Raw genomic sequence first — 56,215 nt, 5'->3', positions numbered from 1 at the left:
TGGATGATGGTGCGCACCGGACTGCCCAGCTTCCTGGTCACCCTCGGCACCTTCCTCGGTCTGCAGGGCGTCAACCTCGCGGTCACCAAGCTGATCACCGGCAATGTGGCGACCGACGACATCAGCGACATGGACGGCTTCGACCAGGCCAAGGCGGTCTTCTCGTCGTCGTTCACGGTCGGCGGCGTCCAGGTCAAAGTCACCGTCCTGTGGTGGCTGTTCTTCGCGGCCCTGGCCACCTGGGTGTTGCTGCGCACCAAGTACGGCAACTGGATCTTCGCCGTCGGAGGCAACAGCGACAGCGCGCGGGCCGTCGGCGTGCCCGTGAAGTTCACCAAGATCTCGCTGTTCATGCTGGTCGGCTTCGGCGCCTGGTTCGTCGGCATGCACCAGCTGTTCGCGTTCAACACCGTGCAGTCGGGCGAGGGCGTCGGCCAGGAGCTGATCTTCATCGCCGCAGCGGTGATCGGCGGCTGTCTGCTGACGGGCGGCTACGGCTCAGCGATCGGCCCGGTGTTCGGCGCCTTCATGTTCGGCATGGTGAGCCAGGGCATCGTCTACGCCGGCTGGAACCCCGACTGGTTCAAGGCCTTCCTCGGCGTGATGCTCCTGGGTGCCACCCTCATCAATCTGTGGATCCAGAAGTCTGCGACCCGGAGGTGACCACCATGACGACCGCTGACCACAGCAAGAACAACGGCAAGGTCCCGCCGGCCGACGAGACCCCCATCGTCGAACTGCGCGGCACGGGCAAGTCGTACGGCAACATCCGCGCCCTGCACGGCGTGAGCCTCGCCGTCCACCCCGGCAAGGTCACCTGCGTCCTCGGCGACAACGGTGCCGGCAAGTCCACCCTCATCAAGATCATCTCCGGTTTGCACCAGCACACCGAGGGCGAGTTTCTCATCGACGGCGAGCCGGTGCGCTTCAGCACCCCGCGCGAGGCCCTGGACCGGGGCATCGCCACGGTCTACCAGGACCTGGCCACCGTGCCGCTCATGCCGGTGTGGCGCAACTTCTTCCTCGGGTCCGAGATGACGAAGGGTTCCTGGCCGATCCGCCGTCTCGACATCGCCCGGATGAAGAAGACCGCGGACGAAGAGCTGCGGAACATGGGCATCGTGCTGGACGACCTCGAGCAGCCCATCGGGACGCTGTCCGGTGGCCAGCGCCAGTGCGTCGCCATCGCCCGCGCCGTCTACTTCGGCGCCCGCGTCCTCATCCTCGACGAGCCCACGGCCGCGCTCGGGGTCAAGCAGTCCGGTGTCGTACTGAAGTACATCGCCGCCGCCCGCGACCGCGGCCTCGGCGTCATCTTCATCACCCACAACCCCCACCACGCCTACATGGTCGGCGACCACTTCAACGTACTGCGCCTCGGCACCCTGGAACTCAGCGCCGACCGCAGCGAGGTCAGCCTCGATGAGCTGACCAACCACATGGCGGGCGGCGCCGAACTCGCCGCCCTCAAGCACGAACTCGCCCAGGTCAGTGGCGTCGACGTCGAGGAACTCCCCGAACCGGAAGACCTCACTGCGCCTGTGGCAGCAACACCCGAAGGGACCTCCTGACATGACCACTGCCCTGGACCGCATCCGAGTCGGCTCGGCGCCGGACTCCTGGGGCGTCTGGTTCCCGGACGACCCGCAGCAGGTGCCCTGGGAACGCTTCCTGGACGAGGTCGCCGAGGCCGGCTACTCCTGGATCGAACTCGGCCCGTACGGCTACCTGCCGACCGACCCGGCACGCCTGACCGACGAGGTGGCCAAGCGGAGCCTGAAGGTGTCGGCCGGCACGGTCTTCACCTCCCTGCACCGCGGACCGGCCGTGTGGGAGTCCACCTGGGAGCACGTCGGCCAGGTCGCCGCCCTCACCCAGGCGATGGGCGCGAAGCACCTCGTGGTCATCCCCTCCTTCTGGCGGGACGACAAGACCGCCGAGATCATCGAGCCCTCGGAGCTCACCACCGAGCAGTGGGCGCACCTCACCAAGGGCATGGAACGGCTCGGACACGAGGTCAAGGAGACCTTCGGCCTCGACATCGTGGTCCACCCGCATGCGGATACCCACATCGACACCGAGGCCCACGTCGAGCGCTTCCTCGACTCCACCGACTCCGACCTCGTCAACCTCTGCCTGGACACCGGGCACTACGCCTACTGCGGCGGCGACAGCGTCAAGCTCATCGAGACCTACGGCGAGCGCATCGGCTATCTGCACCTCAAGCAGGTGGACCCGGAGATCCTCGCCGACGTCGTCGAGAACGGCGTGCCCTTCGGGCCCGCCGTGCAGCGCGGCGTGATGTGCGAGCCCCCGACGGGCGTGCCCGCCCTCGAGCCCGTCCTCGCCGCCGCCCAGGAACTCGGCGTCGACCTCTTCGCCATCGTCGAGCAGGACATGTACCCCTGCGAGCCCGACAAGCCGCTGCCCATCGCCGTACGCACCCGCAAGTTCCTCCGCTCCTGCGGCGCCTGACCACCGAAGGGACGAACCACCACCATGTCTCAGCGTGGAACGCTCGGAGTCGCCGTCATCGGCACAGGGCGGATGGGCGCCGACCATGTGCGCCGCATCAGCGAGGTGATCAGCGGGGCCCGGGTGTCCGCGGTCGTGGACGTCGACGCGGAACGGGCCAAGAGCGTCGCGGCCGGCGTCGAGGGCTGCACCGCCTACACCGAACCCACGGCGGCGATTGCCGCCGACGACGTCGACGCGGTACTGATCGCCTCGCCCGGTCCCGCGCACGAGTCGGTGCTGCTCGCGGCCATCGAACGCGACCTGCCGGTGCTGTGCGAGAAGCCGCTCACGCCCGACGCGGCCTCCGCGCTCAGGGTGCTCGAGGCCGAGCAGAGACTGGGTCACCGGCGTGTGCAGGTCGGCTTCATGCGGCGCTACGACGCCGAGTACGTCAAGCTCAAGACGCTGCTGGACGGCGGCCGGCTGGGCCGGCCGCTGATGCTGCACAACCGGCACCGCAACGCGGCCAGCCCGCCCGGCTTCACCGACGCGATGCTCATCAACGACTCGGTCGTGCACGAGATGGACGTCACGCGCTGGCTGCTCGGCCAGGAGATCACGGCGGTCACGGTACTGCGCCCGACCCCGTCAAACGTCGCCCCGGAGGGGCTCGCCGACCCGCAGTTCGTGGTCTTCGAGACCGACGGCGGCGCCCTCGTCGACGTCGAGATCTTCGTCAACTGCGGTTTCGGGTACCAGGTGCAGGCCGAGGCGGTCTGCGAGCGCGGCACCGCCCGGATCGGCGACGAGCACGCCATGGTCACCAACGCCGAAGGGCGCTGGGGCGGGACCATCGCTCAGGACTTCGTGGAGCGCTTCGCGGAGGCATACGACCGTGAGGTGCAGGCATGGGTCGACGCCACCCGGCGCGGCGAGGTCACCGGTCCGAGCGTCTGGGACGGTTATGCCGCGGCGGCGGTCTGCGAGGCGGGGGTGCGCGCCCAGAGCGAGGGGCGCCGCACGGAGGTCGAACTGATCGAGCGTCCCGCGCTGTACCGCTGAACCCGTCCGTCGTGCCCGGCCGCGTCCAGGACCGGCCGCGCACGACGTTCACCAGGGGGATCAGGGCAGCCGGGCGGCCATGGCAGGACACTTTTCCACAGGGCTGGTCACGCATCGTCACGAGCGCGTAAGTTGCCTGCCATGAAGATCCTCATCAGCGCCGACATGGAGGGCGCCACCGGTGTGACCTGGCCGGCCGACGTGCTGCCCGGGACGCCGCAGTGGGAGCGGTGCCGGGCCATGTTCACCTCGGACGTGAACGCGGCCGTGCTCGGCTTCTTCGACGGCGGCGCCGACGAGGTGCTCATCAACGAGGCCCACTGGAGTATGCGCAATCTGCTCCTCGAGCGGCTGGACGAGCGGGCGCAGATGCTCACCGGACGGCACAAGTCCCTGTCCATGGTGGAGGGCGTACAACACGGGGACGTGGACGGCATCGCGTTCATCGGCTACCACGCCGGCGCCGGCATGGAGGGAGTGCTGGCGCACACATACCTCGCCAACTCGATCACGGGGGTCTGGCTGAACGACGTCCGCGCCAGCGAGGGCCTGCTGAACGCGCACGTCGTCGCCGAGTACGGCGTGCCCGTCGTCCTCGTCACCGGCGACGACGTGGCCTGCGAGGACGCGCTCGGGTACGCGCCGGAGGCGCTCAAGGTCGCCGTGAAGGACCATGTCTCGCGGTATGCGGCCGTGTGCCGCACTCCGACCAGGACCGCCACCGACATCCGCGCGGCCGCCAAGGAGGCGTCCTTGCTGGCGGAGCGTCACGAACCGGTCATGGGTGGTCCGTTCACCGTGGCGCTGGAGTTCGACGCGGAGCACCTGGCGATGGCCGCCACCGTCGTGCCGGGCGTGGACCGCGTCGGCGAGCGGAAGGTGGCCTACACGAGCGAGAGCATGTACGAGGGGATCCGTACCTTCAAGGCGGTCACCACGATCGTCTCGGCTGCGGTGGAGGAGCAGTATGGCTGACGAGCAGGCACTCGAGGAGGTCGTGCGCTTCACCTCCGACCTCATCCGCATCGACACCACCAACCGCGGCGGCGGCGACTGCCGGGAGCGGCCCGCCGCCGAGTACGCGGCCGCGGAGCTGGCCGGGGCCGGGTTGGAGCCCACCCTGCTGGAGCGCACCGAGGGCCGGACGAACGTCGTCGCCCGTATCGAGGGCACCGACCCCTCCGCCGACGCCCTGCTCGTGCACGGCCATCTCGACGTGGTCCCCGCCGAGGCCGCCGACTGGAGCGTGCACCCGTTCTCCGGCGAGGTCCGCGACGGCGTCGTCTGGGGCCGGGGCGCGGTCGACATGAAGAACATGGACGCGATGATCCTGGCGGTGGCACGGGCCTGGGCGCGTTCGGGCGTACGGCCGCGCCGCGACCTCGTCATCGCGTTCACCGCCGACGAGGAGGCGAGCGCGCAGGACGGCTCCGGCTTCCTCGCCGACCGGCACGCCGACCTCTTCGAAGGATGCACCGAGGGCATCAGCGAGTCCGGGGCGTTCACCTTCCACGACGGCGCCGGACGGCAGATCTACCCGATCGCGGCGGGCGAGCGCGGCACGGGCTGGCTCAAGCTCACCGCGCGCGGCCGGGCTGGCCACGGCTCCAAGATCAACCGCGACAACGCGGTCACCCGGCTCGCCGCGGCCGTCGCTCGCATCGGCGCACACGAGTGGCCCCTCAGACTGACGCCGACGGCGCGCGCGGCGCTCACCGAACTCGCCGCGCTCTACGGGCTCGACGCCGACCTCGACGACGTGGACGGCCTGCTGGACAAGCTCGGCCCTGCCGCGGCCCTCGTCGCACCGACCGTGCGCAACAGCGCCAACCCGACCATGCTCGACGCCGGATACAAGATCAACGTGATCCCGGGCGAGGCCGTCGCATACGTCGACGGACGCTATCTCCCGGGCGGCGAGGACGAGTTCCGTACGACGCTCGACGAGCTCACCGGTCCGGACGTGGACTGGGAGTTCCACCACCGCGAGGTCGCCCTCCAGGCGCCGTTGGACTCGCCGACGTACGCCCGGATGCGCGCCGCCGTGGAGGAGTTCGCGCCCGAGGGGCACGTGGTCCCGTACTGCATGTCGGGCGGCACGGACGCCAAGCAGTTCTCGCGCCTCGGCATCACCGGATACGGATTCGCGCCCCTGAAGCTCCCCGAAGGCTTCGACTACCAGGCGCTGTTCCACGGTGTCGACGAGCGGGTGCCCGTCGAGGCGCTGCACTTCGGCGTCCGCGTCCTCGATCGTTTTCTGCGCACGGCCTGATGAAGGTGGGGGAGATGGAACGGACACTGCCGTACGGCGCATGGCCCTCGGTCATCGACGCGGCGCTCGCCGCCGCGCACGACGGACAGCCCGAGGCGGTGGGCTTCGTGGGCGAGGAGGCGTGGTGGACCGAACCGCGCCCCACCGAGGGCGGCCGCCGCACGCTCGTGCGCCGCACGGCGGACGGCACGGAGGAGTCGGTGCTGCCCCCGCCGTGGAACGTGCGCAGCCGGGTCATGGAGTACGGCGGCAGGCCCTGGACCGGGGTGTCGGGCCCCGAGGGGCCGCTGGTGGTGTTCGTGAACTTCGCGGATCAGCGGCTGTACGCGTACGAGCCCGCGGCCACCGGTGCCGAGCCGCGCCCACTCAGCCCTCTGTCACCGGTGGGCGGCGGACTGCGCTGGGTCGACCCGCAGCTGCACCTGGATCGCGGTGAAGTCTGGTGCGTCCTGGAGGAGTTCACCGGCGACGCGCCGACGGACGTGCGGCGGGTGGCCGTCGCCGTACCGCTGGACGGTTCCGCGGCACACGACCGCGGTGCCGTGCGTGAACTGAACCACGCGCGCCACCGGTTCGTCACCGGGCCCCGCCTCTCGCCGGACGGGCGGCGCGCGGTCTGGCTCGCCTGGGACCATCCGCGCATGCCGTGGGACGGCACCGAGCTGATCGTCGCCGAGGTGGCCGACGACGGGACCCTCCGGGAGCCGCGCACCGTCGCCGGCGGCCCCGAGGAGTCGATCGCCCAGGCCGAGTGGGCGCCCGACGGCTCCCTGCTGTACGCCAGTGACCGCACCGGCTGGTGGAACCTGTACCGCGACGGCGAGCCGCTGTGCCCCCGTGAGGAGGAGTTCGCCGGGCCGTTGTGGAAGGTCGGACTGCGCTGGTTCGCCCCACTGGAGAACGGGCTGATCGCCGTCGTGCACGGCCGGGGCGCAGGCCGACTCGGGATCCTCGACCCGGAGAGCGGCGAGGTGGTCGACGCGGCCGGGCCCTGGACCGAGTTCGCCGCCACGCTCGCCGCGCACGGCAGCCGCGTCGTCGCCGTCGGCGCCAGTCCGCGCAGCTCCTACGAGGTCATCGAGCTGGACTCCCGCCCGCACGACCGAAAGAGCGCGCACTCGGGGACCCCCGCCGGGCCCGCCCGTGTCATCGGCGCCGCCCACAAGGACCCGGTGGATCCGGCGTACTACCCGGAACCGCAGATCCGCACCTTCACCGGGCCGGGCGGCCGCGAGATCCACGCGCACATCTATCCGCCCCACCACCCGGTGCACCGCGCGCCCACCGACGAGCTGCCGCCGTACGTGCTGTGGGCGCACGGCGGGCCGACCAGTCGTGCCGCTCTCGTCCTCGACCTGGAGATCGCCTACTTCACCTCGCGCGGCATCGGCGTCGCCGAGGTGAACTACGGCGGCTCCACCGGATACGGACGGGAGTACCGCAACAGCCTGCGCGAGCAGTGGGGCGTCGTCGACGTCGAGGACTGCGCGGCCGTCGCGCTCGCCCTCGCCGACGAGGGCACCGCGGACCGTGACCGGCTCGCCGTGCGCGGCGGCAGCGCGGGCGGCTGGACCACGGCCGTGTCCCTGACGACGACCGACGTGTACGCCTGCGGCACGATCATCTACCCCGTTCTCGACCTGGCGAACTGGGGCAGCGGGGAGACCCACGACTTCGAGTCGCGGTATCTGGAGACGCTCGTCGGGCCGTACGCGCAGGTGCCCGCCCGGTACGCCGAGCGGTCGCCCCTGGAGCATGCCGACCGGATCACCGCGCCCTTCCTGTTGCTGCAGGGGCTGGACGACGCCATCTGCCCGCCCGTGCAGTGCGAGCGGTTCCTGGCCCGACTCGCGGGGCGGTCGATCCCGCACGCCTACATCGCTTTCGAGGGCGAGGGGCACGGCTTTCGGCGGGCGGAAACCATGGTGCGGGCCCTGGAGGCCGAGCTGTCGCTGTACGCGCAGGTCCTCGGGCTGAACCCACCCGGCATCCCCGAACTGGAGCTCAGCAGGTGACACCTCTCGTACGGCCGCCCAGACTCGTCCCCGGTGCCCGTGTGGCCGTCGTCGCGCCGAGCGGGCCCGTGCCCGAGGAGCGGCTCGCCGCCGGGCTGGACATCCTGCGCGCCTGGGAACTGGACCCGGTCGTGGCCCCGCACGTCCTCGACCGGCACCCGGACTTCCCCTATCTCGCGGGCACGGACGCCGCCCGCGCCGCCGACTTCCAGGCCGCCTGGTGCGACCCGGACGTGTCCGCGGTGCTGTGCGCCCGCGGCGGGTACGGGGGGCAGCGCATGGTCGAGCTGCTCGACTGGGACGCGCTGCGGGCCGCCGGGCCCAAGGTGCTCGTCGGTTTCAGCGACATCACCGCGCTGCACGAGGCATGCGCGACCCGCCTCGGCCTGGTCACCCTGCACGGGCCGATGGTGTCCGCCGCCGACTTCCTCAAGAACGCGCGGGCGCAGGAGCATCTGCGTGCGACGCTGTTTGAGCCGGAGTCCGTGCGGACCATCGCGTCGCCGGGCGCGGCGCTCGTGCCGGGCCGCGCCCGCGGCATCACCCTGGGCGGCTGTCTGAGCCTGCTCGCCTCCGAACTGGGGACCCCGCACGCCCGGTCCGGCGCCCGGGGAGGGCTGCTGATGATCGAGGACGTCGGCGAGGAGGCATATCGGATCGACCGCATCCTCACCCAGTTGCTGCGCTCGGGCTGGCTCGACGGGGTCGCCGGGATCGCGCTCGGCTCGTGGGAGCAGTGCGGACCGTACGAGCTGCTGCGCACCGTACTCACCGATCGGCTCGGCGGACTCAAGGTGCCGGTCGTGGAGGAATTCGGATTCGGGCATGGTGAGGGTGCGCTGACGATCCCGTTCGGCGTCGGCGCCGAGTTGGACGCGGAGGCGGGAACGCTGACGCTGGACGAACCGGCTCTCGCCTAGCGGGCGCCGGCAAGGCGGCCTTCCGGAGCGGTCACCCGTCCGGCCCCCACGGGCCGGACGGCGCCCGGCCCCGCCGTTCATCCTGGTGGTATGAGCGCGAAGACCTCCGGAAGGAACGGGACGAGCGGTGCGATGCACCGGGGCAGGCAGTGGCCGAACCGGGTTCGCGTAGGGTGTCGAGGTGCCTGACATCCATGGATATCTCGCCGAAGGTCCCCGCGTGGGCATACGCCACTTCACCCACGACGACGCGGTCGAGTTCACCGCACGGGCGCGGGAGAGCAAGGACCAGCACCATCCGTGGCTGTTCCTGCCGATCAGTGCCGAGGCGTACGCCGCCTACGCGGGACGGCTGATCGAGGACCCGACGAGGGCGGGGTTCCTGGTGTGCGAGAAGGACAGCGGGAGTATCGCCGGGTTCATCAACATCAACAACATCGTCGAAGGCGGCTTCCTGTGCGGGGCACTGGGGTACGGCGCCTTCGCACACGCCGCCGGTCGGGGGCTGATGACGGAGGCCCTGGACCTCGTGGTGCGGTATGCCTTCGGGCCCATGGGCCTGCACCGGCTGGAGATCAACGTTCAGCCCGGCAACGCCGCCTCGATCGCCTTGGCACGGCGCTGCGGGTTCCGTCTCGAGGGCTTCTCACCGGACATGCTCTACATCGACGGGGCCTGGCGGGACCACGAACGCTGGGCGATCACGGCCGAGATGGTCGCTTCCCGCCGTTCGGCAGGTGACGCAGGATGAGCCTCCTGTGCCTGGCGGAGACCGGTGTGTCCGCCTTTGCGGAAACCTGACCGGCAGGGCCCCTGGTCGGCTCGCCGCCGGGCGGGTTCCATGGTGATCGTGACGACGATACGACGGGACGCACTGACGGTGCCCACCGCGGCGCTGGGACCGGACAATCCACTGCCCCCGCTGCGGCCACTCGACGAGGTGCACCGCATCGAGGACCGCGACAGGGAGGACCTGCCGCGCGACATGGCCCGGCAGATCGGCTGGGAGCCGCTGCGCGGCCTGTTGCCCGTGCGCGTGAGGGACGGTTACGGCAGAGCGCGCGCACCCAGGGACATCGAGACCCTCGTGATCGAGAACGACCGGTTGCGCGCCACCGTCCTGCCCGGCCTCGGGGGACGGATAGCGTCGCTGTTCCACAAGCCGACGGGCCGTGAACTGCTGTACCGCAACCCGGTGTTCCAGCCCGCCTGCTTCGCGCTCAACGGCGCCTGGTTCTCCGGGGGCATCGAGTGGAACATCGGTGCCACGGGTCACACCACTCTCTCCTGCTCGCCCCTGCACGCGGCCCGTGTCACGGCGCCCGACGGCGGGGAGATGCTGCGCCTGTGGGAGTGGGAGCGCCTGCGTGATCTGCCGTTCCAGGTCGACCTCTGGCTGCCGGAGGGTTCCGACTTCCTGTATGTCGGCGTCCGGATCCGCAATCCGCACCAGAGGCCGGTGCCGACCTACTGGTGGTCCAACATCGCCGTGCCGGAGGAGTGCCGGGTGCTGGCGCCCGCCGAGGAGGCCTACCGCTTCGGCTACGAACGCCGGCTGCACAGGGTGCCGGTGCCGGAGTACGACGGTGTCGACCGCACCTACCCCCTGAACAGCACCTATCCCGCCGACTACTTCTACGAGGTGCCCGACGGCCGGCGCCGCTGGATCGCCGCGCTCGGCGAGGACGGCCACGGGCTGGTGCAGACGTCGACCGCTGTGCTGCGCGGCCGCAAGCTCTTCGTGTGGGGCACGGGCACCGGCGGGCGCCGTTGGCAGGAGTGGCTCACCGAGCCGGACACCGGCGGCTACTGCGAGATCCAGGCCGGGCTCGCCCGCACCCAACTGGAGCATGTGCGGCTGGAGGCCGGGAGCGAGGTGTCGTGGCTGGAGGCGTACGGGCCGCTCGATGCGGAGCGGGAGGGGGAGTGGACCGCAGTGGTGCGCGGGGCCGAGGCCCGGCTCGACGCCGTCCTGCCGCACGCGGTGGTCGACGCCGCGTACGAGGAGTGGCGGCCGTACGCGGACGCGGAACCCGGTGAGATGCTCGCCGCCGGCTCCGGCTGGGGCGCGCTCGAGGTGCTGCGGTCCGGTGGCAAGCTGCCGGGCACGCCGTTCGAGGAGGCCATGCTCGGCGAGGCGCAGGCGCCATGGCGGGAGTTGCTGCTGACCGGCTCCTTCCCCGAGCCACGGCGGGTCGGGCCGCCGGGGGAGACGCTGGTGGCGCCGCACTGGCGGGACATGCTGGAGACCGCGCCGGCACGGCCGCTGACGGAGTACCACCTCGGAGTGGCCCAGTGGCATGCGGGCGACCGGGCACAGGCGGTGCGCAGTTGGGAGCGCGCCCTCGAACTCGCCCCGTCGCTCTGGCCGTTGCTGCGCTGCCTCGCCGTGGCCGACCAGGAGGCCGGAAACCGGGAACGCGCCGCCGACCGCTACGCCGAGGCATTCGACGACCTGTGCCGGGAGCGACGCGACGACGGCGAGAGCTGGACGGCCGCCACGGCGGCGCTCGGCCGCGAGACGCTCGAGGCGCTGCTGGCCGTGAACCGCGTGACGGAGGCGCGCGCGGTGTGGCACCGGCTGCATCCCGCGACGCGTGAACGAGGCCGCTTCCGGCTGCTCGGGGCTCGGCTGCTGCTCGCGGAGGGCGACCGGGCGGGTGCCCGGTCCGTCTTCGACGCCGGGTTCGAGGTCGCAGACCTTCGGGAGGGTGCCGAGACGATCAGCGAGCTCTGGGCCGAGCTCACCGACGAGCCGCTGCCGGCGCGGTACGACTTCCGGATGCGTCCCGGTGAACCCGGCGCCGCGGGCCTTGTGTGACGCCGCCGGCCGTCAGGCGGCCGGCCGGCGGTCCACGTACTCGTACACGGAACCGTCGGGGTGCACGGCGATCAGGCTGCGGCCGACCGGTGTGGCCACCGGGCCCGCCAGGACGTGGGCGCCGGAGTCGGTGAGGACCCGGTGCGCCTCGTCGACGTCCTTCACCGCGATCGTCGCCGTGACCTTGCGCAGGATCTCGAGCTCGGACTCCGGCCCGCTCATCAGCAGGAAGCATCCGACCGCGGCCACCGAGACTCCGCCGCGCTCGAAGCGGAGGGCGGGACCGCCCGCGAGTCTCTCGTAGAACGGGACCGAAGCCTCCAGGTCGTCGACGCATATCCGCAGCGTGGCTCCCAGAATCTCCATGCGCCCGAGCCTAGTTGGGGCCGGGCGCGAAGGAGATCGTTTCCGACGGATCGCACGTTCCCGCCCGTCGGGGCACGGAGCGTGCGAGGCCGCGTGCACGGCGTTACCCGCGGCCGTGTCCGGGTACCCGGCGGGCATGATTCGCTCGGATCATCTGGATCACCTGGGCAAGGACCTGGGCGCAGCCGGACTCCGTCGTGGCGGGCCTCCGCACGGAGCACCATCGCGCCGGTACCCGGCCGGACAAACGCGGTGCCGGGCGCGAATCGTCCGGCCCACGGCGTTTGGGCACCCCGACCGGGGGGACGCGGAAGGTCTCGTACGGGTGGCATCAGTGCGCCCGCCAGCCCGAGGCAGACGACGTACGCGCGACCACGCCGGAGGCGAATCGTGAGTCGACCCCGCATCCTGATCGTCGGTGCCGGATTCGCCGGATACCAGACGGCCCGCACTCTGTTCCGACTGACCCGGCACGCGGCCGACATCACCCTGCTGAACCCGACCGACTACTTTCTGTATCTCCCGCTGCTGCCCCAGGTTGCCGCGGGCATCCTGGAACCGCGGCGCGTCACGGTCTCGCTCTCGGGCACCCTGCGCCATGTCCGGCTGGTGCTCGGCGAGGCCGACGGCATCGATCTCGACGCGCGCACCGTGCACTGCACCGACCCCGAGGGCCAGGGCGGCACACTCGGCTACGACCGGCTGGTGCTGGCCGTCGGCAGCGTCAACAAGCTGTTGCCCATCCCCGGCGTCTCCGCGTACGCCCACGGTTTCCGCGGGCTGCCGGAGGCGCTGTACCTGCGGGACCACGTGACCCGGCAGATCGAGTTGGCCGCCGCGGCCGAGGACCCCGAGCGCTGCTCCGCCCGCTGTACCTTCGTGGTGGTCGGCGCCGGCTACACCGGAACCGAGGTCGCCGCGCAGGGCCTGCTGTTCACCGACGCGCTTGTGCGCGAGCAGTCACTGCGCCAGGGGATGCGGCCACGCTGGCTGCTGCTGGACATCGCGCCCCGCGTACTGCCGGAGATGGACGAGCGGCTCTCCCGCACCGCCGACCGCGTGCTGCGGCGGCGTGGGGTCGATGTGCGGATGGGGATCTCTGTGAAGGAGGCGACGCACGACGGAGTCCTGCTGACCGACGGGGAGTTCGTCGCGACCCGCACACTGGTGTGGTGCGTCGGCGTACGCCCCGATCCGCTCGTCGAGAGCATCGACCGCCCTCTGGAGCGGGGACGCCTGCTCGTGGACCCGTATCTCCAGGTCCCGGGCCATCCCGAGGTGTTCGCCTGCGGGGACGCGGCCGCCGTACCCGACCTTGAGAAGCCGGGCCGGTACACGCCGATGACCGCGCAGCACGCCTGGCGGCACGGGAAGGTCTGCGCCCGCAACGTCGCCGCCTCCCTCGGTATCGGCTCCCGGCGCGTGTACCGCCACCGCGACCTGGGCTTCGTCGTGGACCTCGGCGGGGCGCAGGCCGCCGCCAATCCCCTCGGCATCCCGATGTCCGGGCCGCTCGCCGGGGCCGTCACCCGCGGATACCACCTCGCCGCCATGCCCGGCAACCGGGTCCGGGTCGCGGCCGACTGGCTTCTGGAAGCCGTACTGCCGCGCCAGGGAGTCCAGTTGGGGCTGGTCCGCTCCTGGTCCGTGCCGCTGGAGTCGGCCTCGCCCGAACTGGCCCGTGTACCCGGAGGCCCCGACCTTCCGCATGGGACGAAGGAGAACTCATGAATACCCGTCAGCTCCACGAACTGGCCCAGCAGTTGCGCGTCGACAGCGTCCGCGCCGCCGCCGCGGCCGGCTCCGGGCACCCCACCTCGTCGATGTCCGCCGCGGACCTGATGGCCATCCTGCTGGCGAACCACCTGCGCTACGACTTCGATCGCCCCGCGCACCCCGGCAACGACCGGTTCGTTCTCTCCAAGGGGCACGCCTCCCCGCTGCTGTACGCCGCCTACAAGGCGGCGGGAGCCATCAACGAGACGGAGCTGCTGACCTTCCGCAAGCTCGGCAGCCGTCTGGAGGGCCATCCCACGCCCCGCCGGCTGCCCTGGGTGGAGACGGCGACCGGCTCGCTCGGCCAGGGGCTGCCCGTCGGCGTCGGCATCGCCCTGGCCGGAAAGCGGCTCGACCACACCGGATACCGGGTGTGGGTGCTGTGCGGTGACAGCGAACTGGCCGAGGGCTCCGTCTGGGAGGCCGTCGAGCACGCCGCGTACGAGCACCTGGACAACCTGATCGTGATCGTCGACGTCAACCGGCTGGGCCAGCGCGGGCCCACGCGCCACGGCCACGATCTGGACGCGTACGCGCGCCGCTTCAAGGCCTTCGGCTGGCACACCGTGGAGGTCGACGGGCACGACGTCGACGCCGTCGAGCGCGCCTTCGGCGAGGTCCGGTCCACTACCGGACAGCCCTCCGTGGTCCTGGCCCGCACCCTCAAGGGCAAGGGCGTCGCCGCCGTCCAGGACCGCGAGGGCATGCACGGCAAGCCTCTGCCGGACGCCGACGAGGCGATCACCGAACTCGGCGGCGTACGGGACCTGCGCGTCGAGGTGCAGTCGCCGCCCGCGGCCCGGATGCTGCACGCCGTGCAGGGCGGGCACCTGGACCTGCCGCGCTACGACATCGGCGACGAGGTACCCACCCGTGACGCCTACGGCCAGGCGCTCGCCGCGCTCGGCCATGCCCGCGGAGACGTCGTCGCCATCGACGGCGAGGTCGGCGACTCCACACGCGCCGAGTACTTCCACAAGGAGCATCCCGAGCGCTACTTCGAGTGCTACATCGCCGAACAGCTGATGGTCGGGGTCGCCGTGGGGATGGCGGTGCGCGGCTGGGTGCCGTACGCCGCGACGTTCGCCGCCTTCTTCACCCGTGCCCACGATTTCATCCGCATGGCCTCGATCGGTGGTGCCGGTGTCAATCTCGTCGGGTCGCACGCGGGTTGTGCCATCGGTGAGGACGGACCCTCCCAGATGGGCCTCGAGGACCTTGCCATGATGCGCTCGGTGTACGACTCGACCGTGCTGTACCCGTGCGACGCCAACCAGACCGCGAGGCTGGTCGCCTCGACGGCCGGCCTGGAGGGCATTCGGTATCTGCGCACCTCGCGCGGGAAGTCACCGGTCATCTACGGGCCGACCGAGGAGTTCCCGATCGGCGGCAGCAAGGTGCTGCGTGCCTCCGCGGAGGACCGGCTCACCGTCGTCGCGGCCGGCGTCACCCTCCACGAGGCGCTGAAGGCGGCCGACACCCTCGCCGACCAGGGCATTCGGGTGCGGGTGATCGACCTCTACTCGGTCAAGCCCGTCGACCGCGTCACCCTGCGCGAGGCCGCCGAGCGCACCGGCTGCCTGCTCACCGTCGAGGACCACCGCGAGGAGGGAGGCCTCGGTGACGCGGTCCTCGACGCCTTCACCGACGGGCGTCCCGTCCCCCGCCTGCTGCGCCTCGCCGTCCGTACGATGCCCGGTTCGGCGACCCCCGCCGAGCAGCTGCACGCCGCCGGCATCGACGCCGAGTCGATCGCGGCCGCGGCCCGGCTGCTGGTGGAGGAAGCCGTCGTGCGGTGAACGGATTCTCGACAAGGGCACAGTGATCGTCGGCGACGTCCGGATCCATCTGCTCGACATCGAACTCCTCACCGTCGAGTTGCGCGCCCGTCTCGAACGCCTCGACGCCGACCGTGAGGCGGAGGAGCTCGAGGCCGCGCGTCACAGGAAGGAGCCGCCGTGACGGCGCTGCGGTACGTCTACGCCGTCTGCCGCCCCCTCAGCGCGCCCCTGCAGGCCCAGCTGACGGGGGTGGCCGGCATCCCCGCCCGGCAGTTGGAGCACCACGGCCTCATCGCGGTCCTCAGTCTCGTCCCCGAGGCGGACTTCGCCGAGGAGCCGCTCAAGGAGCATCTGGAGGACCTGGAGTGGCGCACCGCCACGGACCGCGCCCATCAGAACGTCATCGACGCCCTCACCGGCGTCACCACCCCACTGCCCCTGCGGCTCGGCACGGTGTTCCGTGACGACAGCGGCGTCCGCGTGATGATCGAGGAGCGCGAGGAGGATTTCCGGCGCGCCTTGGAGCGGCTCGAGGGCCGTGTGGAGTGGGGTGTGAAGGTCTACGTCGAGGAGGAGGCGGAGCAGGAGGCGAAGGAGGACGGACGCCCCGCGGCGAGGCCGGCCTCCGGACGGGACTGTCTGCGGCAGCGCCGCACGCGCACCGTTGCACACCAGGAGAGGTGGCAGAAGGCCGACGAATTCGCGCGCCGACTGCATGAAAGGCTCTCCGGGTACGCGGAGGACTCCCGATTGCACGCCCCGCAGAACGCGTCGCTCTCGGGAGCCTGTGGACGCAATGTGCTCAATGCCAGCTATCTGGTGCCGAGGGCACGCTCCGAGGAATTCGTGGAACTGGTGGACCGTGCCGAGGACGACACCCCGGGAATGCGGGTCGAACTCACCGGTCCCTGGGCGGCCTACTCCTTCACCGGGTCGTCGAACTGCTCCGCCTGCTGATGAAGCGGCACAAGCGGTGCGCCGGTTCGACACCGGGGAGCCGACCGAGGAGCAGCAGGAGCGGGATCGCCGCCCCGGGGGTGCCGCACTCGGCCGGAGTCCGAGGAGCCGGATCACGAGGACCGCAAGGGCGATCCACCACAGCAGTCTTACCGCGAATCAGGCGCCCAAGAGAATCAGGGCGAGCAGAAGAACCAGCAGGACAGGAACCATTTTGTGTACCTCCTGCTCAGCGGGGTTCCCGAACTGTGCGGATCAGACGTCCTTTCGGCAAAGAATCTCCCCGTGAAGTACCGCGAACCAGCCGTCCTCGTGCCGTCCCCATTCCCGCCAGGCGTCCGCAACGGCCCGTAGCCGCTCGGGCGTCGCATGACCTCCTTCGACGGCCCGGTCCGCGTACGCCGAGGCGAGGGTGCGGTCTGCCCACAACCCGCTCCACCAGGCTCGCTCCTCCTCGGTGGCGAAGGTCCACGTGCCCGAGGAGGCGGTGACGTCCCCGATGCCGGCGCTCAGCGCCCATGACTTCAGGCGTCGTCCGGCGTCCGGCTCGCCGCCGTTGGCCCGCGCGACCCGCCGGTAGAGGTCCAGCCAGTCGTCAAGGCCCTCGGACGCCGGATACCAGCTCATCGCCGCATAGTCGGCGTCGCGGACGGCGATGAAGCCGCCCGGCCTGGTCACCCGGTGGATCTCGCGCAGCGCCTGCACCGGGTCGCCCACGTGCTGGAGCACCTGATGGGCGTGGACCACGCAGAACGTGTCGTCCGGGTACTCCAGCGCATGCACGTCCGCGACCGCGAAGTCGACGTTGACCAGGCCGCGCGCGGCGGCCGTGGCCCGGGCCTGTTCCAGGACGCCCGCCGCCCGGTCCACGCCCGTGACATGGCCGTCGGGGACCAGTTCCGCCAGGTCCGCGGTGATGGTGCCCGGACCGCAGCCGATGTCCAGGATCTTCATGTGCGGTTTGAGCGAGTCGAGGAGATACGCCGCGGAGTTGGCGGCGGTCCGCCAGGTGTGCGAGCGCAGCACGGACTCGTGGTGGCCGTGTGTGTAGACGGCCGTCTCCTTCGACATGACCTTCCCCTTCTCGCCGTACGGACCCGGCGGCCGCGCCGCCGGGCGATACGCGACACGGTAGGCGCTCATGTCGCATGGTGAGACTTCTGTCTTGCGATATGGACGCGAGAGGATGGTCAGCCGAGCGGGAGAGGCCGGATGCGGGCTCGGCGGACGCTTGGTGAGGCCGACATCTGGGGCCATGGAAACGCGGGTACCCCGAGAAGGACGAACCCTGCCGGAGCCGCCGCCGGAGCGATAACCGATTGCCCGGCGCCCGCGCGCCCGCCCACAATGCGCCGCATGGGACACCTGGAAGCCGCACACCTCGAGTACTACCTGCCGGACGGGAGGGCGTTGCTCGGCGACGTGTCCTTCCGGGTCGGCGACGGGGCGGTCGTCGCGCTCGTCGGGCCCAACGGGGCCGGGAAGACCACGTTGCTGCGGCTGCTCTCGGGCGAGCTGAAGCCGCACGGCGGGACGGTCACCACGAGCGGGGGGCTCGGGGTCATGCGGCAGTTCGTGGGGTCCGTACGGGACGAGACGACCGTGCGGGACCTGCTCGCCTCGGTCGCTCCGCCCCGCATCCGCGAGGCCGCCCGCGCCGTCGACGCCGCCGAGCTCGCCGTCATGACGGTCGACGACGAGGCCGCTCAACTCCAGTACGCACAGGCCCTCTCCGACTGGGCCGAGGTCCGCGGCTACGAGGCCGAGACGCTCTGGGACATGTGCACCACGGCGGCTCTTGGCGTCCCGTACGAGAAGGCGCAGTGGCGCCAGGTCCGCACCCTCTCCGGCGGCGAGCAGAAACGGCTCGTCCTCGAGGCGCTGCTGCGTGGCACCGATGAGGTGCTGCTCCTGGACGAGCCCGACAACTACCTCGATGTGCCCGGCAAACGCTGGCTGGAGGAGCGGCTCGAGGAGACCCGCAAGACCGTGCTGTTCGTCTCCCACGACCGGGAGCTGCTGGCCCGCGCCGCACAGCGGATCGTGTCTTTGGAACCGAGCCCCGCGGGAGCCGACGCCTGGGTGCACGGCGGCGGATTCGCCACGTACGACGAGGCCCGGCGGGAACGCTTCGCCCGATTCGAGGAGCTGCGCAGACGGTGGGACGAGAAGCACGCGCAGCTGAAGAAGCTGGTGCTGAATCTGCGTCAGGCCGCGAGCATCAGCCGTGAGCTGGCGTCCCGCTACCAGGCCGCGCAGACCCGGCTGCGGAAGTTCGAGGAGGCCGGGCCGCCGCCCGAGCCGCCGCGCGAGCAGGACATCAGGATGCGTCTCAAGGGCGGCCGTACCGGCGTCCGCGCCGTCACCTGTGCGGGCCTGGAGCTGACCGGCCTGATGAAACCCTTCGACCTGGAGGTCTTCTACGGCGAGCGCGTCGCGGTCCTCGGTTCCAACGGCTCCGGCAAGTCGCACTTCCTGCGGCTGCTCGCGGGTGGCGACGTCGCGCACACGGGGGCATGGCGGCTCGGGGCGCGCGTCGTGCCCGGGCACTTCGCCCAGACGCATGCACATCCCGAGCTCGAGGGCCGTACGCTCCTCGACATCCTGTGGCGTGAGCACGCTCAGGACCGGGGCGCGGCGATGTCCCGGCTGCGCCGCTATGAGCTGACCGCGCAGGCCGAGCAGCACTTCGACCGGCTGTCGGGAGGGCAGCAGGCCCGCTTTCAGATCCTGCTGTTGGAGCTGGAGGGCGCCACGGCCCTGCTGCTCGACGAGCCGACCGACAACCTGGACCTGGAGTCCGCAAAGGCACTTCAGAAGGGGCTGGAGGCGTTCGAGGGCACGGTCCTCGCGGTCACCCACGACCGCTGGTTCGCCCGCTCCTTCGACCGCTACCTGGTCTTCGGCAGCGACGGCCGGATCCGCGAGACCGCGGAACCGGTATGGGACGAGCGCAGGGTGGAGCGGGCGCGCTGAGGGGTGGCCGGGGGAGACGGCTCGCCTGCTACGCCCAGCGCAGCAACGCCCCCACACCGCCTTCCGGCGCCTCACCCGGCGGTGTGGTCGGCACCGAGATCGCCGCGGCCCCCGTCTCCACCACGGCACGCAGCAGCGCGTCGTCCGCCCGGGCCTGCTCGGGGTGTCGCTCGCCCAGCCCCGTGAGGTCGCCGCGGCGCACCGCGACCTGGTCGGGGTCCCCTCCGATCCACACCTTGCGGCGTGTGTCGGAGCCGTCCGGATTGATCAGGAGTTCGTCGATACAGTGTTCGCGAGCCGCCTCGACCACCGCCGGCACGCCCTCGACCGCCCGTGACCGCCCCTCGTCGTCCGGTGCGCGGGCCGCGAGGAAGCGCTCCAGCTCCTCGGCCGCCCGGGCACGCACGTGCGCGGCGCGGATCCGCTCCACGTTCTCGTCCAGCAGCCGGCTGCCCGGGCCGTGCGATGCCTCGGCGACCCGGTCCTGGAGCCGGTTCGGCAGCCGCTCGTGCACGGAGCGCCGCTCACGCTGTTCACCGACCAGGATCACCAGGTCGGCGCCCGTCTCCTCCTGGCAGACCGCGAGCGCGTCCGCGATCTCCGCAGCGTTGTGCTCCCAGATGTTCTCCACCCGCAGCTGGAAGTGGCGCACCGACCAGTCCCCGGTGGTCGTACGGTGCAGCGGCCAACCCTGCCCGGTCGCCTTCCCGGCCTCTTTGCTGCCCAGTGCCCCGCGCAGCTCGAATTCGGCGCCCTTGCGGTCGATGTACGCCACTACGCACACCGGCTCCTCATTGGCCAGGTCGAGCAGTGGTGCCGTGTGCGGCAGGGACGCCCAGGAAGCCGAGGAACCGCCCGGGACGGCGGCCAGCGGCGGGTCCAGGACCACCTCGCCCGCCCGCGCGAACAATGCCCTGCCGTGGGGCTCGGGGAAGTGGGCCAGCTCCTCGACGGCGTTCCGCACCGCCCGGCACGTTTGCTCGTCCGCGCCCTGCCACTCCAGGTCACGGGCCAGTGTCTGAGCGGTCAGGGTGCGCTCGTGGGGGGTCGACTCGATGTGCCGGGAGGTGTCCACGTACACGGAGGCCCAGGGTCCGGGATGTTCGTACAGTGGATGGAGATAGGCGAGATCCATGGCTCCCTCCCGGATGCCGCTCGGGGTATTGCTTTGTCCGGGCGGGTACCCGGACCGCACCGAGGAACACGACGAGCGGGGTATCACCATGACCGGAGTCGACCCGGGCCGGCTGACCGACCAGCAGCTCATGAAGGAGCTGGAGACGATCCACCGCACGCGGCACGACACGCTGCTGTACGGCTCGAACGACGCCCTGCGGGCGCACAACGACCGCATGGCGCAGTTGGAGGGTGAGTACCTGCTCCGCCATCCGCGCCGCGTGATCGCCGCGAGCCGGACGCGGGACGGGGCCCGGGAACGGGACCGGGGGACGGCCCTGACGGAACTCGGAAGCACGGAGCCCGAACGGGTGAACCCCGCCCGCTGACACCGGGCACATGCCGCGGCCCTCGGTGCGGCGGGGCCGGACGGCGCCGTGCCCGGTCAGGGGCGTCCGCGCCGGCCGGTCGACTGCCGTGCATCACCTTCGGTGTCCGGAGCGGAGGACTCGGTCTCCGTCTGAAGCCGCACCCCGCGGTGAACTCCTCCACGCGGCGAACCCGGTCGGATCTACGCGGCGAACTCGGTCAGAATCGCCTCGTCGAACGCCTTGAGATCGGCCGGCTTGCGGCTGGTGATCAGCTTGTTGACACCCTGGTCGATCCTCACCTGCTCGTCCACCCAGGTGCCACCCGCGTTGGTGATGTCCGTGCGAAGGCTCGGCCACGACGTCAGGGTGCGGCCCCGTACGACGTCCGCCTCGACCAGCGTCCACGGCGCATGGCAGATCGCCGCCACCGGACGGCCCTGGGCGAAGAAGGACCGCACGAACTCCACGGCCCGTTCGTCCATCCGCAGGAAGTCGGGGTTGGCCACGCCTCCCGGCAGCACCAGCCCGTCGAAGGACTCGGCCTGCACCTGGCCGACCATCACGTCCACCGGGAACGTGTCCGCCTTGTCCAAGTGGTCGAACGCCTGGATGTGTCCCGTCCTCGTCGACACCAGGACCGGTTCGTGGCCGGCCTCGGTCAGGGCCTGCCAGGGGTCGGTGAGTTCCACCTGTTCGACGCCTTCGGGCGCGGTCAGGAACGCGATACGCATAACGGTCAGTGTCCTTTCTCTTCGTGCGCGTGCCAGTGGGCCTCGTCGCTCGCCGCCCCCTCGCCCCGTGCCCGGCGCCGCCCGGCGCGATCGGCCCATCGACCTCGTGATCAACGGCTGGGCCGGATCCCTCGGCGGTCCGTCGCGGCGGCCGGCGCCGGCCGGAGCGGGTGCTGCGTCGGCGGGACGACGCCCGCGTACCCCTGAGCCGGGCGCCGATGCCTTCCGCGCGACGGCCTATCGCCGAACGACGGCTTCGGCGAGCGCCTCCGCGTTGGCGTAGCGGGCCGGGCGGGGAAGCCGCTCCACCGCTTCGAGCAGGGGGGCGGGCGCGTTCTTGTTCCGAAGGATGCGGATCACGTCGCCCGGGGTCGCGGGGAAGTTGCCGCGCCCGAGATACCGGGCCAGCTCCAGACGGGCGGCCTCCAGGGCCGTCCGGGGGTCGCCGGGCACCACCGCTCCGCGCCAGACCGCCGGGTCGTCGTCGGCGATCGGCTCGGGGTCGTACCACTCCTCGGTCCTGGTCGGGTGACCGGACCGGAGCAGACCCTGCAGTTGGTGTTTCATCTCGTCGTCACGGTGGACATTCAGCCGGTCACTGCCTCGCTGCATGACTCCCTCCAGATCTTCGGGGTGGCCCCTCGCGTACCCGGTGGGCCGCGATCGACACGGAGTCACGGCAGGCGGCCGTGCCTGGCGGAGACCGACCCCGAGCAGGCAGAGGCGGCGGTCGCCCGCCGTGCTCGACTGCTTCGGCCGATCGACGTGCTGGTCAGCCATGCCGGGCGGGGCTGGTCGGAGCCGTGGAGGAGACCTCCGGGATCCAGAAGGGCCCGTGACAGGGCTCCACATCCGAGCAGGGCGGCCGTGAACCCACCGTGAGCCGGCCCCGGGCGGGATCGGATCGCGGGGCGGTGGGCCGGCGGGGTGCGCGGTCGGTACTCGCAACCTTACGGAGCGCGCGCGGAGGATCGCGCGCCCCTTCGAAACGCTCCGTGGCTCCCTCGGGCATGTGGGTGTTTGCCGTCCAGGCGCCAGGGCAGGCGCAGCTCAGTGCTTCGGACAGGAGGCACGTCCGTGGGAGCGATCAAGACCCGCCACGGGTGTGCCCGTCCGGCCCGCATGCCCTCCCACGGTGACCGTCCACCCCAGGCACCAGCAAAGGGAGTTGCGACCCACCATGCAGAACCGAGCGAGCATGAAGCACCACCCCCATGACGACGCCCCGGACACGGCGGAGGCCTTCCGCAGGCTCGCCACGCTCCCCCCTGGCCCCGAGCACGACGCTCTCCGCGAAGAGATCGTCGAGGCCTGGCTGCCCATGGCCGAACGGCTCGCGGGCCGCTACCGCAGCCGCGGCGAGAGCCATGAGGACCTGCGCCAGGTCGCGGCGCTCGGCCTGGTCAAGGCCGTCGACCGCTACGACCCCGAGCGCGGTCACACCTTCGAGAGCTATGCCGTGCCCACCGTCACCGGAGAGATCAAGCGGCACTTCCGCGACCACATGTGGACCCTGCATGTGCCTCGCCGCGTCCAGGACCTGCGTCATCGGGTGAGGTCGGCCTGCGAGGACCTGTCACAGACCACTTCGGGCCGCAGGCCCACCGTCGCCGAGATCGCCGAGCACGCCAAGATGGCCGAGGAGGACGTGCTGGTGGGACTGGAGGCCCTGGAGAGCTTCACGGCGCTCTCGCTGGACGCCGAACTGCCGGGCAGCGAGGACGGCTATTCGCTCGGCGACTCCCTCGGCTCGCCCGACCCCGCGCTGGACACCGTCGTCGATCGCGAGGCCGTCAAGCCCCGGCTGCGGGCGCTGCCCGAACGCGATCGCGCCATCCTCCGCATGCGGTTCTTCGACGACATGACCCAGAGCGTCATCGCCGAACGGCTCGGTATCTCCCAGATGCACGTCTCCCGGCTCATCAGTCGCTGCTGCAACCAGCTCCGGGAGCAGGTCATGCGGGACGCCGCCTGAGGTCCGCGGACCGAAGGCGAGCACCCAGACGTCACCGCCGAAGGCCTTCGGGTCCGCGGGCCGCACCGGCGGGGCCGTGATCCGGCCGTGTGCCGCCTCGAGGACGAGGGGGACGCGGCCGGATCCCGTGCGGCGGCCTTCGTCACCCGCCCGGCTGCCCCGGTAGCGCGAATGGGGTCCGGCCGCGCGCGGGTCGCGGCCGGGCGGGCTGTCATGGGCTTTCGAGGGCACGCCGTCGTGCCCCGGAGGAATCCGGCCGAAGGAGTCCGCCGCATGCGCTGCAGTGCCCGTGTCCTGTCCGCCGCCGTGGCCGGTGCCGCCCTGGGCGCCGTCGCCGCACCCGCGTCCGCCGACCCCGCCGCGCACATCACCCCGCGGTCGGTCGCACCCGGCGGACTGGTCACCGTCTCGGTGTCCTGCGCCGCCGCCGGCAGCACTCTGCCCGAGTTCATCGACGCCGCCTCTCGCACCTTCGAGGAGGGCAAGGTCCGGCTGACCCGGGCCGACGGCTACGGAGCCGGCGACGGAACCGGCATGCGGGCCAGGAGCCCGAACGCCGTGCTGTACACGGGTACTGCCCGGATTCCGGTCGGTGGCACCGCCAGTGGCATCGCCGAAGCGGCGGGGCCCGACGCGGAGTGGGGTGTCGACGGCAGGTGCCCGGTGACGTCCGGCGACCGTGAGAAGCCCTGGAACGTCTCCTTCACCGTGACCCGGGACGGCCCCGGAGGGCAATCGCTGGTCGCGGGCGGCGTCCTGATCGCGGCCGCGCTCGGCGCCCACGTGCACCGGCTGTGGCGCCACGGGCTGGGCGGCAACCACTGACCCGTGTCCCGGGCGGCTCGGGAGCACGGCCATGACCTTCCGGATCCCTGGGTACTCAGAGCCCGAAGGCATCATCGACACCGAAGCAGAACAGGAGTATGAGAACGGACCACGGCCACGGTCGATGGCCCCGATCGAGCCGGAGCCTCGGGTGACCGGCCACCGCACCACGGACTGCGTGGAGGCACGCATGCGGCGCACGGATCCGGAAGGGCGCGGTCCCGTCCGTTACGGTCCGCCCCTTCCTGGTCAGGGGCTGCCCCTTTTGCCGGGCCTGTCCGCCACGCTCGCCGAGGCCGCCGACCACGACGGCACCGGCCCCTCCGGCCGTACCTTCGCCCTCCTCGACGCCGCCTGCGGCTATTTCGCCCGGCGGGGACTGGCCGCCGAACCCGACACCGTGGCAGCGGCTCCCGGCGCGCCTGCCCTGTTCGTCGCGGTGACCGCCGCGCTCGGCGGCGACGTGCTGGTTCCGCGGCCGTGTCCCGCGTGGTGGGCGCCCCAGATACGGGCACTCGGACGGTCCGTGTTCCACGTGGCGACGCCCGCGGAGTGCGGTGGGGTCCCTGACCCGTACGCCCTCCTGGAGACCGTCCGCAGGATCCGTGCCGAGGGAGGCGACCCGCGTCTGCTCGTGCTGGCGGTCGCCGACGACCCGACCGCCACCGTGGCCCCGCCCGAGGTGGTGCACGAGACCGTCGAGGCCGCCGCCGGGGAAGGGCTTCATCTGGTGAGCGACGAGACCTGGCGCGACTGTGTGCACAGGCCGCACGAGACCGTGCTGCTCAGCCCCGCCGAGATGCTCCCGGACCGGATCATCGTCGTCACCGACCTCGCCGGCCCGTTCCTCCCGGCCGGCTGGCCCGCGGCCGTCGCCCGCTTTCCGGCCACCGCCGACGGCGCCGCGCTGCACGCCCGCGTCCTCGACGTGCTCACCGCCCTCGGTGCCCGCGTCGCCGATCCGGTCGCCGCCGCGGCCGCCTACGCCCTCGACGAACCCGCCGACGTCACCCAGCGCCTGGCCACCGGCATCGCGCTGCACGCGCAGGTGGCCGAGGCCGCGCACCGGGCCGTCGTCACCGCGGGCGCCCTCGCCCGGCCCCCACAGGCAGGCCGTCACCTCTACGCCGATCTCGGCCCACTGCGCTCCGCGCTCGATGCCCGGGACGTCGGCGACTCGCAGGAGCTGGAGGACTTCCTCACGGCCCGTCTTGGCATGCCCGCGCCCGGCGGCCACCGCTTCGGGGACGACCTGGCCGCGCTGCGCGTCCGCCTGTCCACCGGGCCGTTCCTCGGCACCACCGCCGAGGAACGCCACCAGAGCCTCGTCTCACTCAGGCCGCTGGAACTGCCACACGTGCAACGCGCGTTGAACCTCCTGGGATCGGTCTTCGACGATCTACGCGACGACGCTCAGCGATGGGAGCCTCCCCGATGACGCAGCAGTCCGAGCCGACCACGAGCACCGTTTCGCACCACCGGGACGCCGGTGAGCCCGCGCCCACCTTCCTGCTGAGCCCGGACGCCGGGCAGCGGACCCCGCTTCCGCCGATCACCGAACCGAGAGCGCTCGGCGAGCTCCGTATCTGGCCGCGTTCGTTCGTGGACCGGCTGACCGCGCCCCTGCCCGGCCTCAAGGCTTTCGCCCGCTTCGCCCGTGAGGGCGCGGTGCGACCGGGACCGGAAGGTCTTCGGGACATTCCCCTGCTGCCGTACGAGCCGGCCCCGCTGCCCCGTGTCGACGCCGGCACGGTTGCCGTCTCCTGGGCCGGGCACGCCAGTTGGGTGGTGCGGATCGGCGGGCTGACCGTTCTGACCGACCCGGTCTGGTCCCGTCGTATCCTCGGCACGCCGGCCCGGATCACCCCCGTCGGTATCGCCTGGAGCGCCCTGCCGCGCGTGGACGCGGTCGTCATCAGTCACAACCACTACGACCATCTGGACGTCCCGACCCTGCGTCGACTTCCGCTCGACACACCGGTGTTCGCACCGGCGGGCCTCGCCGTCTGGTTCCGGCGCCGCCGGTTCACGTGCGTCACCGAACTGGACTGGTGGGAGGGCGCCGAACTCGGCGGTGTCCGCTTCGACTTAGTCCCCGCCCACCACTGGTCCAAGCGCACCCTGACCGACACCTGCCGTTCGCTGTGGGGCGGCTGGATACTGACCGCGCCCGACGGACAGCGCGTGTACTTCGCGGGCGACACGGGATACGGCCACTGGTTCGAGCGGATCGGCCGCCGCTATCCGGGGATCGACCTGGCGCTCATGCCGATCGGCGCGTACGACCCGAGGTGGTGGCTCAGCGACGTCCATTGCGACCCGGAGGAGGCGGTGCGCGCCACCCGGGACCTCGGCGCGCGGCGGATGGCCCCGATGCACTGGGGCACGTTCGTGCTGTCGGCGGAGCCGGTGATGGAGCCCCTGACGCGGGTGCGGGCGGCCTGGGAGAAGGCGGGCCTGGCCCGGGAGGACCTGTGGGACGTGCCGGTGGGGGCGTCGCGGGTGCTGAACTGAGCAGGACCGGTGCTCACGAGGCCGTGGTCCGGCGTATCCGGCGCCACACGCCGGGCGCGGTGCTGACGGCCAGCGTCAGCACGACCGCCGCCACGACGCCTTCCCAGGGCTCCGAGAACAGGGAGCCGCCGAGGATCCCGATCAGCTGGTAGGTCGCGGCCCAGGCGAGGCAGGCCGGTGCGTCGCCGCGGGCGAAGTCCCGCAGCGGCATCCGGGCCAGCAGGCACGCCAGCATGACCGGGATGCGGCCCGCGGGGACGAGCCGGGAGAGGGTGAGCACCGCGATGCCGTGGTCGTTCAGCTTCGCCTGCGCCTGGGCCAGCCGCTCCTCGGGGGCCCGGTCGCGGATCGTCTCCAGCCAGCGGGAACCGTTCTTCGACCGCATGCCGCGGCGTCCGAGCCAGTACAGAGCGACGTCCCCGAGGAAGGCCGCGAACGCCCCGACGACGAACACCAGGACGAGCGAGAAGGGTGCGGTCTGGTGGAAGGCCACCACCGCGGCCGAACTCACCAGCGCGCCCGTCGGTACCACCGGCACCAGCGCACCTATCAGCACCAGCAGGAACAGCGACGGATAGCCGAGCGCCTGCTGCGTCGACTCCGGGGGCACGCCGGTAGCGGCGGTACCGAGGAACATCACCGGGCGACCTCCGGCCGGACGCTCTCCCCATGGGCCAGGAGGTGCACCGACACCTCCGGGGCACGGTGCGCGGCCAGCCGTACGAACTCCTCGCCCGGAGCGTGGAACTCGTGGGGGCGCACGGCATCCATCCCGATCGGCCAGTACGTGCCGTAGTGCACCGGCACCGCGCTGCGCGGCTTCAGCCGGGACAGGGCCTCGGCCGCGCGCCCCGCGTCCAGATGCCCCGGCCCGAGGTACGGGCCCCAGCCGCCGACCGGCAGAAGGGCCACATCGACCGGCCCGATCTCCTCGGCCATCGACTCGAACAGGCCGGTGTCCCCGGCGAAGTACGTCCGTGCGGCGCCCTCGAGCACGAACCCGAGAGCGGGGGACCGGCGCGGCCCGACCGGCAGCCGGCGTCCGTCGTGACGGGCCGGCACCACCCGTACGACCAGGTCGTCGACGCGCACCCGGTCGCCGGGCACGACCTCGGTGAGCCGCAGACGACCCAGCCGGCGCAGCCCCGGCACCTGGGCCAGGGCACCGCGCGGCACCAACAGGCGGGTGCCGGGGGCCAGGCGGGCGAGCGACGGCACGTGCAGATGGTCGGCGTGCAGATGCGAGACCAGCGCGATGTCCGCGACGGCGGCCGCGGGCGGCGGCGGGGTCCCGCGGCGCCGTCGCAGATGCGCGAGACGGCGCGCGAACAGGGGATCGGTCAGAACCCGTGTCCCGGAGTCCTCGATCGTGCAGGTGGCGTGACCCCACCACGTGATCTCCACCGGCACTCCATTGCCTCCTTCGTGCGACTCCCCTCGAGCCTACGGGCAGGAGTAGGGTCGGCGGCGAAACCCTGAGGTGAGGGGGACCCCATGGGAGAGGCGCACGACACCTCCGGCCCGCGCGACGGCTCGGCCCGGCCCGGCCCGGTCCGAGTGGCGGCGATCGCCAGTCTGACGCCGCTGGAGGAGCTGGACGCGGACCCCTTTCTCGTCGACTCCCGTAGCCAGCATGCGATGTGCGCGCGCTGGGCGGCGGAGCGGGGGTACGTGGTCACGCGGGAGCTGCTCGTCCGGAGTCTGCGTCCCGATCACTGCGCGCTGTGGGCGGATGTGGAGGCGGGCCTCGTCGATCTGTTCGTGGCCCCGAGCAGGCGGGTCCTGGAGCGGGCCCTGTCCTCCGTGGACGAATTCGCCGCGGAGTGTGCGCGACGGGGCGTGCGCATCGAGACGGTGGGGTGCGCGGAACCGTCCTACGACGCCCAGATGAAGGCCCGCATTCACCGTCGTCTGTCGATGCCGACTGCGGGGTACGACGGTCGCTGACCCCGGGCCGGGTCGCTCGCGCGCGGTGCCTTTCGGGTGGTCCCGGGCGATGTGACAAGGTGGGGCGGGTCCCCAGGGGATCGCATCGGCCGGGATGTGAGGTGAGCGGGGCGTGGGTCGGGAGCGCTGGCGGAGTCTGATCAGCGGTGCGGGACGGAGCGTCGCCGTATGGGCCGCATCCACCGCCACCCTGCTCGTTCTCGCCGGGATCCTGCCCGACTTCCGGCTGCAGTCCGCGGCCGGTGACAGCGTCACCCGCATCGCCGTCACGGCAGCGGCCGGCGCCGGCGTCTTCGGTCTTCTCTCGTCCCTCGTGTGGCCCCTGCTCGTGCGGCTGCTGCTGCTCGTGCCGGCCCTTGTGCTCGGACTGCTGGTCTTCTTCCTCAACGGGTCCCTGCTGCTGCTCGCCCTTCGCGTCAACCCCTCCGGCCAGGGCGAGGCCGCCCCCGAGACGGCGGTCGTGGTCGCCGCCATGATGTCGGCGGTCGCCTCGGCCATCGGCGGAGCCCTTGCCGTACGGGACGACGACGCGTACCGCAGGCGGCTGTACCGGCTGGCCGCCCGTCGGCGCGGACGAGGCGACGGCCGGGCCGCGCCCGCCGCTCCTGCGGTCCTGTTCGTCCAGCTCGACGGCGTCGGGCACGACGTGCTCCGGGCGGCCGTCGACAAAGGGCTCATGCCGACCGTCGCCTCATGGCTCGATACCCGCGACGGCCGCGGACCGACCCACCGGCTCACGGCGTGGCGCACCGACTGGTCCAGCCAGACCGGCGCCAGCCAGCTCGGCATTCTCCACGGCAGCAACCACGACGTTCCGGCCTTTCGGTGGTACGAGAAGGAACACCGCGAGGTCATGGTCTGCAACCGGCCGTCGAGCGCCGCAGAACTCCAGCGCAGGGCCATCGAACGGACCGGTGACGGCGGCCTCCTCACCGTCGACGGCGCGAGCCGTGGCAACCTCTTCAGCGGTGGCGCCGACGAGGTCGCCCTCGTACTGTCCATCGCCGTCAGGAGGGGGCGGGAGAACCGGTCCCGTGCCGGGTACTTCGCCTACTTCAGCGACCCGGCGAACGCCGTCCGCACCGCTCTGTCGTTCCTCGCGGAGGTCGGCCGTGAGACGGGCCAGTCCGCCCGGGCCCGCCTCACCCGGCAGCGACCGCGCGTCAAGCGAGGCGGTCTCTACCCCTTCGTGCGCGCCTTCGCCACCGTCGTCGAGCGGGACGTCGTTGTCGCCGCGGTCATCGGCGACATGCTCGCCGGACGCAACGCGGTCTACGCGGACCTCGTGGCCTTCGACGAGGTGGCTCACCACTCCGGCCCGCACAGCCGGGACGCCGAGCAGGTCCTGCAGCGGCTGGACCGCTCGCTCGCGCTGCTCGCGCAGGTCGCCGAGCACGCCCCGCGCCCGTACCGGATCGTCGTGCTCTCCGACCACGGCCAGAGCCCCGGCGAGACCTTCCGGACCCGCTACGGGCTCAGCCTCGCCAATCTGGTGCGGGCAGGCTGCGGACTGCCCGTGCCGCGCAGGGTGGAGCGCACCCACAGCGGGGCCGAGGCGCGTGCGGCCGTCCGGGCCGCGCTGCACCGTCCGGTGGAGGAGGGCGGCGAGGGGCACCGGCCCGCACGGCGCCGCACCGAGCCCATCGTGCTCGCCTCCGGCAATCTCGGACTCGTGTCCTTCCCCGATGTGCCGCACCGGATGACCAAGGAGGAGATCGACCGCCGCCACCCGGCGCTGCTGCCCACGCTCGCCCATCACCCCGGCATCGGCTTCCTCCTCGTACGGAGCGAGAAGCACGGCGGGGTGGTGCTCGGAGCTCACGGCGCCGAGGTCCCGATCGACCTGCTCGCCGACGGGACCGGTCCGCTTGCCGGCTTCGGCCCCGGCGCCGCCGATGCCGTACGCCGCACGCACTCCTTCCCGCACACCGCCGACATCATGGTCAACTCCTGGTACGACCCGGACGAGGGCGAAGTCCTCGCGTTCGAGGAGCAGATCGGCTCGCACGGCGGACTCGGCGGTGCCCAGACGCGCCCCTTCCTGCTGTCGCCGGTGGCGCTGTCCGCCCCGGTCGAGGGCGGGGCAGCGCTCGTCGGAGCCGAGCAGCTCCACCGCCTCTTCCACTGCTGGCTGCGTGAGGGCGACGGCCCCCAGGTGCCGCTGTCCGCGCCCGAGGACGAACGAGCCGCCTGAGCCCGGAAGAATCCGGCGACGGCACGCGCACGAAAATGACAGGACGGCCGCTGCCGGTCATCTGCGAACCTCCACGGCGAGCAACCACGTCCGCGAGAGCGGCGCCGGTTCGGACCCGAAGCGGAGAGCCGCTGCGTGCAGGCAGCCGTCACCTTCGCCCGCATCGCCTGCCGGTCACCGACATCGCGGGCCGGGTACGGGTCCACGGCCGCGGCGGTACGGTCCTGCAGCCGGGGATCGATCTGCTGCACCGGGCACAGGACTTGCCGCCCGGTGCCCCGGTACTGGTGATCACGGACGGCTGGTGCGACGTACGGCGGATGCGGCGGGAACACGCGTATCCGATCCCACAGGGCGCGCGGCTGCCGTTCACGCCGCAGGGGCCGGTGTTCCGGGTGCGGTGAACCCGGAGTGCCGGCAGCGCGCCCGGGGGATCGGCTCGTCGTCATGTCAGGTGCCTGCGCCGCGTGCCGATGTGATCGGATGGTGCCTACGGAACCCGGCAACGGGCCCACACGCGAAAGGAAGAACCGTGGCAACCACGCGCACCGCACACACCGTCTGGGAAGGCAATCTGCTCGAGGGCAACGGCGTCGTGACCTTCGACTCCTCCGGCATCGGCCAGCAGCCGGTGTCGTGGCCGTCGCGCGCCGAGAAGGCGAACGGCAAGACCAGCCCGGAGGAGCTGATCGCCGCCGCCCACTCCAGCTGCTTCTCCATGGCGCTGTCGCACGGTCTGGCCGGCGCCGGCACCCCGTCCACCAAGCTCGAGACGAAGGCCGACGTCACCTTCCAGCCGGGTGAGGGCATCACGGGCATCCACCTCACCGTCGAGGGCACCGTCCCCGGCATCGACAACAACGCGTTCGTGGCCGCCGCCGAAGAGGCCAAGAAGAACTGCCCGGTCAGCCAGGCCCTGGCCGGTACGACGATCACTCTGGACGCCAAGCTCGCCTGACGCACACACATTCGAGGTGCCGCGCCCACCGCGAGGGGGGCGCGGCACCGCCGTTTCCGGGGTATGCGCCAGGGGGGCCGAAGGCATCCGCTGTGGAGCCGACGGCATTGACAAGGGACCACTCAAGTTTTGTGATGGAGTGCGGGAGCGCCCTGGCGGAAGGGGACAGCGATGGCACGTGCGGTGGGGATCGACCTCGGTACGACGAACTCGGTGGTGGCCGTTCTGGAGGGTGGTGAGCCCACTGTCGTCGCCAACGCCGAGGGCGCGCGCACCACTCCGTCGGTGGTGGCCTTCGCCAAGAACGGCGAGGTGCTCGTCGGCGAGGTCGCCAAGCGGCAGGCCGTGACGAACGTCGAGCGCACCGCGCGCTCGGTGAAGCGGCACATGGGCGAGGTGAACTGGCGCTTCCCGGGGAAGGGCGGCGTGGACGGCACCCGTTACCGGGCACAGGAACTGTCCGCCCGGGTCCTGCAGAAGCTGAAGCGGGACGCAGAGGCGTATCTGGGCGAGGACGTCACCGACGCCGTGATCACCGTGCCTGCCTACTTCGACGACGCGCAGCGGCAGGCCACCAAGGAGGCGGGGGAGATCGCGGGCCTGAAGGTCCTGCGGATCATCAACGAGCCGACGGCCGCGGCCCTCGCGTACGGGCTCAACCGCGCCGAGGAGCAGACGGTCCTCGTCTTCGACCTCGGTGGCGGCACGTTCGACGTCTCCCTCCTGGAGATCGGCGACGGCGTCATCGAGGTCAAGGCCACGAACGGGGACACCCACCTCGGCGGCGACGACTGGGACCAGCGGATCGTCGACCATCTCGTCAAGCGGTTCAAGGGGCAGTACGGCATCGACCTCGGCGCCGACAAGATGGCGCTGCAACGGCTGCGCGAGGGCGCCGAGAAGGCCAAGATCGAGCTGTCCAGCTCCACCGAGACGACCGTCAACCTGCCCTACATCACCGCCTCCGCGGAGGGCCCGCTGCACCTCGAGGAGAAGCTGACACGCGCTCAGTTCCAGGAGCTCACCGCCGACCTGCTGGACCGCTGCCGGACCCCGTTCCACCAGGCGGTCAAGGACGCGGGTGTGAAGCTGTCCGCGATCGACCACGTCATCCTGGTCGGCGGCTCCACCCGCATGCCCGCCGTCACCGATCTGGTCAAGGATCTCACCGGCAAGGAGCCGCACAAGGGCGTCAACCCCGATGAGGTCGTGGCCGTCGGCGCGGCCCTGCAGGCCGGTGTCATCCGCGGCGACGTCAAGGACGTCCTGCTGCTCGACGTCACCCCGCTGTCTCTCGGCATCGAGACCAAGGGCGGCATCATGACCAAGCTCATCGAACGCAACACGACCATTCCCACGCGGCGTTCGGAGATCTTCACCACCGCCGAGGACAACCAGCCGTCGGTCGGCATCCAGGTCTACCAGGGCGAGCGCGAGATCGCCGCCTACAACAAGAAGCTCGGCGTCTTCGACCTGACCGGGCTGCCGCCCGCACCGCGCGGGGTGCCGCAGATCGAGGTGGCCTTCGACATCGACGCCAACGGGATCATGCACGTCTCGGCCAAGGACCTGGCGACGGGCCGGGAACAGAAGATGACGGTGACCGGTGGCTCGGCGCTCCCCAAGGACGAGATCCACCGGATGATGCGGGACGCGGAGCAGTACGCCGAGGAGGACCGCAAGCGCCGGGAGACCGCGGAGACACGCAACCAGGCCGAGCAACTCGTGTACCAGACGGAGAAGTTCCTGCGGGAGAACGAGAAGCGCATTCCGGCGGACACCAAGGACGAGGTGATGGCCGCGGCCACCGAGCTGAAGGGTCTGCTGAAGGACGAGGCCGACACGGCGGCGCTGCGCGCCGGGGTCGAGAAGCTCGCCACCGTGAGCCAGAGGATGGGGCAGGCGATGTACGCCCAGGCCCAGTCGTCCGCCTCGGGCGACTCCGGCGACGAACGGGCCCCTTCCGACGACGAGTCGGTGGTGGACGCCGAGATCGTCGACGACGACAGGGACGCGAAGGGCGGGACGGCCTGAGGCGGCGGTGAGGACACGGGCCGCCGAGGCCGGCGGCCCGTGGACGGGGTCACGGCTTGCGCGCGACCCCCGCGTAGACCGGCACGATGCCCTCCGCCTGGGCCAGCACGTCCTCCGGCTCCGGCCGCCACCCGGAGACGGGGATCACGCCCGGACCCAGCAGTTCCAGACCGTCGAAGAAGCGTGCGAACTCGGCGAGCGAGCGGGGGAAGAAGGGTGTGCCGCTGTGCTGGAACAGACCGGCGGCCCGCTCGACGGCCTCGGGGTTCAGGTCGGGCGTGACCTGGGACAGGACCAGGTGGCTGCCGGGCGCGAGTGCCTCGACATATCGCTTCAGCAGGTCGTGGACCTCGTCGCCGAGATAGTGCGTGAGCGCGATCAGCGACAGTGCGACCGGCTGCCCGAGGTCCAGGGACTCGGCGGCGCGGTCGAGGATCGCGTCGGGATCGCGGACGTCCGCGTGGACATAGTCGGTGGTGCCCTCCGCCGTGCCGTGCAGCAGCGCCTGGGCGTGCCGCAGCACGATCGGGTCGTGGTCGGCGTACACCACCCGGGCGTCGAGCGCGACCTCCTGCGCGACCTGGTGGAGATTGGGCTCGGTGGGGATGCCGGTGCCGATGTCGAGGAACTGGCGCACCCCTGCGTGCGCCAGCGTCCGGGTGGCCCGGTGCATGAAACGGCGGTTGGCGCGCGCCCCGCGCCGCACGGTCGGGTCCGCGGCAAGGATCTTCCGGCCCAGCTCCTCGTCGACCGGGTAGTTGTCCTTGCCGCCCAGCCACCAGTCGTACACGCGCGCCGGATGGGGCCGGCCGGTGTCGATCCGGCCGGGCGCTGCTTGGTGTCCTGGCGTCATGCGCATGCTCCTCGGTAAGCGTGGGTCGGCCGGAGGGGCCGGGTCAGAAGGTGTCGCGGTACTCCTGGAAGATCCTTCTCGTGCGCTGCACGGAGGCCGCCTTCGCGGACATGTGGTCCAGGACCTCCAGGTGCATGGCCACCTCGGGGCGCGAGTCGAGATAGAGGGCGCCGGTGAGGTACTCGCTGTAGACCATGTCCGGCAACTCCGGCTCCCCGAAGCGGAAGAGCACGAACGGAGTGCACGCCCCCGGGTGCGGACCGGCGGCGTACTCGGCGACCTGCAGGGTGATCCGCGGATTCTCGGTGGCTTCTGTCAGCCTCTCGAGCTGTTCGCGCATCACCGTGGAGCGGGCGCTCACCGGGCGCCGCAGCACGGTCTCGTCCATGATCACCCAGAAGTGCGGCGAGTTCTCCCCGGTGAGCAGCTTCTGCCGGGCCATGCGCAGCGCCACATGGCGCTCGATGTCCTGGGGGCGGACCTGCCCCACGGTCCCGGCCTCCAGCACGGCACGCGCATAGTCCTCGGTCTGCAGCAGTCCGGGCACGAAGTGCGGCTCGTACGAGCGGATGATGCGCGCGGCGCCCTCCAGGCTGACGTGCAGACTGAACCAGTCGGGCAGTACGTCGTGGTAACGCTGCCACCAGCCGGGCTGGTTGGCCTCCTCGGCGAGCCGGACGAAGGCGGTGATCTCCGCGTCGGGCACCCCGTACGTCGACAGCAGCACCTGAAGGTACGGGATCTTCAACGCGACCTCGGCGGCTTCCATGCGCCGCACGGTCGCCGGAGCGACGCGCAGTATCCGTGCCGCCTCCTCGCGTTTCAGCCCGGCGGCCTCTCTCAGCTCCTGCAACCGCCGCCCGAGGACCACCTGCCCCACGGTGGGCGCAGCCCGCCGCTCGCTCACGCCACGCCTCCCCTACGCGACCACTTGACGCAAGCAGTGTGGCACGTTCGGACGTACGTCTCATGGGGCGAGGGGAAAACATTTGACGTCAGATCAATTCATCGCCGTAGGAAGGTACTTGGCCGTTGCCGGGTCGGCCGGGAGAAACGTCTCGACGGCCGGCTCCGCCACCGTCATGTCCACCGGGGTGTTGAAGGCTCGCGCACCGGCACGTTCAGGTGCTCGGCGCCCTTCGGACTGAGCCGGGTGCCCGGCGACACCGCGTTCGGCATGGCCGCCCGCTCGGCACACACCGCCCAGGGCCATCCCACGGCCAACGACTCCACGGGCGCCGTCTGCGGCAACCTCCTCGGCGCCCACCACGGCGACCACCGGCTGCCGCACGAGTGGCTGGAGCGGGTCGAGGGACGCGCCGAGATCGCCGTCTTTGCGGACGACTTCGCCGCGGAGTGCGTACGACGCTGAGGGCACGGCCACGCGTACGGCGTCGTACAGAGGGGATGTGTCAGGGTGAGGCGAACCCGCGTGCCACGGAAGGAGCCCGGTGATGCCCGTCGAACCGCTGTCGCAGAAGGAGATCGAGGACCGGCTGGCGGAGCTGCCGGGCTGGTCGCAGGACGGCGACCGCATCGCCCGCTCCTACCGGCTCGGCTCACACTTCGCGGCGACCGCCATGGTCGTGCACATCGCCCAGGTGCAGGAGGAGCTCGACCACCACTCCGACCTCACCCTCGGCTACAACACCGTCACCCTGACGGTGAACACACACAGCGTGGGCGGGGCGGTCACCGAACTCGACTTCCGGCTGGCCCAGCGGATCGAGGAGCTGGCCCCCGGGCACGGCGCCCACTGAGCGGAGGGCACCCATGCTCGACTACGAGGCCGAGGCCGACGCGTACGACGCCACGCGCGGCGGCGAGCCCCGGGCCCGGGCGGCCGCCGACGCCGTGCTCGGACTGATACCCGAGGGCGCCGGCCGACTGCTCGACGTGGCCTGCGGCACGGGCATCGTGACCCGGCGGCTCGCGGCCGGGCGGCCCGGGCTGAGGGTGACCGGCGCCGATCTGACCCATGCGATGGCCCGGCTGGCCGTCGCACGGCTGCCCGCTGCCGTGTTCCGCGCCGACAGCCGTCGGCTGCCCGTCCGCGACGGGTCGTTCGACGCGGTCACGACCGTCTGGCTGCTGCATCTCCTCGAAGGTCCCGAGGACGTGCGGGCCGTGATCGACGAATGCGCCCGGGCCCTGCGGCCGGGCGGTGTGTACATCACCACTCTGGCCGGACGGCCACGGTGTGGCCGTCGCGAGCCGGCCGTACGGCGTGGCGGCGAGTGTCCCGGAGGCCGAGCCCGGCCCGGCCTCCGGGACACTCGGCGGGTGTGCGTTCTGCGCGCACCCGCCGACATTTGCGGTCGGGGGAGTCGGTGCCTCAGCGCATGCCGGCCTGCGGGCACACGGGCCGTGCCGTCGGCGAAGCCGTCAGGTGCGGCGCCCGCAGCGGCTGGAGGTGGTGGGCCACCGCCCGGCTGCCGACGCGGCTGCCGGTCCGGGTAGGGCCGAGGGCAGCGCGCCGCACCTGCTGTGTCCGGGTGCCATGAGCAGCCGGCGCGGAACGCGTGTCCGCCTCGGTCGTCACGAGGTGACGGTCCCCGGGGGCCGCCCTCCGTGGGCGAGACCCTGGCGGATCGCGAACTCCACCGCCGAGTAGTCGCCGTCCTGCCGCTCCAGCTCGCACGGCACCGCCGGATACAGCGGCGGCTGCGCCATGAAGCGGGGGCGTGCGCCATGGTGGGGCTGGGCCGCGTGGACGAGGAACGGATGGCAGAGGTAAACGTCCCCCGGGCGACCGGTGGCCCAGGCGAGCGGACGGTGCGCGGAGGCCGCCTCGACCTTCGGGCCGAGCTCCAGGAAGGAGGCGCCGCGTTCGCCGTACGGTTCCAGGACCGGGGGCACGTCGAGATGCGAGCCCACGCGGATGCGCGTCGGGGCATCGTCCTCGCCGACCTCGGTGAACAGGAAGAGCATGAGCAGCGCGCGGCCCTTCGACCACAGGTTCGTGTGCCACAGCGTGGCGCCCTCGGGCAGGTAGCTGCCCTCGATGTGCCAGCCCGCGTCGTCCGGTTCCTCTTCGTGCGGGAAGCGCAGCGGAAAGCTGCCCAGCGAGTATCGCGGATCCCAGCGGCGCTCGCCCACCAGCAGGTCGAAAGCCTCGTGCAGGGCGGAGGAGTTGGCCGCGGCGGCGAACGGGCCCTGCGCCATGCCGGCCACCCAGTACACCGGGTCCTTCCAGGTGCCGCGGTCGTCGGGGGCGTACCCGGTCTCCTTCCACAGCAGCCGCGCACATCCCTCCGCGACGCGCGGCGGAAAGGCACCCTCGATCTTCCCGAATCCGTCCCGGAGGAAGTGCTCCACCAACTCGTCGTCCATGGGGTCCATCGTGGGAGTCGGCCGGGGTCGGGCGCATCTCCTTTGTCGCGGGGCCCGTTCGTCAGGGGGAGACCGCGCGGCGTGCCGCTTCCGGGGCTGCGTTTGCCGGACCGGCAACAGAAGTGGCCGTCCCCCGGCGTGTGGGCGCAGTCTGGGAGCCTCCGGACGAGAGGCTCATGACCATGGCACACCACCACCAGGGCGACCACACCGACATCGACTGGGCCGTGATGGCTCCCTTGCTCGAGGCACAGGCGGAGCTGTTCACACCGCTGTACGAGAGGGTCATGGCCTGGCTCGCGGAGGAGGTGCCCGGACCGGGCCTGATCGTCGACACGGGCAGCGGTCCGGGTGTCGTCTCCTGCCTGTTCGCCGAGGCTTTCCCCGGCGCGCGGATCGTCGCGGTGGACGGTTCCGAGCCGCTGCTGGAGCGGGCACGAGCCCGGGCCGAACGGCTCGGACTCGCCGACCGATTCAGCACGGTCGCGGGTGAACTCCCCGAGGTCTTGGACGACTTGCCCTACCCGGCCGACCTGCTGTGGGCCAGCAACAGTCTGCACCACCTCGGTGACCAGCGGGCCGCTCTCACCGCGTTCGCCGGGCGGCTGGCGCCCGGCGGCACCCTGGCCCTGCTGGAGGGCGGACTGCCCGCCCGGTTCCTGCCTCGCGACATCGGCATCGGCCGTCCGGGGCTGCAGGCGCGCATCGATGCGGTGGAGGCCGAGTGGTTCGCGCGGATGCGGACGGCGCTGCCCGGCGCCGTCGCCGAGACCGAGGACTGGCCGGCCCTGCTGACCGCCGCGGGCCTGAAGCACACCGGCACGCGAAGCTTCCTGCTGGACCTGCCCGCACCGGTCACGGACCGGGCGCGCGCCTACGTCGTCGCCTCCCTGACCCGGCTCCGCGAAGCCCTCGAGGAGGACCTCGACCGCGAGGACCGGGCCACGCTCGACCGGCTCCTCGATCCTGAGGACGAGGTGAGCGTGCACCACAGGAGTGATGTGTTCGTGCTGAAGGCGCACACGGTGTACACGGCCGCACGGACCGCCTGAGGCCATGGCAGCCCCTTGACTTGGAGAGTGCTCGAAGTGATGAACTCCCCTGCGTCCATCGAGACAGAGGGGGAAACCATGACCGACTCTCCGGTCGCACTCATCACAGGTGGCGGCAGCGGGATCGGCGCCGCCGTGGCACGGCGGCTTCTCGACGCGGGGCACCGGGTCGCCGTCACCGGGCGCGGCGAACAGCGGTTGCGCGGTTTCGCCGACGAACTCGGCAATCCTGACGGCCTGTTGACGATCGCCGGGAGTGCCGCAGACCACGGCGAGGTACAGGCCGCCGTCGAGACCACGCTGAAGGAGTTCGGGCGGCTCGACACGGTGGTCGCCAACGCCGGGTTCGCCACCCACGACACGGTCGCCGAGGACGATCCGGCCGCATGGAGCGAGATGGTGCTGACCAATGTGCTCGGTCCCGCGCTGCTCATCAGGGCCTCCATCGACGCCCTCAAGGAGACCCGGGGCCGGATCGTGCTGGTGGGCAGCGTCGCCGGGTTCGTACCGGGGCCCGGAAACCTCTACGGGGCGACCAAGTGGGCGGTCACCGGGCTCGCCGAGAACACCCGCCGCCAGGTGACCGAATGGGGGGTGGGCGTGACCCTGATCGCGCCCGGTCGTGTGGAGACCCCGTTCTGGGACAGCTACGGCAGCCTCCCGCCCGGCCGACTCCTCACCGCCGACCAGATCGCCGACTCGATCGTCTGGGCGATCCGGCAGCCCGAGGGCGTCGACGTCAACACCGTGGTCGTGCGGCCGATCGGGCAGCCCAACTGACGTGCGCCGGCTGCCCGGTACCGCGCGGGAACCGCGGTACCGGGCAAGCCCGGCCGGTCCGGCCGCGAAGGGCCGGTTCACAGGCGGCGCACGGCGGACGGAAGATCGGCGAGTTCGCTCCGGCCTCGACCGGCCCCGTGGCGGGAGGCCGCTCGCGGGTCGGTCGAGGCGGAGCGGGGTCAGGACCTCAGCCGGTTCACGGACTCCTCAGCCCATGTCGAACGTGGCCGGGTCCGGACCGAGGCGGCGGTCCTCGTTGAGCGCGCTGATCGCCGCCATGTCCTCGGTGTCCAGCGAGAAGTCGAAGACCTCGATGTTCTCCCTGATCCGGGCCGGGGTCACGGACTTCGGGATCACGATGTTGCCCAGCTGGATGTGCCAGCGCAGCACGATCTGGGCCGGGGTGCGGTTGTGCTTCTGGGCGATGGCGATGATCGCCGGGACCTCGAGGAGGCCCCGGCCCTGGCCGAGCGGGGACCAGGCCTCCGTCGCGATGCCCTGCTGCGCGTGGTAGTCGCGTGCCGCGTGCTGCTGCAGGTGTGGGTGCAGCTCGATCTGGTTGACTGCCGGAATCAGCGCCGTCTGGGCGATCAGAGTCTCGAGGTGCTCCGGAAGGAAGTTGGAGACGCCGATCGCCGTGGCGCGGCCGTCCGCGTTGATCTTCTCCAGGGCCTTGTACGTCTCGACGAACTTGCCCCGGGACGGCAGCGGCCAGTGGATCAGAAAGAGGTCCACGTACTCCAGGCCGAGCTTCTCCAGCGATACGTCGATCGCACGCAGCGTGGAGTCGTACCCCTGGTCGGCGTTCCACAGTTTGGTGGTGACGAAGAGGTCCTTGCGCGGGATGCCGGAGGTGGTCACCGCCCTGCCGACGCCCTCTTCGTTGCCGTAGATCGCCGCCGTGTCGATGCTGCGGTACCCGGCCTCCAGGGCGGTGGCAACGCTGCTCTGCGCCTCGTCGTCCGGCACCTGCCAGACGCCGAAGCCCAGCTGGGGCATCGCGACGCCGTTGTTCAGGATGATCGGGGGGACCTTGCTGCTCACGAGCTCTCGATCCTTCAGTCGTGGGGTGGTACTCCCATGGTCGACGATCACGGCCCCCCTTGCATTCCTGGCCGGCCGTGTCCTCGGGGAACCTACGCGACCCCCACAGATTGGCCGGAAACGGATCCGGCCTTCCCGGTCCGGACCATCGACCGGGTACTGCCGTCTCGCAAATTTTCGGGCCGGCGAATCCATCCGCGTCCAGCCGGCGCCGGCGCACGCTCCATCACAGCCGGTCTGCCCCTCGTCATGAGTCTGCGCACCCGCACAGGAGCTGCCACCGCGCCTCAGGCGGTCGGATCGGACGTCACCGCACAGCGGACCGCCACGACCACCAACACGGCGAACCTACGCGGTCACAGCCCTAGGCGTCCCGGCGTCGGTCCCGGATCTCAGGGCGTTGCCGGAAGCCGGCGGACTTGTAGGTGGCGACGGCGCCGACATTGGAGCTCGGGGTGCAGACGATCGCGCTCGACGAGCCCAGCTCCTGGAGTGCGGCCGCCGCGGCGACGGTGATCGCCTCGTCCCGGTGAGCGTCCGGCGCGATCGTCAGCCGCAACAGTTCGGGACCGTCCAGCAACCCGACGGCGAGAATCTGTCCGTCCCGGCTCCAGGTCCGCACCGCCGCGGCCGTCGCCTCTGCACCGAACCGCCAGAACCAGCCCAGATCCCCCGGATGCAGTTGCATCGGCGCCCCGTCGTACTGCCACTCCCGCAGCCTTGCTCAACCCGTCGACTCCCGGCGTGCCCAGCACCATCGCCATACCCCCGATCACACACCACCGTGCCGACAGCCCGCACCGGGTTTCCGTGCATCGTGCTCAGGCCCGGTACAGCGCCTCCACCTCGTTCGAGTACGCGTTCTCGATCGCCTTGCGCTTCAGCTTCAGCGACGGCGTGAGCAGTCCGTGTTCCTCGGTGAACTGATGCGCGAGGATCCGGAAGGTGCGGATCGACTCGGCCTGCGAGACCAGCGTGTTCGCCGCCACCACCGCGCGCCGCACCTCGGTCTCCAGATCGGGGTCGCGCACCAGGTCGGCCGGGGACATGCTCGGCTTGCCGCGCATCTGCAGCCAGTGTTCGACGGCATCGGAGTCGAGCGTCACGAGCGCCGCGACGTACGGGCGGTCGTTGCCGACGACGATGCATTGCGCGACCAGCGGATGGTCCCGTACGCGCTCCTCCAGTACCCCGGGCGAGACGCTCTTGCCGCCGGAGGTCACCAGGATCTCCTTCTTGCGCCCGGTGATGGTGAGAAAGCCGTCCTCGTCCAGGGAACCCAGGTCGCCCGTGGCGAGCCAGCCGTCGTGCAGGGCCTGGTCGGTGGCCTTGGGGTTGTTGAGGTAGCCGTGGAAGAGGTGGGGGCCGTACAGCCAGATCTCGCCGTCGTCCGCGATGTGCACGGTCGTGCCGGGGACAGCCTGGCCGACCGTGCCGTACCGGGTGCGCCCGGGCGGGTTCGCGGTCGCGGCCGCTGTCGACTCCGTCAGGCCGTACCCCTCGTAGATCTGAACGCCCGCGCCCGCGAAGAACAGTCCGAGCCGGCGGTCCATCGCCGAGCCTCCGGACATTGCCTGCCGCACCCGGCCGCCCATCGCCGCGCGGATCTTGGCGTACACGACCTTTTCGAAGAACTGGTGCTGCATGCGCAGGCCCGCCGAGGGGCCGGGGCCGATGCCCCACGCCTTGGCCTCGATCGCGTCGGCGTACTTCACGGCGACCTCGACCGCCTTCTCGAAGGGTGCGGACCGGCCCTCCTTCTCGGCCTTGCGGCGGGCAGCGCTGAAGACCTTCTCGAAGATGTACGGCACCGCGACGAAGAACGTCGGCTTGAACGCGGCCAGGTCGAGCAGCAGCGCCGCCGCGTTCAGTTGCGGCTGGTGGCCGAACTTGACCCGGCCGCGGAAGGCTGCGACCTGCACCATCCGCCCGAAGACATGGGCCAGCGGCAGGAACAGCAGGGTGGCGGCCTCATCGCCTTTCTTGGAGTGGAAGACCGGCTCCCAGCGCTCGATGACCGTGTCGGCCTCGAACATGAAGTTGCCGTGCGTGAGGAGACACCCCTTGGGGCGGCCGGTGGTGCCGGAGGTGTAGATGACCGTCGCCGTCGAGTCCGGAGTGACCGCCTGCCGGTGCCGGTGCACCACCTCGTCCTCGATGTGCGCCCCCGCGTCGTACAGCTCCTGCACGGCACCCACGTCGAGCTGCCACAGCCGGTGCAACTGCGGCAGCCGGTCGATGACGGTGGCGATCGTCATCGCGTGGTCCTCGTGCTCCACCATGGCGGCCGACACCTGCGCGTCGTAGAGCATCCAGAAGACCTGCTCGGCCGACGAGGTGGGGTAGACGGGCACCACCTGGGCGCCGATCGTCCAGAGCGCGAAGTCGAAGAGAGTCCACTCGTAACGCGTACGGCACATGATCGCGACCCGGTCCCCGAACCGGACGCCTTGCGCCAGCAGACCCTTGGCGAGCGCGAGGACCTCGTCGCGGAACTCCGCGGCGGTCACATCGCGCCACCGGCCCTCCTCGTCCTTGCGGCCGAGGGCGACACGGAGGGGATCTTCCTGGGCATACTTGAAAACGACATCGGCCAGACCGCCCACCGGCGGCGCCGATGCCAACGGAGGGTTGGTGAACTCGCGCAATCCCACTCCTTGTGGCGCTCCGCACAGCGCCGTGAAAGCTACCCCAACGCAGGGCCGGGCGGGAGGGGGGCGGTCTCCTGGACACTCGTCGCAAGCCCACAGGTCAGCCACGGAAAATGACCGCACATGGGGTAGCGCCGGGCAGAACTCCCTACGGCGGCGTAGGTTCCCGCCCCGCAATCTCCACGGAATCTGTGCGCCGCATTTACGGCTCCATGCACCCTACTCGCGAGTATCATCAGCCGGTGGCCTTTCGCATGGTCACCGCCCGCGCCGTTCACCCCCGCGTCGCCGTCTCCTTCATCATCTCGGGCCCCGGTTGCGCGACCGCGGACCGCGGCTGCCGTACCAGAACCAGCACCAGCACTCCCGCCAGCATCCCCGCCAGACCCGCGACCACCAGAGCCGCGTTGAGCCCCGAGGCGAACGCGGTGCGCAGCGTGTGCTCGGGGAACACACCACGCAGTGCCGCGGACCCGCCGCCCGCCAAGGTGTGCGCCGAGTCGTGCGACAGCGTGGCCTGCATATGGGAGGTGAGTACGGTGCCGAAGGTGGCCACCCCAAGGGCGTACCCCAACTGACGGAACGTATTCACCGCTCCGCCCGCCATGCCCGCCCGCTCCGGCGGCACCGAGGCGAGCGCCGCCCCGGCCACGGTGGGCGACACGAATCCGCTGCCGACGCCCACCAGGACGAACCCGGGCACCAGCGCGGTCCAGTCGCTGCCCGCGTCCAGAACGGCCTCGCAGAAGGCGCCCGAGCCGATCAGGAGCATCCCGCCGCCGATGGTCAGCCGGGCGGGCACCCCGTGCAGCAGCCGACCGACCAGGATGGCGACGGTCATGGAGGCGAACGTCAGTGGCAGCAGCGTCAGTCCACCGTGCACCGGACTCATGCCGAGCAGCGTCTGCGTCCAGATCGAGAAGTAGGGAGTCATCCCGAAGGCCACACCGCTGAAGGCCAGCGCGCCCGTCATCACGCCCACGAACGCGGGCTTGCGCAGCAGCGACAGATCGAGCAGGGGATGCTCCACCCGGCACTCCACCATCACGAAGAGCATCAGGGCCAGCGTCGCGAGCCCGAACGAGCTCAGCGTCGTGGGGGAGGACCAGCCGTCCACCCCGGCGCGCACCACGCCGTAGGTCGTCCCACCCGCGAATCCCGCGAAGGTGACCGTGCCCGCCCAGTCGATCCGCAGACTGCCCGGACCCCGCGACTCCGGAACCGCCCGCAGCATGAGCACCACCGCGGCCACACTGACCGGCAGGTTCACGAAGAAGATCCACCGCCACCCCGGTCCCTCGGTGAGCGCACCGCCGAGCACCGGTCCCACCGCCGCGGCCGAGCCGCTGACCGCGCCCCAGACGCCGAGCGCGGCCGACCGCTGCCGCCCTCGGTAGACGGAGCCGAGCAGCGGAAGCGTCGTCGCGTACATGGCGGCCCCGCCCACCCCCTGCAACGCCCGGGCGGCCACCAGCGCGCCGGGCCCGGAGGCGAGGCCGCACATCAGCGACGCCACCGCGAACACGGCCACCCCCACGACATGCACCCGGCGCCGCCCGAGAATGTCGGCCGCGGCGCCGATCCCGAGCAGCAGTGCCGCCAGCGCGAGCGCGTATCCGTCGACCACCCACTGCAGATCGCTCAGCGAGGCGTCCAACGACCGTGCCACGTCCGGCAGTGCGACGACCACGATCGTCACGTCCAGCAGCAACATGAATGTGCTCAGGCACACCGCCGTGAGCGGCCCCGATGTGCGCATGTCTCAACTCCCTCTGCGATGGATGCGTGTGACTCCCTACGATGAGCCGCAAGCGGCCGATCGCAGCGCAAGGCAACGCTGGGCGCCGGAATTCGACGAAGGAAGGTTCGAAGGCGAGGGGATCCCACGCCCTCGACAAGACATCGTTGCGACGGCGGGGGTCGGGAGCACCCGGGAGCTACGCCTGTCCGAGCGGCCCCCTCGGCCGGCTCGAGGGCGTCCAGCACGTGGAGATGACACCGTTTCGGCGCCGGGTCGAACAGCTCGACTGTCAGCGTCCGCCGCGCTGACCCGCGGTCGTCCGGCCCCCGCGCAGACCCGACGCCGAGGGGCGCCGCCTGTTCAGAGGTTCAGCAGGCCCCGTACCACCGGGAGCAGTTCCCTGGGGTCCGCCGCCGCGAGTTCCTCGAACGCCCCGGCGCCACGTCCCATGAGCACCCCGATGAACGCGGCCGTCACCACCTGGGCCCGCAACCGCGGCCGGTCCAGGCCCTGAGCCTGTCGTTCACGCAACGTGTGCTCAGCCTCGCGATCTTTGCGGTGGTCGGGGGCAGCGCCACGGCGCTCATCGCGGGGACGATTTTCGACGCGATCCCCGGTTCCTTCCTCGCTCTCGTGGGCGTCATCACCCTGATGGCGGGCGCCGTGGCGGCCGGTACCGTCCTCCTCATCCGCGTCTTCGGCCCGATCGGTGTCCCGCTGGGCTCGATCTTCATGCTGGTGATGGGCAATGCCACGAGCGGCGGTGTCCTGCCCCCGTCCTTCCTGCCGGGCTGGCTGCAACCGCTGGCCTCGGTCATGCCCGCGGGCGTCGGGGTGCGGGCCATCAACGGGCTGGCGTACTTCCACGACGACGGTGTCGGCAGCGCTGTGGTGATCCTCTGCTGCTGGATCGTGTTCTGCGTCGGGGCCGTCTTCGGCCTGGACCGGATCGCCGCCTCGTCGGCCATCGTGCACGTCGCGCATCGCGGAAAGCCCGCGGCGCACGCCTGATCCCCGTGCGGCGCGGATCGAGATCAGCGGGTGCCGGGTTCTTCGTAGGGGATGCGGCGCAGGTGCAGGATCTCGCCCAGAGTGCCCCATTCGTCGCCGCCGAGCTTGGCGAGCGGCTGTAGCGACCGGCTGTGGGGGCGGCCGTCGACGAGGCAACTGTCTTCCACGGCGGCGTGGACCACCCGTCCGAAGACCAACGTGGAGTTGCCCATCCGCAGGGTGGTGTGCGACCGGCACTCCAGGACCACCGGCGAGGCGGCGACCCTCGGAGGACGCACGCACCGGCTGTCCTCGCGCTCGACGCCGGCGGTCTCGAATTCACTGACCGACCGGGGATGGTCGATGGCGGTGGCGTTGATCAGTGCCATCAGCGGTGCGGAGGAGAAGTTGACGACGAACTCGCCGGTGTCCTCGACATTGCGCAGAGAGTCCTTGCGGCCGATCGAGGTGAACTGCACGATCGGCGGGTCGGTGCTGGCGATGCTGAAGAAGGAGTGCGGGGCGAGGTTCTCGCTGCCTCCGTCCGAGGCGACCGTGGACACCCAGGCGATCGGGCGGGGCACGACGACCGACGTCAGGAACCTGTAGAAGGAGGCCTGGCTCATCGCCTCGGGGTCGTACTCGACGCGCATGCGGACCAGTATGGAGCGGGGCACGTTCCGTGACGGCCATGACATGGCCCGCCGGGGTGTGCCGTGCCGGGCCGGGGTGTTTCGGGCGGTCCTCGTCAGGGCCGTTGCAGCCGGTCCCCGCCCGCCAGGATCGCCCTCGCCAGTGCCTGGGCGGCGGTGCGGGCCTGGCCCTGTCTGGGGCCGTGCGCCAGGACGAAGTCGATCTCGCCGAGCTCCGGCAGGCCCGCCCGCTCGGGGATGCGTACGAGGCCCGGCGGGACCAGCCCGCGGGAGTGGGCCATCACGCCCAGGCCGGCGCGGGCAGCCGCGATCAGGCCGTTGAGGCTGCCGCTGGTACACGTGATGCGCCAGGCCCGGCCCTGCTTCTCGAGCGCCTCCAGGGCGCGGGCGCGTGTGATGCCCGGCGGTGGATAGACGATCAGCGGAACCGGCCGGTCGGGGTCAAGGCGCAGCCGTTCCGCGCCGATCCACACCAGTCTGTCGTGCCGGACCAGTTCGCCGCGCGGGTCCTCGGCCCGCCGTTTGGCGAGCACCAGATCGAGACGGCCCGCCGCGAGCCGCTCGTGCAGCGTGCCCGACAGTTCGACCGTCAGCTCCAGGTCCACCTCGGGATGGTCGTACCGGAACGCCTCCAGGATCTCCGGCAGCCGGGTCAGCACGAAGTCCTCCGAGGCGCCGAACCGGAGGCGGCCCCGCAACCGTGTCCCGGTGAAGAACGCCATCGCCTGCTCGTGGACCTCCAGGATCCGGCGGGCGAAGCCGAGCATCGCCTCGCCGTCCTCCGTCAGTTCCACGGAGTGCGTGTCCCGGGAGAACAACTGCCGTCCGGTCGTGTCCTCCAGCCGTCGCACGTGCTGGCTGACCGTCGACTGGCGCAGCCCGAGCCGCCGGGCGGCCTGTGTGAAGCTCAGCGTCTGGGCCACCGCCAGAAACGTGCGCAACTGGGAAGGGTCGTACACGCACTCCAGCTTATCGCGATTCGTGATGACAGTCAGAGCGGTATACCGGATTCCCGATCAGCCACCGGAAGAGGACGATGGAGAGGGCACGACCGTGTCCGGCATGGAACGTACAGCGAAGCAATGGAGCACAGTGAAACGCCTGCAATGGCCGCCATGGATGCCCGTGGACCCGTTCATCGTCCTGATGCTGGGGACGGTGGGTCTTGCGGCTCTCTTCCCGGCCCGGGACACGGCCGCCGATGTGGCGTCCGGCGCCTCCACCGCCGCGATCGCCCTGCTCTTCTTCCTGTACGGAGCCCGGCTGTCCACCCGTGAGGCGCTCGCGGGGTTCAAGCACTGGCGCTTGCACGTCACCGTGCTGGCCGGCACCTTCGTGGTCTTCCCGCTCCTGGGCCTTGCGGCGCACGCTCTGGTGCCGGTGCTGCTGACCCACAGCCTCTACACCGGCCTGCTCTTCCTCACGCTCGTCCCGTCCACCATCCAGTCCTCGATCGCCTTCACCTCGATCGCACGCGGAAACGTGCCGGCCGCGATCTGCGCGGGCTCCTTCTCCTCCCTCGCCGGGATCGTCGTCACCCCGCTGCTCGCGGCGGCACTGCTCGGCGGCAGCGGGGGCGGCTTCTCCGCGGACTCTCTGATCAAGATCGTTCTGCAACTGCTGGTGCCCTTCCTCGCCGGCCAGGTGCTGCGGCCTTGGGCCGGCGGCTTCATCACGCGGCACAAGAAGGTGCTCGGGCTCGTCGACCGCGGCTCGATCCTGCTGGTCGTCTTCACCGCTTTCAGCGAGGGCATGGTCCAGGGCATCTGGCACCAGGTGAGCCCGCTCAGGCTGGGCGGCCTCCTCGTCGTCGAGGGTGCGCTGCTCGGCGTGATGCTGGTCCTGACCTGGTACGGCAGCCGGGCGCTGGGCTTCGGCCGGGAGGACCGGATCGCGATCCAGTTCGCCGGGTCCAAGAAGTCCCTCGCCTCCGGACTGCCGATGGCGAGCGTCCTCTTCGGCGCACACGCCTCGTTGGCCGTTCTCCCGCTGATGCTCTTCCATCAGATGCAGCTCATGGTGTGCGCGGTGATCGCCAAGCGCCGCTCCCGCGACCTTCAGGACACGCGGGTCAGTCTCGTGCCGGCCGCAGCGACGCGAACCGCGGTCGGTACCGGAACACGTTCCGGCTGAGGGGGCCTGTGCCGGGGCGCCCGTCGTGTCCAGTCGGTGGATGTCAAGGCTGAGCACCGGTCGGCCGCTGCCCGGTACCGGGCGCGCCTGAGGGTTGTACCGGGCCGTGCCAGGGTCCGGCGGGGTGTGAGCGGTGCGGCCGCGCAGACCAGGGCCGGCACCGGGCCGAGCCCGGTCCCGGCCCGCCGCCGTGCTCGGCCTCGTCCGCACGCCCGGGACGTGAGCGGCTGGCGCGCAGCCGGTCCGGGGGCCACCGGCCGAGGCGGCCAGCGGCTGGTCGCGGACGCGGCCCCACGCTCGCCGGAGGGAGGCTGTCCGCCCCGCCGGCGGTGGCGGAACGCGATCGGTTCACGGAGCTGTTGATCCGGATTTCCGGTACGGACGGCTCACGGGGGATAACGTTCCGTCATGACCGCACCCCTCGCGCTCGATCCAGCGCGCACCGCCCTCGTGCTCGTCGACCTGATGGACCGCATCGTCGCCCTGCCGTTGGAGCCCCGCAAAGGCACCGAAGTCCTCGCCACGGCGGAGGAACTGGCGCGCTCGTTCCGTTCGGCCGGCGCTCCCGTCGTCCTCATCCGCGTCGAGCGTCCCGGCGTCACCGAGCAGCCGCCCGGCAGCGGACTGGTGGCCGGGCTGCTCCAGGACGGCGACCTGGAGGTGGTGAAGCGGACGATCGGCGGCTTCCAGGGCACGGGCCTGGACGAGCGTCTGCGGGAACACCGCATCCGCACCCTGGTCCTCGGCGGCATCGCCACCAACCTGGGCGTCGAGTCCACCGCCCGTGCCGCCGCCGATCTCGGCTACGAACTCGTCTTCGTCGAGGACGCCATGACGGCGCTCACCGCCGCCGAGCACGAGGCGTCGGTCAGGCTCGACTTCCCGCGGCTGGGATCGGTGGCGACCGCCGCTCAAGTGCGCCTGACGACCGGCTGACCAGTACTCGCGCCCGGACATCGCCTACGTACCCGTCCGGGACGCGGAGCCCGATCAGGTGTTCCTCGCCTGGGAGGCGGGCCGCCGCTCACCCCTGATCGCCGACTCGCCCGGATCGCGCAGGCACAGGGCTGAGGCGAGGAACCGGTCAGCCCCGGGCGGCCGTGGCCTGCAGCGCGATGCGGTCCTCGCCCGCGTACACGTTCATGGAACTGCCCCGCAGGAATCCGACCAGGGTCAGTCCGGTCTCGGCGGCCAGGTCCACGGCCAGCGACGACGGGGCCGAGACCGCGGCCAGTACCGGGATGCCCGCCATCACGGCCTTCTGGGCCAGCTCGAAGGAGGCCCGGCCCGACACCAGCAGAACGGCGCGCGAGAGGGGCAGGTCGCCGTTCTGCAGGGCGCGGCCGACCAGCTTGTCGACCGCGTTGTGCCGGCCCACGTCCTCACGGACGTCGAGCAGCTCGCCGTCCTCGGTGAACAGGGCTGCGGCGTGCAGGCCCCCGGTCCGGTCGAAGACCCGCTGGGCCGCCCTGAGCCGGTCGGGGAGGCTCGCGAGCGCCATGGGGTCCAGCCGGACCGGGGGAGTGTCGGCGATGGGCCAGCGCGCCGTCGTCCGCACCGCGTCCAGGCTCGCCTTGCCGCACAGGCCGCACGAAGAGGTGGTGTACACGTTGCGCTCCAGCGTGATGTCGGGGATCGCCACGCCCGGCGCGGTCCTCACGTCCACCACGTTGTACGTGTTGGAGCCGTCCGCCGTGGCCCCCGCGCAGTACACGATGTTCTGCAGATCCCGCTGCTCGGCCAGCACGCCCTCGCTGACCAGGAACCCCGCGGCGAGCGCGAAGTCGTCGCCGGGGGTACGCATGGTGATCGCGAGGGGTTTGCCGTTGAGCCTGATCTCGAGTGGTTCCTCGGCGACGAGCGTGTCGGGCCGGGCCGAGACGGCCCCGTCCCGGATGCGGATCACCTTGCGTCGTTCCGTGACTCGTCCCATGTCCTGATCAGCCCCGGTTCCTTGCGTGCTGGCGGCCGAAACGGCCCTTGTCGCGGAGGTCGCCGTCGGTCACCGGGTTGTGGCAGAGAGGTGACCTCGACGATCTCATTGTCCTGCACCCGCGGGGCGGGACGGCAGGCCGCTCCGCGGTGGTCGCACACCATGGTGGCACCCGTTCGACCCGGACCGTCCCGGGTGTCCGCGGCGCGCCCGCCCGAGCCGGACGCGGCCGGCCGACCGGCGAAGCCCGGGGCGTGACACGAGCCGGTACGGGGACCCGGTGCGGGTCCGCGTATCGCGTGGCCTCATGCGGCGCTCCTGAGCGCGAGCAGGTCCGAGATGGCGTGGACGGTGCGCAGGGTGGGCACATCGACGTCGGTGATCTCCGCCAGCTCGACGACGGCTGCCAGCAGGACGTCGAGTTCGAGCGGTTTGCCGCGCTCCAGGTCCTGCAGGGTGGAGGTGCGGTGGTCGCCGACCCGTTCCGCGCCCGCGAGTCGCCGCTCGATGGAGACGCCCACCGTGCAGCCGAGGGCCTCGGCGACCGTGAGCGTCTCGCGCATCATGGTCTCGATGACCTTGCGGGTTCCGCCGTGCAGGCACATCTGCCGCATGGTCGCGCGGGCCAGCGCGCTGATGGGGTTGAAGGAGATGTTGCCGAGCAGCTTGAGCCAGATGTCGTTGCGCAGGTCCGGCTCGACGGGGCACTTGAGCCCGCCCGCCTGCATGGCCTCGCTGAGCGCCAGACAGCGGTCCGAGACGCTGCGGTCGGGTTCTCCGATGGAGAACCGGGTGCCTTCGAGATGACGGACGATTCCCGGGGCCTCCAGCTCGGTCGCCGCGTAGACGACGCATCCGATGGCCCGTTCGGGCGCGAGCACCGCACTGACCGCGCCGTCCGGGTCCACGCTCTCGACGCGATGACCCTCGTGGGGGCCGCCGTGCCGGTGGAAGTACCACCAGGGGATGCCGTTCTGGGCGGCCACGACCGCCGTGGTGTCGTGCAGGAGCGGCTCGATCAGCGGCCCGCACGCCGCGTACGAGTTGGCCTTCAGACCCAGGAACACATAGTCGACCGGGCCGATCTCGGCCGGGTCGGCGGTGGCGTGGGCGTGCGCGGTGAAGTCGCCGCGTGGGCTGAGCACCTGCACTCCGTCTCGCCTCATGGCCGCAAGATGCGGTCCACGGGCGATGAGATGCACATCGGCGCCCGCGCGATGGAGCGCGGCACCGACGTAGGCGCCGATGGCACCGGCGCCGAGGACTGCCACTTTCACAGGAACACTCCGTTCGGTCGAGGGAGTACCGCGGAGGTGATGAGAGATGCCGAATCATAGTCGACGAAATATTGTCTACAGTATGGAATAGCGCGTGGCAAGGGGCCGTGCAGCACCGAAGCCGGTGGCGATGACCGTTCGGCGCAGTCTGCATACCGCTCACCGCATACTGTCGACGGGACCGTTCTCAACTCCGCTCGGGATTCGTACCGTTCTGGATCATGAGTCCTCCTGTCGCTCCCCCGGGATGGAGCCGTTGGCTGGTTCCGCCCGCCGCCCTGTCGGTCCACCTCTCCATCGGTCAGGCCTACGCCTGGAGCGTGTTCAAGCCGCCCTTGGAGTCCGCGCTCCACCTCAACGGCACCCAGAGCGCGCTGCCGTTCCAGCTGGCCATCGTGATGCTCGGCCTGTCGGCCGCGTTCGGCGGAACGCTCGTGGAGCGCAACGGACCGCGCTGGGCGATGACCGTCGCCCTGATCTGCTTCTCCTCGGGATTCCTGCTCGCCGCGCTGGGGGCCCAGACCGAGCAGTACTGGCTGATCGTCCTCGGCTACGGGTTCATCGGCGGTATCGGCCTGGGCATCGGCTACATCTCCCCCGTCTCCACGCTGATCAAATGGTTCCCGGACCGGCCCGGCATGGCCACCGGCATCGCCATCATGGGATTCGGCGGCGGCGCGCTGATCGCCTCGCCCTGGTCGGCGCAGATGCTGCAGTCGTTCGGCACCGACCACTCGGGGATCGCGCTCGCCTTCCTCGTGCACGGGCTGTCGTACGCCGTCTTCATGTCGCTGGGCGTCCTGCTGGTGCGGGTGCCACGCGCCGAGAAGCCCGTGGGGTCGGGGCCGAGCGCCTTCGAGGGCGTCCAGGTCTCCGCGGCCAGTGCCGTGCGTACACCGCAGTTCTGGTGCCTGTGGATCGTGCTGTGCATGAACGTGACCGCCGGCATCGGGATCCTCGAGAAGGCCGCCCCGATGATCACGGACTTCTTCGCGGACACCTCCACCCCGGTGTCGGTCTCCGCGGCCGCCGGCTTCGTCGCCCTGCTGTCGGCGGCCAACATGGCGGGCCGTATCGGCTGGTCCTCGACCTCGGACCTGATCGGCCGCAAGAACATCTACCGCGTCTACCTGGGCGTCGGCGCGCTCATGTACCTGCTCATCGCGTCCTTCGGCGACTCGTCGAAACCGCTGTTCATCCTCTGCGCGCTCGTGATCCTCTCCTTCTACGGCGGCGGCTTCGCGACGATCCCCGCCTATCTGAAGGACCTGTTCGGGACGTACCAGGTCGGCGCGATCCACGGCCGCCTGCTCACCGCCTGGTCGACCGCGGGTGTCCTCGGCCCGCTGATCGTGAACTGGATCGCCGACCACCAGAAGGAGGCCGGCAAGCACGGATCGTCCCTCTACGGCCTATCTTTCATGATCATGATCGGGCTGCTCGTCATCGGGTTCGTCGCCAACGAATTCGTACGGCCGGTCCACCCCCGCCACCACATCCCCGCACCGCAGGAGGCCGCCGATGGCCGGCGAGAACAGCCCGCCTGACCGCCGCGCACTGATCGCCCTCTCCTGGCTGTGGGTGGGGGCGCCCCTGTGCTACGGCATCTACGAGCTCGTCCTGAAGGCCAAGCAGCTCTTCACCGGGTGAGGCCCCGACGGCCGTACAGGAAGACCTCGGGCGTCCGAGGATCTGCGGGAAGCCGACAACACAGGCATCCCATTCCTGTCGGTTCACATGCCCTCATACCGGTGAGTCACTGATCAGACTGGTGGATCCCGCTACCCAAGGCTTCGAGGGGGATCCGCTCATGAACGGCTCGCGCATCACCGCCGTCGGCCATTACCAGCCCGCCCAGGTCCTCACCAACGAGGACCTGGCGGGCATGGTCGACACGAGCGACGAGTGGATCACCAGCCGGGTGGGCATCCGGACGCGCCACATCGCGGGGGCCGACGAGCCCGTCGACGAACTGGCCGCGCACGCCGCCGCCAAGGCGCTCGCGGCGGCCGGGCAAGGGCCGGGCGACATCGACCTGGTCGTGGTCGCCACCTCCACCGCCATCGACCGCTCGCCCAACACGGCCGCCCGCGTCGCCGCCCGGCTCGGCATCCCGTCCCCGGCGGCGATGGACATCAACGTCGTCTGCGCGGGCTTCACCCATGCGCTCGCCACCGCGGAACACGCCCTGCGCGCCGGCGCGGCCACGCGTGCGCTCGTCGTCGGTGCCGACAAGATGTCCGATGTGACGGACTGGACCGACCGTACGACGTGCGTGCTGGTCGGGGACGGTGCCGGGGCCGCCGTCGTCGAGGCGTGCCCTCCGGGTGACCAGCCAGGCATCGGGCCCGTGCTGTGGGGCTCGGTGCCCGAGATGGGACACGCGGTGCGCATCGAGGGCACGCCCCCGAGGTTCGCCCAGGAGGGGCAGAGCGTGTACCGGTGGGCGACCACCCAGCTCCCGCCCATCGCCCGACAGGTCTGCGAGCGGGCCGGGACCGCGCCGGAGGACCTCGCCGCGGTCGTGCTGCACCAGGCGAACCTGCGCATCATCGAGCCGCTCGCCGAGAAGCTCGGTGCCGTGAACGCGGTCGTCGCAACCGATGTCGCCGAGTCGGGGAACACCTCCGCGGCGAGCATCCCGCTCGCGTTGTCGAAGCTGGTGGAGCGCGGAAAGATCGAGACGGGCGACCGGGTGCTGCTGTTCGGCTTCGGTGGGAACCTGTCGTACGCCGGGCAGGTCGTCCGCTGCCCGTGAACAACTGTCCGGGTGGGTGTGACAAGCCCAACTCGCCGCGCCTCTGGCCATGGTGCGCCGTAGACTGTAGACGAAAGACACTGGCCTTCCGGCCACTGCGCCGCCGTTGTCCTGGAGGGGGACCGCGATGTTGTCGACAGGACTGCCGCAGGGGGCGGTGCCCAAACTCGAGCGGCCCGGGCCGCTGCGCGACCGGGTCTACGAGGCACTGCTCGAACTCATCACCACCCGCGCGCTGCAGCCAGGTCAGCATCTCGTGGAGAGCGAGCTCGCCGGGCACCTCGGGGTCTCCCGGCAGCCGGTGCGCGAGGCGTTGCAGCGGCTGAACACCGAGGGATGGGTCGATCTGCGGCCCGCCCAGGGCGCGTTCGTGCACGAGCCGACGGAGGAGGAGGCCGACCAACTCCTGACGGTGCGCACACTGCTGGAGGCCGAGGCGGCCCGGCTGGCCGCCGCCAACGCGGGCAGCGCCGGCATCGCGGACCTGGAGGAGCTGTGCGCACAGGGCGAGGGCGCCGTGGCGAACGACGACGTCGACGGGGCGGTCGCGATGAACGCCCGCTTCCACGCGAAGGTGATGGAGCTGGCGGGCAACGCGGTGCTCGCCGAGCTCGCCGGACAGGTCGACCGCCGGGTGCGCTGGTACTACACGCCGGTCGCCCGCCAGCGCGGCAGGCAGTCCTGGGTCGAGCACCGTGAGCTGATCGCCGCGATCGCGGACCGCGACGAGCAGCGGGCCACCCAGCTGATGCGCGAGCACACCGAGCACACCCGGCGGTCGTATCACGCGCGGGCGAAGTGACGCCGGCGCGGGCCGAGCAACGCTGCGACAGCCGCCCTCACCGTATGCGGGAGCCCTCGGCCGGCCGTGCGCGCTCCCGCTCCCACCCTTCAGGGCCTCGGCTAGTGCTGTGGCCGGAAGGGTTTGCCGGAAAGCTCGCGGCGTCCG

At 71.3% G+C, this 56,215-nt stretch carries 53 protein-coding genes and 4 pseudogenes (1 of these 57 cut by a window edge); 37 read left to right on the top strand and 20 right to left on the bottom strand.

Annotated elements, in window-relative coordinates; translation table 11 throughout:
- From VXC91_RS08375 to VXC91_RS08330, 10 genes are all read left to right on the top strand, one after another.
- Positions 1 to 663, top strand: partial view of an ABC transporter permease gene (locus VXC91_RS08375; RefSeq protein ID WP_329506273.1) — the 3' portion only. Its footprint begins 414 nt before the window's first position; 663 of the gene's 1,077 nt are visible here — the last part of the coding sequence; its start codon lies off the left edge, out of view; it ends in the stop codon at positions 661 to 663.
- Positions 664 to 668: 5 nt separating this feature from the next.
- Positions 669 to 1,571, top strand: a complete 903-nt coding sequence (locus VXC91_RS08370; RefSeq protein ID WP_329506272.1) for an ATP-binding cassette domain-containing protein — start codon at positions 669 to 671, stop codon at positions 1,569 to 1,571.
- A gap of 1 nt (position 1,572) precedes the next feature.
- Entirely contained in the window at positions 1,573 to 2,475 is a 903-nt protein-coding gene (locus VXC91_RS08365) for a sugar phosphate isomerase/epimerase family protein (RefSeq protein WP_329506271.1), read from the top strand.
- Positions 2,476 to 2,499: 24 nt separating this feature from the next.
- The gene (locus VXC91_RS08360; protein WP_329506270.1) at positions 2,500 to 3,519 is read left to right on the top strand and encodes a Gfo/Idh/MocA family protein; all 1,020 of its coding nucleotides are present in this window, start codon (positions 2,500 to 2,502) and stop codon (positions 3,517 to 3,519) included.
- Between the two features lie 141 nt (positions 3,520 to 3,660).
- On the top strand, positions 3,661 to 4,494 hold the full coding sequence (locus VXC91_RS08355; RefSeq protein ID WP_329506269.1) for a M55 family metallopeptidase: 834 nt from the start codon (positions 3,661 to 3,663) through the stop codon (positions 4,492 to 4,494).
- The gene (locus VXC91_RS08350) at positions 4,487 to 5,791 is read left to right on the top strand and encodes a M20/M25/M40 family metallo-hydrolase (protein ID WP_329506268.1); all 1,305 of its coding nucleotides are present in this window, start codon (positions 4,487 to 4,489) and stop codon (positions 5,789 to 5,791) included. The genes VXC91_RS08355 and VXC91_RS08350 overlap by 8 nt, the downstream gene beginning before the upstream one ends.
- Before the next feature lie 14 nt (positions 5,792 to 5,805).
- Positions 5,806 to 7,806 carry a prolyl oligopeptidase family serine peptidase gene (locus VXC91_RS08345; RefSeq protein ID WP_329506267.1) on the top strand — a complete coding sequence of 667 codons (2,001 nt, stop codon included), beginning with the start codon at positions 5,806 to 5,808 and terminating at the stop codon, positions 7,804 to 7,806.
- On the top strand, positions 7,803 to 8,726 hold the full coding sequence (locus VXC91_RS08340; protein ID WP_329506266.1) for a S66 peptidase family protein: 924 nt from the start codon (positions 7,803 to 7,805) through the stop codon (positions 8,724 to 8,726). Before VXC91_RS08345 ends, VXC91_RS08340 begins: the two co-directional genes overlap by 4 nt.
- Before the next feature lie 181 nt (positions 8,727 to 8,907).
- Positions 8,908 to 9,477: a GNAT family N-acetyltransferase gene (locus tag VXC91_RS08335; protein WP_329506265.1), complete on the top strand. Its 570-nt coding sequence runs from the start codon at positions 8,908 to 8,910 to the stop codon at positions 9,475 to 9,477.
- Between the two features lie 90 nt (positions 9,478 to 9,567).
- On the top strand, positions 9,568 to 11,547 hold the full coding sequence (locus VXC91_RS08330; RefSeq protein WP_329506264.1) for a DUF5107 domain-containing protein: 1,980 nt from the start codon (positions 9,568 to 9,570) through the stop codon (positions 11,545 to 11,547).
- A 12-nt stretch (positions 11,548 to 11,559) separates the two neighbouring features.
- On the opposite strand, the gene VXC91_RS08325 is transcribed toward VXC91_RS08330, so the two are convergent.
- A complete protein-coding gene (locus VXC91_RS08325) occupies positions 11,560 to 11,913 on the bottom strand; it encodes a VOC family protein (RefSeq protein ID WP_329506263.1) in 354 nt (117 codons plus the stop codon).
- Positions 11,914 to 12,303: 390 nt separating this feature from the next.
- On the opposite strand from VXC91_RS08325, the gene VXC91_RS08320 reads away from it, so the two are divergent.
- Genes VXC91_RS08320 through VXC91_RS08305 form a run of 4 tightly spaced genes read left to right on the top strand, consistent with a single transcriptional unit; the run spans position 12,304 to position 16,427 of the window.
- Complete coding sequence (locus VXC91_RS08320; RefSeq protein ID WP_329506262.1) at positions 12,304 to 13,644, top strand: NAD(P)/FAD-dependent oxidoreductase; 1,341 nt, start codon at positions 12,304 to 12,306, stop codon at positions 13,642 to 13,644.
- Positions 13,641 to 15,488: a transketolase gene (locus VXC91_RS08315; protein WP_329506261.1), complete on the top strand. Its 1,848-nt coding sequence runs from the start codon at positions 13,641 to 13,643 to the stop codon at positions 15,486 to 15,488. The genes VXC91_RS08320 and VXC91_RS08315 overlap by 4 nt, the downstream gene beginning before the upstream one ends.
- Before the next feature lie 4 nt (positions 15,489 to 15,492).
- Complete coding sequence (gene gvpJ / locus VXC91_RS08310) at positions 15,493 to 15,651, top strand: gas vesicle protein GvpJ (RefSeq protein WP_329506314.1); 159 nt, start codon at positions 15,493 to 15,495, stop codon at positions 15,649 to 15,651.
- Positions 15,648 to 16,427 (top strand): GvpL/GvpF family gas vesicle protein, encoded by a 780-nt coding sequence (locus tag VXC91_RS08305; protein WP_329506260.1) that lies wholly within the window; start codon positions 15,648 to 15,650, stop codon positions 16,425 to 16,427. Before gvpJ ends, VXC91_RS08305 begins: the two co-directional genes overlap by 4 nt.
- A 255-nt stretch (positions 16,428 to 16,682) precedes the next feature.
- Here the strand turns inward: VXC91_RS08305 and VXC91_RS08300 are convergent, their stop codons facing one another.
- On the bottom strand, positions 16,683 to 17,498 hold the full coding sequence (locus VXC91_RS08300; RefSeq protein ID WP_329506312.1) for a class I SAM-dependent methyltransferase: 816 nt from the start codon (positions 17,496 to 17,498) through the stop codon (positions 16,683 to 16,685).
- A 285-nt stretch (positions 17,499 to 17,783) separates the two neighbouring features.
- Between VXC91_RS08300 and VXC91_RS08295 the strand changes: the two genes are divergently transcribed.
- Positions 17,784 to 19,403 carry an ATP-binding cassette domain-containing protein gene (locus VXC91_RS08295; protein WP_329506259.1) on the top strand — a complete coding sequence of 540 codons (1,620 nt, stop codon included), beginning with the start codon at positions 17,784 to 17,786 and terminating at the stop codon, positions 19,401 to 19,403.
- A gap of 28 nt (positions 19,404 to 19,431) precedes the next feature.
- On the opposite strand, the gene VXC91_RS08290 is transcribed toward VXC91_RS08295, so the two are convergent.
- A complete protein-coding gene (locus VXC91_RS08290) occupies positions 19,432 to 20,538 on the bottom strand; it encodes a baeRF2 domain-containing protein (protein WP_329506258.1) in 1,107 nt (368 codons plus the stop codon).
- Positions 20,539 to 20,551: 13 nt separating this feature from the next.
- Between VXC91_RS08290 and VXC91_RS08285 the strand changes: the two genes are divergently transcribed.
- On the top strand, positions 20,552 to 20,908 hold the full coding sequence (locus VXC91_RS08285; RefSeq protein ID WP_329506310.1) for a DUF6158 family protein: 357 nt from the start codon (positions 20,552 to 20,554) through the stop codon (positions 20,906 to 20,908).
- 182 nt (positions 20,909 to 21,090) lie between these two features.
- On the opposite strand, the gene VXC91_RS08280 is transcribed toward VXC91_RS08285, so the two are convergent.
- Entirely contained in the window at positions 21,091 to 21,621 is a 531-nt protein-coding gene (locus VXC91_RS08280) for a type 1 glutamine amidotransferase domain-containing protein (protein ID WP_329506257.1), read from the bottom strand.
- Positions 21,622 to 21,858: 237 nt separating this feature from the next.
- On the bottom strand, positions 21,859 to 22,233 hold the full coding sequence (locus VXC91_RS08275) for a DUF2795 domain-containing protein (RefSeq protein WP_329506256.1): 375 nt from the start codon (positions 22,231 to 22,233) through the stop codon (positions 21,859 to 21,861).
- A gap of 568 nt (positions 22,234 to 22,801) precedes the next feature.
- Between VXC91_RS08275 and VXC91_RS08270 the strand changes: the two genes are divergently transcribed.
- The 4 genes from VXC91_RS08270 (at position 22,802) to VXC91_RS08255 (ending at position 26,935) form a co-directional block, all read left to right on the top strand.
- Entirely contained in the window at positions 22,802 to 23,596 is a 795-nt protein-coding gene (locus VXC91_RS08270; RefSeq protein ID WP_329506254.1) for an RNA polymerase sigma factor SigF, read from the top strand.
- 273 nt (positions 23,597 to 23,869) lie between these two features.
- On the top strand, positions 23,870 to 24,421 hold the full coding sequence (locus VXC91_RS08265) for a hypothetical protein (protein WP_329506252.1): 552 nt from the start codon (positions 23,870 to 23,872) through the stop codon (positions 24,419 to 24,421).
- A gap of 190 nt (positions 24,422 to 24,611) precedes the next feature.
- Positions 24,612 to 25,859 (top strand): aminotransferase class I/II-fold pyridoxal phosphate-dependent enzyme, encoded by a 1,248-nt coding sequence (locus VXC91_RS08260; protein ID WP_329506308.1) that lies wholly within the window; start codon positions 24,612 to 24,614, stop codon positions 25,857 to 25,859.
- Entirely contained in the window at positions 25,856 to 26,935 is a 1,080-nt protein-coding gene (locus VXC91_RS08255) for an MBL fold metallo-hydrolase (protein WP_329506250.1), read from the top strand. Before VXC91_RS08260 ends, VXC91_RS08255 begins: the two co-directional genes overlap by 4 nt.
- A gap of 13 nt (positions 26,936 to 26,948) precedes the next feature.
- Here VXC91_RS08255 and VXC91_RS08250 read toward each other — a convergent pair whose 3' ends face one another.
- Together VXC91_RS08250 and VXC91_RS08245 are read right to left on the bottom strand one after the other, a co-directional pair.
- Positions 26,949 to 27,572 carry a DedA family protein gene (locus VXC91_RS08250; RefSeq protein WP_329506249.1) on the bottom strand — a complete coding sequence of 208 codons (624 nt, stop codon included), beginning with the start codon at positions 27,570 to 27,572 and terminating at the stop codon, positions 26,949 to 26,951.
- Positions 27,572 to 28,345 carry an MBL fold metallo-hydrolase gene (locus VXC91_RS08245; protein WP_329506248.1) on the bottom strand — a complete coding sequence of 258 codons (774 nt, stop codon included), beginning with the start codon at positions 28,343 to 28,345 and terminating at the stop codon, positions 27,572 to 27,574. Before VXC91_RS08245 ends, VXC91_RS08250 begins: the two co-directional genes overlap by 1 nt.
- A gap of 84 nt (positions 28,346 to 28,429) precedes the next feature.
- Between VXC91_RS08245 and VXC91_RS08240 the strand changes: the two genes are divergently transcribed.
- From VXC91_RS08240 to dnaK, 5 genes and pseudogenes are all read left to right on the top strand, one after another.
- On the top strand, positions 28,430 to 28,882 hold the full coding sequence (locus VXC91_RS08240) for a hypothetical protein (protein ID WP_329506247.1): 453 nt from the start codon (positions 28,430 to 28,432) through the stop codon (positions 28,880 to 28,882).
- A 112-nt stretch (positions 28,883 to 28,994) separates the two neighbouring features.
- Entirely contained in the window at positions 28,995 to 31,076 is a 2,082-nt protein-coding gene (locus VXC91_RS08235) for an alkaline phosphatase family protein (RefSeq protein WP_329506246.1), read from the top strand.
- 167 nt (positions 31,077 to 31,243) lie between these two features.
- Positions 31,244 to 31,480: pseudogene (locus tag VXC91_RS08230) on the top strand (DUF2201 family putative metallopeptidase); the annotation flags it as partial.
- Positions 31,481 to 31,608: 128 nt separating this feature from the next.
- Positions 31,609 to 32,034 (top strand): OsmC family protein, encoded by a 426-nt coding sequence (locus VXC91_RS08225; RefSeq protein ID WP_329506245.1) that lies wholly within the window; start codon positions 31,609 to 31,611, stop codon positions 32,032 to 32,034.
- A 171-nt stretch (positions 32,035 to 32,205) separates the two neighbouring features.
- On the top strand, positions 32,206 to 34,068 hold the full coding sequence (gene dnaK / locus VXC91_RS08220) for a molecular chaperone DnaK (RefSeq protein ID WP_329506244.1): 1,863 nt from the start codon (positions 32,206 to 32,208) through the stop codon (positions 34,066 to 34,068).
- Between the two features lie 49 nt (positions 34,069 to 34,117).
- Here dnaK and VXC91_RS08215 read toward each other — a convergent pair whose 3' ends face one another.
- The 3 genes and pseudogenes from VXC91_RS08215 to VXC91_RS47435 form a co-directional block, all read right to left on the bottom strand.
- Positions 34,118 to 34,921, bottom strand: coding sequence for an SAM-dependent methyltransferase (locus VXC91_RS08215; protein ID WP_329506243.1), 804 nt, complete (start codon positions 34,919 to 34,921; stop codon positions 34,118 to 34,120).
- A 43-nt stretch (positions 34,922 to 34,964) separates the two neighbouring features.
- On the bottom strand, positions 34,965 to 35,828 hold the full coding sequence (locus VXC91_RS08210; protein ID WP_329506242.1) for a helix-turn-helix domain-containing protein: 864 nt from the start codon (positions 35,826 to 35,828) through the stop codon (positions 34,965 to 34,967).
- A 93-nt stretch (positions 35,829 to 35,921) separates the two neighbouring features.
- Positions 35,922 to 36,026, bottom strand: a pseudogene (locus VXC91_RS47435) (transcriptional regulator); the annotation flags it as partial.
- A gap of 105 nt (positions 36,027 to 36,131) precedes the next feature.
- Between VXC91_RS47435 and VXC91_RS08200 the strand changes: the two are divergent.
- The 3 genes and pseudogenes from VXC91_RS08200 to VXC91_RS08190 all read left to right on the top strand — a co-directional run.
- A pseudogene (locus VXC91_RS08200) lies at positions 36,132 to 36,293 on the top strand (ADP-ribosylglycohydrolase family protein); the annotation flags it as partial.
- 82 nt (positions 36,294 to 36,375) lie between these two features.
- Positions 36,376 to 36,681 (top strand): 4a-hydroxytetrahydrobiopterin dehydratase, encoded by a 306-nt coding sequence (locus VXC91_RS08195; RefSeq protein WP_329506241.1) that lies wholly within the window; start codon positions 36,376 to 36,378, stop codon positions 36,679 to 36,681.
- Between the two features lie 13 nt (positions 36,682 to 36,694).
- On the top strand, positions 36,695 to 37,381 hold the full coding sequence (locus tag VXC91_RS08190; protein ID WP_329506240.1) for a class I SAM-dependent methyltransferase: 687 nt from the start codon (positions 36,695 to 36,697) through the stop codon (positions 37,379 to 37,381).
- 78 nt (positions 37,382 to 37,459) lie between these two features.
- Here VXC91_RS08190 and VXC91_RS08185 read toward each other — a convergent pair whose 3' ends face one another.
- Complete coding sequence (locus tag VXC91_RS08185) at positions 37,460 to 38,254, bottom strand: phytanoyl-CoA dioxygenase family protein (RefSeq protein WP_329506239.1); 795 nt, start codon at positions 38,252 to 38,254, stop codon at positions 37,460 to 37,462.
- A 182-nt stretch (positions 38,255 to 38,436) separates the two neighbouring features.
- Between VXC91_RS08185 and VXC91_RS08180 the strand changes: the two genes are divergently transcribed.
- The gene (locus tag VXC91_RS08180; protein ID WP_329506307.1) at positions 38,437 to 39,306 is read left to right on the top strand and encodes a class I SAM-dependent methyltransferase; all 870 of its coding nucleotides are present in this window, start codon (positions 38,437 to 38,439) and stop codon (positions 39,304 to 39,306) included.
- Between the two features lie 78 nt (positions 39,307 to 39,384).
- Entirely contained in the window at positions 39,385 to 40,086 is a 702-nt protein-coding gene (locus VXC91_RS08175; RefSeq protein WP_329506238.1) for an SDR family oxidoreductase, read from the top strand.
- A 207-nt stretch (positions 40,087 to 40,293) separates the two neighbouring features.
- On the opposite strand, the gene VXC91_RS08170 is transcribed toward VXC91_RS08175, so the two are convergent.
- The 5 genes and pseudogenes from VXC91_RS08170 to VXC91_RS08145 form a co-directional block, all read right to left on the bottom strand.
- Positions 40,294 to 41,130 carry an aldo/keto reductase gene (locus VXC91_RS08170; protein ID WP_329506237.1) on the bottom strand — a complete coding sequence of 279 codons (837 nt, stop codon included), beginning with the start codon at positions 41,128 to 41,130 and terminating at the stop codon, positions 40,294 to 40,296.
- A gap of 364 nt (positions 41,131 to 41,494) precedes the next feature.
- Positions 41,495 to 41,894 (bottom strand): annotated as a pseudogene (locus tag VXC91_RS08165) (hypothetical protein).
- 57 nt (positions 41,895 to 41,951) lie between these two features.
- On the bottom strand, positions 41,952 to 43,778 hold the full coding sequence (locus VXC91_RS08160) for an AMP-dependent synthetase/ligase (protein WP_329506236.1): 1,827 nt from the start codon (positions 43,776 to 43,778) through the stop codon (positions 41,952 to 41,954).
- Between the two features lie 277 nt (positions 43,779 to 44,055).
- Complete coding sequence (locus VXC91_RS08155) at positions 44,056 to 45,540, bottom strand: MFS transporter (RefSeq protein ID WP_329506235.1); 1,485 nt, start codon at positions 45,538 to 45,540, stop codon at positions 44,056 to 44,058.
- Between the two features lie 342 nt (positions 45,541 to 45,882).
- The gene (locus tag VXC91_RS08145) at positions 45,883 to 46,053 is read right to left on the bottom strand and encodes a hypothetical protein (protein WP_329506234.1); all 171 of its coding nucleotides are present in this window, start codon (positions 46,051 to 46,053) and stop codon (positions 45,883 to 45,885) included.
- Positions 46,054 to 46,056: 3 nt separating this feature from the next.
- On the opposite strand from VXC91_RS08145, the gene VXC91_RS08140 reads away from it, so the two are divergent.
- Positions 46,057 to 46,533, top strand: a complete 477-nt coding sequence (locus VXC91_RS08140) for a hypothetical protein (RefSeq protein ID WP_329506233.1) — start codon at positions 46,057 to 46,059, stop codon at positions 46,531 to 46,533.
- 23 nt (positions 46,534 to 46,556) lie between these two features.
- Here VXC91_RS08140 and VXC91_RS08135 read toward each other — a convergent pair whose 3' ends face one another.
- Positions 46,557 to 47,165 carry a flavin reductase family protein gene (locus VXC91_RS08135; RefSeq protein ID WP_329506232.1) on the bottom strand — a complete coding sequence of 203 codons (609 nt, stop codon included), beginning with the start codon at positions 47,163 to 47,165 and terminating at the stop codon, positions 46,557 to 46,559.
- A gap of 95 nt (positions 47,166 to 47,260) precedes the next feature.
- Complete coding sequence (locus VXC91_RS08130) at positions 47,261 to 48,124, bottom strand: LysR substrate-binding domain-containing protein (RefSeq protein WP_329506231.1); 864 nt, start codon at positions 48,122 to 48,124, stop codon at positions 47,261 to 47,263.
- A 160-nt stretch (positions 48,125 to 48,284) separates the two neighbouring features.
- Between VXC91_RS08130 and VXC91_RS08125 the strand changes: the two genes are divergently transcribed.
- A complete protein-coding gene (locus VXC91_RS08125; RefSeq protein ID WP_329506306.1) occupies positions 48,285 to 49,298 on the top strand; it encodes a bile acid:sodium symporter family protein in 1,014 nt (337 codons plus the stop codon).
- A gap of 408 nt (positions 49,299 to 49,706) precedes the next feature.
- Positions 49,707 to 50,234 (top strand): isochorismatase family protein, encoded by a 528-nt coding sequence (locus VXC91_RS08120; protein ID WP_329506230.1) that lies wholly within the window; start codon positions 49,707 to 49,709, stop codon positions 50,232 to 50,234.
- A 148-nt stretch (positions 50,235 to 50,382) separates the two neighbouring features.
- Here the strand turns inward: VXC91_RS08120 and fdhD are convergent, their stop codons facing one another.
- Positions 50,383 to 51,231, bottom strand: a complete 849-nt coding sequence (fdhD, locus tag VXC91_RS08115) for a formate dehydrogenase accessory sulfurtransferase FdhD (protein WP_329506229.1) — start codon at positions 51,229 to 51,231, stop codon at positions 50,383 to 50,385.
- Between the two features lie 305 nt (positions 51,232 to 51,536).
- A complete protein-coding gene (locus VXC91_RS08110; RefSeq protein WP_329506228.1) occupies positions 51,537 to 52,508 on the bottom strand; it encodes a 2-dehydropantoate 2-reductase in 972 nt (323 codons plus the stop codon).
- A gap of 221 nt (positions 52,509 to 52,729) precedes the next feature.
- Between VXC91_RS08110 and VXC91_RS08105 the strand changes: the two genes are divergently transcribed.
- The 4 genes from VXC91_RS08105 to VXC91_RS08090 all read left to right on the top strand — a co-directional run bounded on the left by VXC91_RS08105 (position 52,730) and on the right by VXC91_RS08090 (position 56,068).
- Entirely contained in the window at positions 52,730 to 54,055 is a 1,326-nt protein-coding gene (locus VXC91_RS08105) for an OFA family MFS transporter (RefSeq protein ID WP_329506227.1), read from the top strand.
- Positions 54,030 to 54,158, top strand: coding sequence for an MFS transporter small subunit (locus VXC91_RS08100; RefSeq protein WP_329506226.1), 129 nt, complete (start codon positions 54,030 to 54,032; stop codon positions 54,156 to 54,158). Before VXC91_RS08105 ends, VXC91_RS08100 begins: the two co-directional genes overlap by 26 nt.
- Before the next feature lie 160 nt (positions 54,159 to 54,318).
- Complete coding sequence (locus VXC91_RS08095; RefSeq protein ID WP_329506225.1) at positions 54,319 to 55,266, top strand: beta-ketoacyl-ACP synthase III; 948 nt, start codon at positions 54,319 to 54,321, stop codon at positions 55,264 to 55,266.
- 127 nt (positions 55,267 to 55,393) lie between these two features.
- Complete coding sequence (locus tag VXC91_RS08090; RefSeq protein ID WP_329506224.1) at positions 55,394 to 56,068, top strand: GntR family transcriptional regulator; 675 nt, start codon at positions 55,394 to 55,396, stop codon at positions 56,066 to 56,068.
- Positions 56,069 to 56,215 lie beyond the last annotated feature (147 nt).

This window comes from Streptomyces chiangmaiensis (assembly GCF_036281785.1).
GTDB classification, from domain to species: domain Bacteria; phylum Actinomycetota; class Actinomycetes; order Streptomycetales; family Streptomycetaceae; genus Streptomyces; species Streptomyces chiangmaiensis.
Note: the sequence above shows the minus strand (reverse complement) of the source record. Positions and strands in the feature narration are given on the sequence as shown.

Bases quoted from the DNA above. Each gene is read 5' to 3' on its own strand.
- VXC91_RS08370 (WP_329506272.1), top strand. From the start codon at position 669: ATGACGACCGCTGACCACAGCAAGAACAACGGCAAGGTCCCGCCGGCC.
- VXC91_RS08365 (WP_329506271.1), top strand. From the start codon at position 1,573: ATGACCACTGCCCTGGACCGCATCCGAGTCGGCTCGGCGCCGGACTCC.
- VXC91_RS08360 (WP_329506270.1), top strand. From the start codon at position 2,500: ATGTCTCAGCGTGGAACGCTCGGAGTCGCCGTCATCGGCACAGGGCGG.
- VXC91_RS08355 (WP_329506269.1), top strand. From the start codon at position 3,661: ATGAAGATCCTCATCAGCGCCGACATGGAGGGCGCCACCGGTGTGACC.
- VXC91_RS08350 (WP_329506268.1), top strand. From the start codon at position 4,487: ATGGCTGACGAGCAGGCACTCGAGGAGGTCGTGCGCTTCACCTCCGAC.
- VXC91_RS08345 (WP_329506267.1), top strand. From the start codon at position 5,806: ATGGAACGGACACTGCCGTACGGCGCATGGCCCTCGGTCATCGACGCG.
- VXC91_RS08330 (WP_329506264.1), top strand. From the start codon at position 9,568: ATGGTGATCGTGACGACGATACGACGGGACGCACTGACGGTGCCCACC.
- VXC91_RS08325 (WP_329506263.1), bottom strand. From the start codon at position 11,913: ATGGAGATTCTGGGAGCCACGCTGCGGATATGCGTCGACGACCTGGAG.
- VXC91_RS08315 (WP_329506261.1), top strand. From the start codon at position 13,641: ATGAATACCCGTCAGCTCCACGAACTGGCCCAGCAGTTGCGCGTCGAC.
- VXC91_RS08300 (WP_329506312.1), bottom strand. From the start codon at position 17,498: ATGTCGAAGGAGACGGCCGTCTACACACACGGCCACCACGAGTCCGTG.
- VXC91_RS08295 (WP_329506259.1), top strand. From the start codon at position 17,784: ATGGGACACCTGGAAGCCGCACACCTCGAGTACTACCTGCCGGACGGG.
- VXC91_RS08290 (WP_329506258.1), bottom strand. From the start codon at position 20,538: ATGGATCTCGCCTATCTCCATCCACTGTACGAACATCCCGGACCCTGG.
- VXC91_RS08285 (WP_329506310.1), top strand. From the start codon at position 20,552: ATGCCGCTCGGGGTATTGCTTTGTCCGGGCGGGTACCCGGACCGCACC.
- VXC91_RS08280 (WP_329506257.1), bottom strand. From the start codon at position 21,621: ATGCGTATCGCGTTCCTGACCGCGCCCGAAGGCGTCGAACAGGTGGAA.
- VXC91_RS08275 (WP_329506256.1), bottom strand. From the start codon at position 22,233: ATGCAGCGAGGCAGTGACCGGCTGAATGTCCACCGTGACGACGAGATG.
- VXC91_RS08270 (WP_329506254.1), top strand. From the start codon at position 22,802: ATGCAGAACCGAGCGAGCATGAAGCACCACCCCCATGACGACGCCCCG.
- VXC91_RS08265 (WP_329506252.1), top strand. From the start codon at position 23,870: ATGCGCTGCAGTGCCCGTGTCCTGTCCGCCGCCGTGGCCGGTGCCGCC.
- VXC91_RS08260 (WP_329506308.1), top strand. From the start codon at position 24,612: ATGCGGCGCACGGATCCGGAAGGGCGCGGTCCCGTCCGTTACGGTCCG.
- VXC91_RS08255 (WP_329506250.1), top strand. From the start codon at position 25,856: ATGACGCAGCAGTCCGAGCCGACCACGAGCACCGTTTCGCACCACCGG.
- VXC91_RS08250 (WP_329506249.1), bottom strand. From the start codon at position 27,572: ATGTTCCTCGGTACCGCCGCTACCGGCGTGCCCCCGGAGTCGACGCAG.
- VXC91_RS08240 (WP_329506247.1), top strand. From the start codon at position 28,430: ATGGGAGAGGCGCACGACACCTCCGGCCCGCGCGACGGCTCGGCCCGG.
- dnaK (WP_329506244.1), top strand. From the start codon at position 32,206: ATGGCACGTGCGGTGGGGATCGACCTCGGTACGACGAACTCGGTGGTG.
- VXC91_RS08215 (WP_329506243.1), bottom strand. From the start codon at position 34,921: ATGACGCCAGGACACCAAGCAGCGCCCGGCCGGATCGACACCGGCCGG.
- VXC91_RS08195 (WP_329506241.1), top strand. From the start codon at position 36,376: ATGCCCGTCGAACCGCTGTCGCAGAAGGAGATCGAGGACCGGCTGGCG.
- VXC91_RS08190 (WP_329506240.1), top strand. From the start codon at position 36,695: ATGCTCGACTACGAGGCCGAGGCCGACGCGTACGACGCCACGCGCGGC.
- VXC91_RS08185 (WP_329506239.1), bottom strand. From the start codon at position 38,254: ATGGACGACGAGTTGGTGGAGCACTTCCTCCGGGACGGATTCGGGAAG.
- VXC91_RS08180 (WP_329506307.1), top strand. From the start codon at position 38,437: ATGGCACACCACCACCAGGGCGACCACACCGACATCGACTGGGCCGTG.
- VXC91_RS08175 (WP_329506238.1), top strand. From the start codon at position 39,385: ATGACCGACTCTCCGGTCGCACTCATCACAGGTGGCGGCAGCGGGATC.
- VXC91_RS08155 (WP_329506235.1), bottom strand. From the start codon at position 45,540: ATGCGCACATCGGGGCCGCTCACGGCGGTGTGCCTGAGCACATTCATG.
- VXC91_RS08135 (WP_329506232.1), bottom strand. From the start codon at position 47,165: ATGCGCGTCGAGTACGACCCCGAGGCGATGAGCCAGGCCTCCTTCTAC.
- VXC91_RS08125 (WP_329506306.1), top strand. From the start codon at position 48,285: ATGCCCGTGGACCCGTTCATCGTCCTGATGCTGGGGACGGTGGGTCTT.
- VXC91_RS08120 (WP_329506230.1), top strand. From the start codon at position 49,707: ATGACCGCACCCCTCGCGCTCGATCCAGCGCGCACCGCCCTCGTGCTC.
- fdhD (WP_329506229.1), bottom strand. From the start codon at position 51,231: ATGGGACGAGTCACGGAACGACGCAAGGTGATCCGCATCCGGGACGGG.
- VXC91_RS08105 (WP_329506227.1), top strand. From the start codon at position 52,730: ATGAGTCCTCCTGTCGCTCCCCCGGGATGGAGCCGTTGGCTGGTTCCG.
- VXC91_RS08100 (WP_329506226.1), top strand. From the start codon at position 54,030: ATGGCCGGCGAGAACAGCCCGCCTGACCGCCGCGCACTGATCGCCCTC.
- VXC91_RS08095 (WP_329506225.1), top strand. From the start codon at position 54,319: ATGAACGGCTCGCGCATCACCGCCGTCGGCCATTACCAGCCCGCCCAG.
- VXC91_RS08090 (WP_329506224.1), top strand. From the start codon at position 55,394: ATGTTGTCGACAGGACTGCCGCAGGGGGCGGTGCCCAAACTCGAGCGG.